Origin of the sequence: Isoptericola sp. NPDC056605 (assembly GCF_042792795.1) — a bacterium.
Taxonomy (GTDB): Bacteria; Actinomycetota; Actinomycetes; order Actinomycetales; family Cellulomonadaceae; genus Isoptericola.
This window is the reverse complement of sequence record NZ_JBHTVT010000029.1, coordinates 1-50,303: the sequence shown is the minus strand read 5'-3', so window position 1 is coordinate 50,303 and position 50,303 is coordinate 1. Positions and strand designations below refer to the sequence as shown.

The following is a 50,303-nucleotide window of genomic DNA, read 5'->3' as shown; positions in this document are numbered from 1 at the left end:
CCTCAGACGTCTCGCCTGAGGAACGAGTCAGCACGCTCGATGCGTACCTGTGGTCGTGCTGGCGGGTCAGCCCTCCGACGGCGCCTGCGGGGCCGACGAGCCGCCCTCGACCGGGCGGCCGCCGCGGGTACGACGACGGTTGCGGTTGCGGCGGCGACGCTGCTCGCCGTCGCCCTGCTCGCCCGCACCGGACGCCGGGGCCTCGGCGCGCTCGCCGGCGCCGTCGGCCGAGCCCTGGCCGGAGCGCGAGCCCTGGCCGGAGCGCGAGCCGCCTCGGCCGCCGCGCGAGCCGCCGTCCCGGCGACCGCCGTCACGACCGCCGTCACGACCGCCACGGTGGCCGTCGCGCTGGCCGGACGAGCTGGTGCGCTTGCCCGTCTCGCCGAGGTCCTCGAGCTCCTCGGCCTCGAGGCCGCCCAGCTGCTGCTTGCTCTTGGGCAGCCGGCCCTTGGTGCCCTCGGGGATGCTCAGGTCGGAGAAGAGGTGCGGCGAGCTCGAGTACGTCTCGACCGGCTCCGGGAACCCGAGGTTCAGCGTGCGGTCGATGAGCTGCCAGCGGGGCACGTCGTCCCAGTCGACGAACGTCACCGCGGTGCCCTGCTTGCCGGCGCGACCGGTGCGGCCGATGCGGTGCAGGTAGGTGCGCTCGTCCTCGGGGCACTGGTAGTTGACGACGTGCGTGACGTCGTCGACGTCGATGCCGCGCGCCGCGACGTCCGTCGCGACGAGGACGTCGATGTGGCCGTGCCGGAACGCGCGCAGCGCCTGCTCGCGGGCGCCCTGGCCCAGGTCGCCGTGGATGGCGCCGGCCGCGAAGCCGCGGTCGCGCAGCTCGTCGGAGACCTTCGCCGCCGTGCGCTTGGTCCGGGCGAAGACGATGGTGCGGCCGCGGCCCTCGGCCTGCAGCAGGCGGGCCAGCACCTCGACCTTGTCCAGCGCGTGGGCGCGGTAGACCACCTGGCGGGTGTTCTTCACCGTCGCGCCGTCGTCGTCCGGCTCGGCCGCGCGGATGTGCGTGGGCTGCGACATGTAGCGGCGGGCCATCGAGACGACCGGACCGGGCATCGTCGCGCTGAACAGCATCGTGTGTCGCACCGCGGGAGTGCGGGCGAGGATCTTCTCGACGTCGGGCAGGAAGCCCAGGTCGAGCATCTCGTCGGCCTCGTCCAGCACGACCGTGGCCGCACGGGTGAGGTTGAGGTGGCCCTGGTTGAGCAGGTCGACCATGCGGCCCGGCGTGCCGACGACGACCTCGACGCCGTTGTTCAGCATCTCGATCTGCGGCTCGTACGCGCGGCCGCCGTAGATCTGCGCGATGCGCACGGAGCGCTTCTTCGAGGCGGTGGCGAGGTCGTTGGCGACCTGGACCGCGAGCTCGCGGGTCGGCGCCACGACGATCGCCTGCGGCTTGCCGGGGGCGGGCAGCTCGTCGTAGCCGGGCTCGCCGGGCGCGACGACGCGGTGCAGCAGCGGGACGCCGAAGCCGAGCGTCTTGCCCGTGCCGGTCTTGGCCTGGCCGATGATGTCGTGCCCCTGGAGCGCCACCGGCAGCGTCATCGCCTGGATGGGGAAGGGGTGGGTGATGCCGGACTCGCGCAGGGCCTCGACGATCTCGGGGCGCACGCCGAAGTCGGCGAAGGAGACGTCCTGCGCCTGGATGGCTGCGGGGGTGGAGTAGTCGGGCTCGCCGGTGGCGGGAGCCGTGGGGGCCGCGGTGGCGGCGGGTTCGGTCGTGGTCACGGGTACCTTCGTCTGCTCGTCGGCGCGCGCGAACCGAGGGGCTCCCGAACGGGCCGGGTCCGTCGACGGGCCGCACCGTTCAGGTCACACTCGTCGGGTCGCAAGGAGCGCCGAGGTGGTCGGCAGCCGATCGCGGAAGAACGTCGCTCAGGCTCGGCGGGGATCCCGCCGGGCCGCTGCGGTCGAGTCAGTGGATTGAGACCCATGGCATGACGACCGGGCAACCGAAGTACACGTCCATGGTACGCGACGGGCGCCCGGTCGGGGTGTGACGTCGACGGTCGCCTCTATCCTGAGGCGCGTGAGCCAGCAGCAGAGCACCCCGGACCCGGCCCTGACGACGCTCGTGGGGCTCGCGGCCTACACGGAGCTGGCGGCGTTCGGCCTGCTCTCGGCCCGGTCGGTGGACGCGCCCGACCTCGCCGTCCGCCAGACCCTGGCGACGGCGGCGGGGGAGTCGCTCGGTCGCCAGGAGCGGCTGCTCGCCCTCACCGCCGCACCCGGGGCCGACGGCGCGGCCGCGGCGATGGCGCCCTTCGACGGGGTGCTCGCCGACTTCGACGCGCGCACGCCTCCGTCCGGCTGGGCGGAGGGGCTGCTCAAGAGCGTCGTGGGGCTCGGCGTCGCGCAGGACCTGTGCCGCGAGCTCGCCGCCGGGCTGCCCGGCGGTGCGGGGGACTTCGTGGCCGCCGTGGGCGAGCCTCGCACCGACGACCCCGCGACCGCCGCGCTGGCGGGGGCCGCCGCGGCGGACGGCGTGCTCGCCGCCCGCCTGGCGCTGTGGGGGCGGCGCGTCGTGGGCGAGGCGCTGGGCCTCGTGCCCGTGCTGCTCGCGGCGCACCCGCCGCTGGCCGCGCTGGCCGCCCGCGCGCGGGAGGCCGTCGACGACGGCGGCGCGTCCACGCAGGCGTGGCTCGTCTCGCGGCTCACCGCCGAGCACACGCGCCGGATGGACCGCCTGGGCCTCGCCGCCTGACGGGCGTCAGAGGGCGCCGAAGCCCACCCTGGCCTGCTCGGTGGCGCCCACCTCGACGTACCCGATCGTGGCGGTCGGCACGAGGATGGTGCGCCCCCGCGAGTCGGTGAGCTCGAGCAGCCCCCCGTCGGTGATGGCGCCGCGCACCGCGGCGGTCACCTCCTCCGCCGTCTGGTCGGTCTCGACGACCAGCTCGCGGGCCAGGTTCTGCACACCGATCGTGATCTCCACGTTGTTGTCTCCTTCGCGAGCCGCGCCGGTCGTGCCGGCGCGCGTCTGTCGGCCGTCTCCCGGCCGTCGGTCGATCCCGGTCTCCCGGACGTCTGCTCGATCCTAGCCACGCCCGCGCGCGGGGAAGGGCCCGGGACGCGTTTGTCAGCGGAGGGTGAAACCGGCGCGCCGCGCGCCGGGGACCGGGGCCGTCGGTGGGGCTGTCGGTGGGGCTGTCGGTGGGGCATGGTCGAATCGGTCCCGTGACGTCAGCACCCCTCACCGCCGTGCGCCTCGTGGTGCCGGAGCCTGCCGGCGTCGCGAGCGACGACGTCGTGCTCGACGCGACGCAGGAGGCCGCGGTCGCGGCCGCCCTCGGGGGCGACGTCACGCTCGTGGTCGGCGCCCCGGGCACGGGGCGCACGACGGTCGCGACGACGGTGGCGGTGCGGGCCATGCGCAGCCCGGGGGACGCGCCGGGCGTCGACCCGTCGCGCGTGCTGGTGCTCGCGGCGTCGCGCCGGTCGGCCGCGAGGCTGCGGGACGAGGTGACCGCGCGCGCGGGGCGCACCGTGGGGGCCCCGATGGTGCGCACGCCCGCGTCCGCGGCGTTCGCGGTGCTGCGGGCGCGGGCGGCCGCGCACGGCGACGCGGCGCCCACGCTGGTCTCCGGGCCGGAGCAGGACCTGGTGCTGGCGGAGCTGCTCGAGGGGCACCTGTCGGGAGAGGGCACCGACCTCGTGCTCCCGCCGGGGCTGCCGGAGGAGTCGCTCGGACTGCGCGGGCTGCGCCAGGAGCTGCGCGACCTCCTGATGCGTGCGGCGGAGCGCGGGCTGGGGCCCGTGGACCTCGACGAGCTCGGCCGCCGGCACGACCGGCCCGAGTGGGTGCTCGCCGCGCAGCTCTACGAGGAGTACCTGGACGTCACGACGCTGCGCCTCGGCACCCCGGACGCGGGTGCCCGGTACGACCCGGCCGGCGTGATCGACGAGGCGGCGCACGCCCTCGCGGGCTGGGACGACGAGCTGCCGGACGTGCCGAGACCGTCGTGGGACCTCGTCGTCGTGGACGACTACCAGGAGGCCACGGTCGCCACGGCACGGCTGCTGCACGTGCTGCACGACGCGGGCGCGCGGCTCGTGCTGCTGGCCGACCCGGACTCCGCGGTGCAGGGCTTCCGCGGCGCGTCCCCCGGACTGGTCGGGCGCGCTGCGGCCCCCGCGCGCGCCGGCGTCGTGGGAGCGTTCGACGCGCGCACCGTCGTGCTGGGCACGGCCTGGCGGCAGCCGGAGGGGCTGCGCGCGGTGACGCGGGCCGTGACGTCGCGCATCGCGACCGTCTCCGGCGCGCTGCACCGCGGCGCCGGTCCGCGTCCGGACGCCGTCGGCCCGGTGGAGGACGGCGAGGACGCCGAGAACGGAGCCACCGGTCACGGCGCCGACGCCGCGCCGTCGTCGGACGGGACGTCGTCGGACGGGACGGCGGGGGAGGAACCCGCTGGCGCGAAACCGTCGGGCGTGCAGGTCGCGGTGCTCGCCGGGCCGGCACAGGAGGCCGCGTTCGTGGCGCGCGAGCTGCGCGCCGAGCACCTGCTGCACGGCACGCCGTGGGAGCGGATGGCGGTCGTGGCGCGCAGCGGTGACCGGCTGGCCTCGCTGCGCCGCGACCTGGTCGCCGCGTCGGTGCCCGTGGCGCTGCTCGGCTCGGACCTCCCGCTGCGCGACGAGCCCGCCGCGGCGCCCCTCCTGGCGGCACTGCGCGTGTGCGCGGCCGGCGGCGGCGTCGACCGGCTGATCGCGGACGAGCTCGGGGAACCCGGGCCCGGCGCGGGCTCCGCCCTCGACGCCGAGACGGCGGCGCTGCTGCTCACCTCGCCGGTGGGCGGTCTCGACGCCGTGGCGCTGCGGCGCCTGCGCCGCGCCCTGCGGGCGGAGGAGCTGTCGGGCGGGGGCGGCCGGTCGTCGGACGCGCTGCTGGTGGAGGTGCTGGACGACCCGGCGCGCGCGGAGACCCTGCCGACGCCGGTGCGGCGCGGCCCCGTCGCCGTCGCGCGCGTGCTGGCCGCGGGGAGGGCCGCCGCCGCCGAGCCGGGCGCCACCGCGCAGACCGTGCTGTGGGCGGTGTGGGCGGCCACCGGGCTCGCCGACCGGTGGCGCGACGCGGCGCTCGCGGGCGGACCCGCCGGGGCGCGCGCCGACCGCGACCTCGACGCCGTCCTCGCGCTGTTCCGTGCGGCCGAGACGTACGTGGACCGCATGCCCGGCGCCCCCGTCGCCGCGTTCGTGGACTACCTCGCGTCGCAGGACCTGCCCGCCGACTCGCTCGCGGCGTCCGCGGTGGGCGCGCACGCGGTCGAGGCGCTCACCCCGGCCGGTGCGGCAGGACGCGAGTGGGACGTGGTCGTCGTGGTGGGAGTGCAGGACGGCGTGTGGCCCGACCTGCGGCTGCGTGACTCGCTGCTGGGGTCGCAGGCGCTGGTGGAGCTGCTCGCCGGGCGCTCGGACGACGCGCACGGCATGGGCCCGGAGGCTCGGCGCCAGGTGCTGGCGGACGAGCTCCGGGCGTTCGCGGTCGCCACGTCGCGGGCGCGGCGCCGGCTGGTGGTGACGGCCGTGGAGGACGCCGAGGACGCGCCGTCCGTGTTCCTCGACCTCGTGGAGCCGCCCGACGGCGACCGTGCGGGGGCCGAGGGGCCGGACCCGCGGCGGGTGACCGTCGGCCCGCCGCTCGACCTGCGCGGCGTGGTCGCCGAGGCGCGCGCGACCCTCGTCAGGGCGGCCGGGCACGGGGACGACGACGGCCCGGTCGGCGTCGCCGCCGCTCTGCTCGCCGACCTGGCCGACGCGGGGATCGCGGAGGCCGACCCGCGCACCTGGTACGGCGTGGCCGCGACGTCCAGCGACGCGCCGCTGTGGGGGCCCCACGACGTGGTGACGGTCTCGCCGTCCAAGGTGGAGACGGTGAGCACGTGCGCCCTGAAGTGGGCGTTCGAGTCGGCGGGCGCCACGGCACCCGACGCCACGCACCAGACGCTCGGCACGCTGGTCCACGCGATCGCGGAGGACCTGCCGAAGGCGTCGCTGTCCGAGCTGCGCGCCGAGCTCGACCGTCGCTGGCCCGAGCTCGCGCTCCCCGACGGCTGGCCGTCGCGCCAGCTGCGCCGCCGCGCCGAGCAGATGATCGAGCGCCTCGCCGCCTACTACACGGAGGCGGGCGACCCGTTGCTCGTGGAGCCGGCGTTCGAGCTGACCGTGGGCCGTGCGCGCCTGCGCGGCAAGATCGACCGCGTCGAGGACGCGGGCGACGAGGGCGTGACCGTGGCCGACCTCAAGACCGGCCGCAGCGCGCCCGCCCGCGCGAAGGCCACCGAGCACCCGCAGCTCGGCGCGTACCAGCTCGCGGTGTCCGAGGGCGCGCTCGACCTCCCGCCGGGCACGCCCAGCGCGGGCGCTCGGCTCGTGTACGTCGGGACGCCGACCGTGGCGCCGACGCTGCGCGACCAGCCCGCGCTGCAGGTCGGCGAGGACGGGTCGAGCTGGGCGCGGGCGCTGGTGGAGAGCGCCGCCGACACGATGGCGGCGGGCCGCTTCACGGCGCACGAGAACGACCTGTGCCCCATGTGCCCCGTGCGCCGGTCGTGCCCCGTGCAGCCCGAGGGAAGGAACGTGATCGAGTGACCGGCGACGGCACCACCGGCACCGACGGCGCTGCCGCGCCGGAGCCCGGGGACGACCGTCCCCACGGCGGCCGCGACGACCTCGCCGCGGCGTTCGCGGACGAGACGTGGGCCGCGCTCGGCGAGCCCGGCCGCGAGGCCGACCTCGGGTTCCCCGAGCTCGCCGGCGTCGGCCCGGCCTCGCCGGACGCGGTCCTGTTCGACGACGCGGCGCTCTTCGGCGACTCCGCGCTGGTGGGCGGCCCGGCGGCCGACGGCGGCCCCGGCGCGACGGCGCGCCCCGCGCCGGCGGAGCCGCGGCTGTCCGCCCGCGACATCGCCGAGCTGCTCGGGCGGCCGTCGCCCACGGACGAGCAGGTCGCCGTCATCGAGGCGCCGCTCGAGCCCGTGCTCGTGGTGGCCGGGGCCGGGTCGGGCAAGACGGAGACGATGGCGGCACGCGTGGTGTGGCTGATCGCCAACGAGCTGGTCGCCCCCGAGGAGGTGCTCGGGCTGACCTTCACGCGCAAGGCGGCGGCCGAGCTCACCCAGCGCGTGCAGTCCCGCCTCGCGCAGCTCGCCCGGGCGCAGGGGCGCGCGACGTCGGGCCTGGACCTGCTCGCCCGGCCCACGGTCGCGACCTACAACGCGTACGCGGCCGCGCTGGTCGCCGACCACGGGCTGCGGCTCGGCATCGAACCCGGCTCCCGGCTGCTGGGCGAGGCGAACCAGTGGCAGCTCGCGGCGCAGGTCGTCGAGTCGTGGGCCGACGACCTCGGCACCGACAAGGCGGTGAGCACGGTCGTCGGCGCGGTGCTGGCGCTGTCGGGCGAGCTCGGCGAGCACCTGCTCCCCGTGGACGAGGCGCGCGACGCGCTGGCCGACGTCGTCGCCCGCCTCGACGCGCTGCCGCTCGGCCCCCGGCAGAAGAAGCGGACCAAGGAGGTCCAGGGGCTGATCGACTCGGTGGCGGAGCGGGCCCGCCTGCTCGACCTCGTCGCGGAGTACCGCCGCCGCAAGCGGGTCGCGGACTCGCTGGACTTCGGCGACCAGATCGCGTTCGCCGCCGAGCTCGCCAGGTCGGTCCCGGCGGTCGGCGCGACGGAGCGCTCCCGCTTCCCCGTGGTGCTGCTCGACGAGTACCAGGACACGTCGTACGCGCAGGTGGAGCTGCTCGCCGGGCTGTTCGGCGGCGGGCACGCCGTGACCGCGGTGGGCGACCCGCACCAGTCGATCTACGGCTGGCGGGGCGCTTCGGCGTCGGGGCTGGCCCGCTTCGGCGAGCGGTTCCGGACGCGCGCCGGCGCGCCGGCGGCCGTGCGCTACCTCAGCACGTCGTGGCGCAACGACGCGGCCGTGCTGGCGGCCGCGAACGTCGCCGCGGCCCCGTTGCGCGAGCGCGCACGGCACACCGGCACCGGCGTGGACGTGCCGCCGCTCGACCTGCGCCCCGGCGCGGGCACGGGCGTCGTGCGCGCGCACGTCGCCGCGACGAGCGAGGAGGAGGCGGAGGCGGCCGCGGAGTTCGTCGCGGCGCGCTGGCACCGCGCGACCCGCCGGGACGGGTCCGACCGGGTGACGGCCGCCGTGCTGTGCCGGGCGCGGTCGCAGTTCGCCGCCGTCGAGGTGGCGCTGCGGCGCCGCGGGCTGCCGGTGGAGGTCGTGGGCCTGGGCGGGCTGCTGTCCACGCCGGAGGTGGTGGACGTGGTCGCGCTGCTCGAGGCGGTGCACGACCCCTCGCGCGGCGACTCGCTGCTGCGGCTGCTCACGGGTCCCCGGGTCAACCTCGGTGCCTCCGACCTGCACGCCCTCGGCTCGTGGGCGTCGGACCTGGCCCGCGCCGACGGCGCCCGACCGGGAGACCGTGCGGCCGCGCCGGGCGAGGGACCGGAGGAGGACGGCGACGCCCCCGTCGTCGTCGAGGGCGACGTCGTGGACCACCGCTCGATCGTCGACGCGCTGGACGACCTGCCGGCCCCGGGGCGCCCCGCCCGCGACGGTCGCGTGCTGTCCGCCGCGGGCCACGGCCGGCTGACGGCGCTGGCCCGGCTGCTGCGCGAGCTGCGGGGCCTCACGTACCTCTCGCTGCCGGAGCTCGTGGTGGTGGCCGAGCGCGCGCTCGGCCTCGACGTCGAGGTCGCCACGGCGCAGGTGCTCGCGGACACGCTCACCCCGGCCACCGGCCCCGGAGGTGGGGCTGCCGCCGGCGTGAGCCTGCGCGGCCGGGAGCACCTCGACGCGTTCCGCGACGTCGCCGCGAGCTTCGCGCAGTCGGCCGACGTCGCGACGCTGGGCGCGTTCCTCGCGTGGCTCGGCGTCGCGGGCGACCAGGAGCGCGGCCTCGACATGCCCGTCCGCGAGCCCGACCCCGACGCCGTGCAGGTCATCACCGCGCACGCCGCGAAGGGGCTGGAGTGGGACGTGGTGGCGGTGCCCGGGCTGGTCGACGGCGTGTTCCCCAGCCAGGCGGAGTCGGCGCAGGGGCGGCTGGACAGCGGATGGCTCACCGACGTCTCCGCGCTGCCGTACCACCTGCGCGGCGACGCGCCCGACCTGCCCGAGTTCACCTGGGCGGAGGCCGCCGACACCAAGGACCTCGCCGCCCGGCGCGACCGGTTCCGCGCGGACAGCGGCGCGCACCGCCTCGCCGAGGAGCGCCGCCTGGCCTACGTCGCGTTCACGCGCGCCCGCCGGGAGCTGTTCCTCACGGCGCACTGGTGGGGCACGGGCAGCACGCCGCGGCGCGTCTCGCCCTTCCTCGCCGAGCTCGTCGAAGGTGGGGTGGCCGACGCGGGCGGCTGGGCCGAGCAGCCCGACCCGGCGGCGGGCAACCCCCGTGACGACGTCGAGCACGCCGCGCCGTGGCCCCCGCCCGAGCAGTCCGCGGGGGCCGGACGCGCGGACGACCCCGAGCCCGGGACCGGCACCGGGCCGGGCGAGGCCCCGACGCCGCGTGACGTCCTGCGGGCGTCGGCAGCCCGGGTCGAGGCGGCGCGCGCCGACCGTGCGCGCAGGGACCCCGCGAGGCCGGAGGGCGGCGCCGCGACCGGTGTGCTGCGCGACGCGGCGGGCCGCGACCTGGTGCTGCTGGCCCGCACGCTGCTCACGGAGCGGGGGGAGCGGGGGTCGCGCGAGGTGGAGCTGCCGGCGCACGTGTCGGCGTCGGGCCTGGTCCGGCTCGCCGGCGACCGCGCCGGGTTCGCGCTCCAGCTGCGCCGTCCGGTGCCGCAGGAGCCCACCGTGCACGCCCGCCGCGGCACGCACTTCCACGAGTGGGTGGAGCGGTTCTTCACGTCGTCGTCGCTGGTCGACGTCGACGACCTGCCCGGCGCCGAGGACGGTGAGATCGCGCCCGACGTCGACCTGGAGACGCTGCGGCAGCGCTTCACGGAGTCCGCGTGGGCGTCCCGCACCCCGCTCGCGGTCGAGGTCGACGTCGAGACGCCGGTGGGTGGCGTCATGCTGCGCAGCCGGATCGACGCCGTGTTCCCCGACGACGACGCCCCGCCCCCCGCCGAGGGCGAGGCGCCGGCGGTCGTCGTCGTGGACTGGAAGACCGGGCACGAGCCGCGCGACGCGGGCGCCCGCTCCGCCCGCGAGGTGCAGCTCGCCGTCTACCGGCTCGCGTGGTCCCGGTACACCGGGCTGCCGCTCGACAAGGTGTCCGCCGCGTTCGTCTACGTCGCGAGCGGTACCACCGTGCGCCCGCGCCGCCTGCTGGACGAGGCCGAGCTGGAGGCGCTGGTGCGGGGCGAGCCGCACCAGCGGTAGGCCTCACCAGCGGTAGTCGAGGAACTTCCCGTCGAGGGTCACCACCACGCGGTCGCCGTCCGGGTGGGCGCGGCGGGCGATGTCGACCTGGAAGTTGATCGCCGACATGATGCCGTCGCCGAACTCCTCGTGGATGAGCTCCTTGAGCGCCGGCCCGTACACGGCCAGCGCCTCGGTGAACCGGTAGATGGTCGGGTCGGTGAGCACCGCCTCGTCGCGCACCCGGTACGGCTGCAGCCGCAGGGCCTCGGCGACGTCCTCGCCCAGGCCGAGCAGCGTGCAGGCCGCGGACGCCTGCTCCGCGCTCATCGGGTGGTTGCCGAGCAGCGCGGCCGTCGTCCAGACGACCGGTGCGCCGACCTTGTCGGCGATCTCCTGCCAGGTGAGGCCGGAGCGGAGGCGGGCGGTGACGACCTGCTCGGCCGCGGCGGCCTTGGTCATGATCGGGTCCACGGGTGTCCTTCGGTCGGAGGGAGGTCTGGCGTCGACGTGGTGCGGCGGGTCAGCCGACCGGCGCGGCCACGCGGTCCTCGGCGACGGGCTCGGCCGGCGCGGGACGACGGCGCTCGGGCCGGGTGCGGTAGTGCGTGAGGTAGAGCGGGAGGCCGACGAAGGTCAGGCCGCCGACGAGGTTGCCGAGCACGGTCGGGATCTCGTTCCACACGAGGTAGTCCATGACGGTGAAGTCACCGCCGAGCAGCAGGCCGGACGGGAACAGGAACATGTTCACGACGGAGTGCTCGAAGCCCATGTAGAAGAACAGGAACACCGGCATCCACATCACGACGGCCTTGCTGATCGTGTCCTTCGACATGAGGAAGGCGACGACGCCGGTGGAGACCATCCAGTTGCACAGCACGCCGCGGACGAACAGCGTGAGCATGCCGGCCGCGCCGTGGTCGGCGTACCCGACGGTGCGCCCCTCGCCGATGTGCCCGAGGGCCTGCCCGATCTCGTTGGGCGGTGTGGAGAACCCGTAGGTGAAGGTGATCGCCATGAGCACGGCCACCGTGAACGCGCCGGCGAAGTTGCCGCAGAACACGAGGCCCCAGTTGCGCCACATGCCGGCCCAGGTGGCGCCGGGGCGGCGGGCGATGACCGCGAACGGCACCAGCGTGAAGACGCCGGTGAGCAGGTCGAAGCCCATCAGGTACAGCATGATGAAGCCGATCGGGAAGAAGGCCGCACCCAGCAGCGGGTTCCCGGTGTTCGTCGAGATGGTCACCGCCATCGCGGCGGCCAGCGCGAGGATGGCCCCGCCCATGAACGAGCGGATGAGGGTGTCCCGGGTGGACATGAACAGCTTCTTCTCGCCGGTGGCGATCATCTGCGAGACGAAGTCCTGCGGCATCACGTACGACATGGCGGACCCTTCGGCGGGAGTGGAGGCGCTGGTGTGCCGCCGAGTCTCGTCGTCGCAGGTTGTGGCCACGTCGCCACGACGTTGAGGTCGTGTTTCGGTACCGCCCGAAGCCGTGAGCCCGGGGTTTCGCCGACCTCGCAGGCCGGGTCGAAGGGCTGTGAGACCGGCGGCTGCGAGAACGCCCCCTCGCCCTGGTCAGGCGGGGGCGTCCTCGCGGGTGGCCTCGTCCAGGTCGGCCAGCATCGCCTCGGCGTCGGCGACGACGTCGTCGAGCCCGCGGCGGACGCCGTGCAGCAGCCAGCGGGCCAGCGCGAGCTCGCCCACGAGCAGCGCGCGGTCCACGAGGCGCGCGTCGTGCAGCTCGGTGCGGCGCAGCTGGTAGGCCTCCATGATCGAGTCCACCGCGTCCGGCGGGGCGGCGACGAGGAGCCAGGCGAGGTCGTCGGCCGGGTCGGCCACGCGGGCGTCGGACCAGCCGCTGATCGCGGTGACCCGTCCGCCCGTGACGAGCATCTGGTCGGTGGCGAGGTCCCCGTGCACGACGACGGGCTGGAAGCGCCACAGGGCGACGTCCTCCAGGGCGGCCTCCCAACGGCGCAGCAGGGTGGGCGGCACCTTGCCGGTCGCGGCCGCCTCGTCGAGCTCGACCAGGCGGCGCTCGCGGTACTCGGCCGCGGTGTACGACGGCAGGCCGCACGACTCGACCACGGACGCGGGCAGCTCGTGCACCGCGGCGAGGGTGCGGCCGAGGTCGGCGGCGAGGCCGGGCCCGGGGCGCAGGGCCTCGAGGTCGAGGGCCGTGCCGGTCACGTGCCGGTGCACGACGGCGCGCCCACCCTCGGGCAGCAGGGCGAAGCCGGCCACCTGCGGGACGGTGAAGGGCAGCACGCCGGCGTCCACGTACAGGTGCAGCGCGTCGAGGAGCTCGGTCTCGGCCTCGAGGGCGGCCCCGGCCATCGTGGTGCGGGGGGCGCGCACGAGCCAGTCGACGCCGTCGTCGGCGGTGACGACGGCGACGTCGTAGTCGCCCGGGAGCTCCTCGGGGCGGACCGAGCGGGCGTCGAGGCCCGGGACGGCGGCCGTCGCGAGGGCGGCGAGGGCGAGCGGACTGCGTGGCACCCGCCCACCGTAGACGGTGCCGGGTCCCGCCCGGGAGCACCGCCGCGCGCGTGTCCGCCGACGTCCCGCGCGCCGTCCCGCCCGGCGCGCGCCCGTCGTCAGGGCGGGCCACCCGAGGGCCGCCGCCGCGGGTACGGTCGAGGCGTGACGGCCCCCTTCGCGATCCCCGACCTCTCCTACACGCACGCCACCCACGACCGGGCGGCCGAGCGCCGCGCCGACCCGGGGCTGCTCCCGCGCCTGCTGGCCGACCCCACGACGCGCGTCGTGCTGGTGCTGCGCGGCCGCGTCGCCGTCGACGCCGCGGGAGACCTGCTCCTGGTCGGTGCGGCGGAGGCGGACGGCCTCCCGGCCGAGCCCGAGCGGGCCGACCGCCCCGACGCGCACGTGCCCGGGCACCGGTGGCTGTTCCTCGGCGAGGAGGACGGTGCGGGGCTGCTCGCCCTCGTGCTGCCCGACGAGGCCGACGCCGACGCGGTCGGGATCGAGGGCGTCTCCCCGGCCGCGCCCGCGTCGCGGCTGGCGCGCGAGCACGCCTGGGCGGGGCTGCGCGAGGTGGGCGGACGCCGCGGCGACGCGCTCGCCGCGGAGGCCGTGGCCCTCGCCGCGTGGCACGCGTCGCACGAGCGCTGCCCGCGGTGCGGCGAGCCGACCGTCGTCGAGCAGGCGGGCTGGGTGCGGCGGTGCCCGGTGCAGGACGTCGAGGTGTACCCGCGCACCGACCCGGCGGTGATCATGGCGGTGGTCGACGACGAGGACCGGCTGCTGCTGGGGCACGCCGCGCACTGGCCGGAGGGCCGGTACTCCACGCTCGCCGGCTACGTCGAGCCGGGGGAGGGGCTGGAGCAGGCGGTGCGCCGCGAGGTCGCCGAGGAGACGTCGGTCGTGATCGGCGACGCGCCCGGCGACGTCGTCTACCGCGGCAGCCAGCCGTGGCCGTTCCCGGCGTCGCTCATGCTCGGCTTCCGCGCGCGCGCCGTGGCGACGGACGTCGAGGTGGACGGCGCCGAGGTGACAGCGGCGCGCTGGTTCACCCGCGACGAGCTCGCCGCGGGGGTCCGTGCCGGCGAGGTGGGCCTGCCGGGGCGGCCCTCGATCGCCCGTGCCCTCGTGGAGGAGTGGTACGGGGAGGAGCTGCCCGGCTGACCGGTCGGCCGACCGGTCCCGTCAGGCGGTCAGGCGTGCCTTCACGTCGAGCAGCGACGGGTTCGTCGCCGCGGTGCCGTCGGGGAAGACGACCGTCGGGACGGTCTGGTTGCCGCCGTTGACCTGCTCCACGAACGCGGCCGTCCCCGGCTGCTCCTCGATGTCGATCACCGTGTACCCGATGCCCTCGGAGTCGAGCTGGGTGCGCAGCCGCCGGCAGTACCCGCACCACGCGGTCGAGTACATGGTGACGGTGCCCGGGGCGGGGAGCTGCGGCGTGACGACGGTCATCGGGATCCTCCTGTGACGGTGGCTGGGGACGACGGGAGCGGGGTGTCGGCGACGGCTGCGAGAATCGCAGACGATGTCGACCACCACCAACTCCCCGAGCGCCCCGCTTCATCCCGACGCGATCCTCGACGCCCTCGACCCCGAGCAGCGGGACGTGGCGCTGGCCCTCACCGGGCCGGTGTGCGTGCTCGCCGGTGCGGGTACGGGCAAGACGCGGGCGATCACGCACCGCATCGCCTACGGCGTGCGCACCGGCACCTACAAGCCGACGTCGGTGCTCGCGGTGACGTTCACCGCCCGCGCGGCGGGGGAGATGCGCACCCGGCTGCGTGACCTGGGCGTGGTCGGCGTGCAGGCGCGCACGTTCCACGCGGCCGCGCTGCGCCAGCTCGGCTACTTCTGGCCGCGCGTCGTCGGCGGCGCACCGCCGCGGATCCTCGAGCACAAGGCCTCCGCCGTCGCGGAGGCCGCGCGCCGTGTCGGCGTGAGCGTCGACCGGGTCGCCGTGCGCGACCTGTCGTCCGAGGTCGAGTGGGCCAAGGTGTCGCTCGTCACGGCGGAGGACTACGTGAAGGCGGCCCTCGTCGACGACCGGCCCGCGCCCTCGGGCTACGACCACCAGACGGTCGCGCGCCTCATCACCGCGTACGAGGACGTCAAGACCGAGCGCGGCGTCATCGACTTCGAGGACGTCCTGCTCATGCTCGCCGACATGCTCAACTCCCACCGGCAGGTGGCCGACGAGGTCCGCTCGCAGTACCGCCACTTCGTCGTCGACGAGTACCAGGACGTCTCGCCGCTGCAGCAGTTCCTGCTCGACCAATGGCTGGGCGACCGTAAGGAGCTGTGCGTCGTGGGCGACCCGTCGCAGACCATCTACTCCTTCACGGGCGCGACCCCGCACTACCTGCTCGACTTCACGCGGACCTACTCCGACGCCCAGGTGGTGCGGCTGGTCCGCGACTACCGGTCCACGCCGCAGGTCGTGCACCTCGCGAACCAGGTGCTGCGCCGCGGCCGGGTCCCCGGGGCGCTGGAGCTGGTGGCGCAGCGCCCCGCGGGCCCGCCCGCGAGCTTCACGGCGTACGACGACGACGACGCGGAGGCCTCGGGCATCGCCGCCCGGGCGGGTCGGCTGATCGCGTCGGGCGTGCGGCCCAGCGAGATCGCGGTGCTCTACCGCACCAACGCGCAGTCGGCGGCGTTCGAGTCGGCGCTCGCGGACGCCGGGATCAGCTATCTCGTCCGCGGGGGCGAGCGGTTCTTCCAGCGCAAGGAGGTGCGCGACGCGATCGTCCTGCTGCGCGGAGCGGCGCGGTCCGCCGACCCGGACCAGCCCATGCCCGAGCAGGTGCGCGACGTGCTCGTCACCGCCGGGTGGACCGAGCAGCCGCCTGCCGCCCGGGGCGCCGCCCGCGAGCGGTGGGAGGCGATGCAGGCGCTCGTCGGGCTGGCCGACGACGTCGCGGCCGCGGCGCCCGAGGACGCGCCGGCCACGATGGCGACCCTGGTCGGCGAGCTGGAGGAGCGGGCCTCGGCGCAGCACGCGCCCACGGTCGAGGGTGTCACGCTGGCCTCGCTGCACGCGGCGAAGGGTCTCGAGTGGGACGCCGTCTTCCTCGCGGGGGTGAGCGAGGGCCTCATGCCGATCTCGCTGGCGGAGACGGACGAGGCGGTCGCGGAGGAGCGCCGCCTCCTCTACGTGGGGATCACCCGCGCCCGCGAGCACCTGGAGCTGTCCTTCGCGCGGTCCCGCAACCCGGGCGGCCGGGCCACGCGTAAGCGCACCCGCTTCCTCGACGGGCTGTGGCCGGACGACCCCTCGGACCGGCGGGGCCGCGGACGTGCGGTGCGCGGCCAGGCGCGCCAGCAGCTCACCGGGGAGCACGACGTCGCCCTGTTCGACGCGCTGCGCGAGTGGCGGCTGTCGGTGGCCCGCGAGACGGACAAGCCGGCGTTCACGGTGCTGGGCGACTCCACGCTGGCCGCCATCGCGGAGCTCAAGCCGACGTCCGTGGCGCAGCTCGCGCGCGTGAACGGCGTCGGCCCGGCGAAGATCGACCGCTACGGGCAGACGATCCTCGCCATCGTGGCGGAGCAGGCCGGCTGAGCACGTACGGCAAAACCCGTATTTGTGAGCGGACCTGACGAAGACCCTTGTCGGGCCGACCGCCGGGGTGCCAGATTGTCGAGGTCCGTCCCCGACGAGAGGTGTCCTCCATGGTCCCGCCCGGGCGTTCCCGCCCCACCGCCCCAGCCGGTCGCCGCGCCCGCAGGGCGCCGGCCGCGGGCGCCGGCCTCGTCCTCGCCGTCCTGCTGGCGGCCTGCTCCGCCGGTGGCACCGACCCCGGCGACGGCAACGGCCCGCGCAGCGGCGGACACGGTGAGCACGGCGGATCCCCTGGGGCCGCCGGGGCCGGGGGCCACGCCGCGCACGACCTGCCCGCGGGCTTCACCGAGGCCCTCGAGAGGGTCACGACCGACCGCGGCACGGAGATCCTCGAGGACGGGCTGATCACCAAGGCCGAGGTGCAGGACCTGCAGCAGGTCCAGGTGGACTGCCTCGTCGGCGAGGGGTTCGACGCGAGCCGCGGCGACGGCGGGCTGCAGGTCCGGGCGGTCCCGGACGGTCTCGACGACGCGGGTGTGGCAGCCGCGGTGGAGGGCTGCCTGGGCGACCTGGTGGTCATCGGACCGCTGGAGGCGGCGGCGTCGTCGGGGGCCTGAACGGGTGCCCGAAAAAACTCGTCGAAGAAATCTCGAAAAAAGATGTGGCGGCCTGGGCGAGGCCGTCTATGCTCGGAGAGTCCCAGACGGAGTGGCGTCTGCCGAGAGGCGGAGGTCCGAGAGCAGTGAGGAGGTGGGTGCACAAGATGGACACGATGACTCAGATCGTGATGGCGACCGCGTCTGCTGGTGCGCCCGGGTACACGTCTGCCCGTGGCGAGCTCGACGCCGTCCGTCCGTTCCGCGCGCGTCAGCACGGAGCAGGCAACGCCGATCTCCACATCGCACCCGACTCCGCCTCCTGGAGACATCCGGTCTAGAACCGGATCCAGGCCGCGGAGTCCCCCCGGGACCCGCGGCCTTCGTCTTTCCGCTCAGGGAAGAAGACCTCACCAGGTCGTTCGAGCCGGACCTCTGACTCCAGAGGTCCACCCGCAGGTCCTGAACACCGACGTTCACATCAATACCCAGGACCTGACGGAGGAACTCGTGCGCCTCGCACAGCTGTTGGACGAGCGGCTGCTCGACACGATCCCCCAGGGCGGAAACGGCCCTTGGACCCCGCATCAACCCCTCACCCAGAGCCCGGCCGAGGTGGCCGAGCTCGACCGCCAGTTCGCGGCGCTGCTGCCGTGCCGTACCAACGACCCGGAGCTCTGGTTCGCCGAGCACACCACCCAGGTCGAGGAGGCCAAGGCGCTGTGCCGCGGCTGCCCGCTGCAGGCCGGCTGCCTCGCCGGTGCCCTCGAGCGGCAGGAGCCCTGGGGCGTCTGGGGTGGTGAGGTCTTCGTCGACGGCAAGGTCGTGGCCCGCAAGCGCGGTCGCGGCCGGCCCCGGAAGTCGGAGACCGTCGCAGCATGACCGCGCAGTGCGCCCGGGCTGCCCGGCGTGCTGAACAGGCAGGACCCACGACAGGCCTCCGGCGAGACCCCGGAGAGCGCGCCCGCATCACGTGCGGCCGGCTCTTCGCCGTCTCGCCGGGGGCCTGTCCTCATGTCGGCAGCCGGGCCGGCAGCCGGGCCGGCAGCCGGGTCGGCAGCCGGACGCACCCGCACGCCGGGTGCGGCGCGACGTCCCGCACGCGCGGCACCGCCTCGGGCAGCGCGACCTCCAGGCGCCGCCCCACGGTCGCGGGCGTCGCGCCGTCGAGCAGCGCGAGCACCTGCCCGGCCGCCAGCGCGGCGGCCGTCGCCGCGAGCATGGTCTCGTGGGCGACGTCGTCGGCCGGGCGGAGCGCGAGGTCCGCCGCGACGAACGGCCACCCCCGGTCCGCGTCGGCGGCGTGACGGTCGCAGCACCCCACGCACGGCGAACGGCCCGGCAGCACGAACGGTCCGACGACGACGTCGGCCTCCCGCACCACCACGGGGAGGTGGGGGACCCCGGCCCCGAGCAGCCGCTCGTAGCGCTCCGCGCGCGCGGCGTGTGCCTCCACCACCACGACGGCGTCCGGCAGGCGTGGCCCGCCCGTCTCCGCGACCGCCAGTGCGCTGCCGACCCGGAGCCGCGGGTGGGCGGACGCGAGCCGAGCGGCGGCGGACTGCTCCCGCGGACGGCCGACGTCGCCGGGTCCGTGGCCGCCGAGCCCGAGGTCGCCCACCTGGACGGGGTCGCGGTCGTCGAGCACGAGGGCGCCGACGCCGGCACCGGCGAGGAGGCCGGCCAGGGCCGTGCCGGTCCGGCCGAGGCCCCGCACCCCGACGACGCCGGCGTCGCGGCGGGCGAGCGTGGCCGCGCCGGCGCCGTCGGGGCGCAGGGCACCGAGCACGGTGGCGTCCGGCGTCCAGGGCGGCGCGGCGTCGGCGGCCGCGGCCGGCCGGTCCGTGGCGGTGCGGACGAGGAACCCGCCGTCGGCCAGCACGCGCTCGATCTGCTCCTGACGCTCGGGGCTCACGCCCCACTGCCGGGCGCCACGATCCAGGGAGCGGTGCCGCCGTGTCCCGGCGTCGCGCAGCCATCGCGCCTCGTGGTCGTCCAGGCCGGACAGGACGAGGCTCCAGCGGGGGTCCGTGCCGAGCTGGACCTCGCCGTCGCCGTGGTCGAGGACGGGGGTCGCCGGGCGCAGCGTGAGGAGGTGACCCGTCGCGGCGGTCAGGTCGTCGGCGTCTGCCATGCGGCCACCCTGGCACGCGGGTCAGGGACGGTCGGGGCGTCGTCCACAGGTCCCTCGCGCGGATTCCCGGGGCGCCCGGTTCGTGAGTTCTGACACACAAAGTTCACGATTCCCCGGTACCGTCGTGCCGTGGCCCACGACACGATGATGACGTCGGTGGAGGTCCGGCGCAGCCGTCGGCGGACCGCCACGGTCAGCGCGTACCGCGACGGGGAGCGTACCGTCGTGGCCATTCCCGCGCGCTTCTCGCGTGCCCAGGAGCGCGAGTGGGTGGCGAAGATGCTCGCGCGGCTCGAGGACAAGGAGCGGCGTCGGCGCCCGTCCGACGCCCAGCTCGTCGAGCGGGCCAAGGAGCTCTCCGAGCGGTACCTGGACGGTCGTGCCCACCCGACGAGCGTGGCCTGGTCCCCCCACCAGGGCCGGCGCTGGGGGTCGTGCACGCTGGTCGACGGCTCGATCCGGATCTCCACGCGCGTGCAGGGGATGCCCGAGTGGGTGCTCGACTACGTGCTGCTGCACGAGCTGGCGCACCTGCTGCACGCAGGGCACGGCCCTGCGTTCTGGCAGCTCCTCGAGGCCTACCCGCGCACGGATCGGGCGCGCGGGTTCCTCGAGGGCGTCTCGTTCGTCCAGGACGACGGCGGAGCGTCGCCCGGCCCGGCCGACGACAAGCCCGCCGGCTGAGCCGGCCGGTGTCGGCGGCGCGGGCCGAGGCGACGGGTCGGACGGGCCGGGTCAGGACGAGGGCGTGTCCCCGTCGCCGGTGCCGTCGTCCTTCCCCGAGCGGTCCGCCGCGTCCAGGATCTGCGCCAGCGCGGCGTCGACGTCGGACTGTTCCTCCGCCTGCTCCTGGCGTCGCGTGAAGTAGCCGGAGGGGTCGTCGAGGTCCGCGGTGCCGGGCAGCAGGTCGGGGTGCTCCCAGACGGCGTCGCGCGCCTGGGGGCCGCCCTCGGCGAGGACGTGCGCGAAGAGTGCGGTGGCGTCGCGGGAGCGCCGCGGGCGCAGCTCGAGCCCGACCAGCGTGGCGAAGGTGTGCTCCGCGGGCCCGCCGGCCGCACGGCGGCGCCGGATCATCTCGCGCAGCGGGTAGGTGTGCGGCAGGTGGGGGAGCGCCGCGGTGGCCGCGACCTCGGTGACCCAGCCCTCGACGAGCGCCAGCGCGGTCTCGAGGCGCAGCAGGGTGGCCTCCTGCTCGGGGGTGTGCTGCAGCCCGAAGACGCCGCCGGTCAGGGCGCCGCGCAGCGCCTCGGGGTCGCTGGGGTCGATCTCGCGCACCTGCTGCTCGAGCACGTCCAGGTCGATGGTGATGCCGCGTGCGTACTGCTCGACGAGGCCGTGCAGGTGCGCCGTGAGCCAGGGGACGTGCGTGAACAGCCGGGCGTGCGCGGCCTCGCGCAGCGCGAGGAAGTGGCGCACCTCCTCCAGCGGCGCGTCGAGCCCGTCGGCGAACGCGGTGACGTTGGTCGGCAGCAGCACGGTGGCAGGCTCGGACAGCAGCGGGACGCCGACGTCGGTGGCGCCGAACACCTCCCGCGACAGGGTGCCGGCGGCCTGCCCCACCTGCATGCCGAACACGGCCGACCCGAGGCGGCGCATCATCTGCGCGGGATCGAACCCGCCGCCGAGCTCGCCGCCCAGGGCGCCGGCAGGCAGCCCCGCGAGACCCGGCACGCCCAGCGCGTCGGTGTCGCCGAGGTCCCCGGGGAGCTGGTCGCGCAGCACGGTGGCGAGGGCGTCGGCGACGGACGTCGCGACCGGCGCCACCAGGCGGTGCCAGGCGGGCAGCGTGGCCTCCACCCACTCCGACCGGCTCCACGCGTGCGCGCGGCCGCCGGCGGGCGGCAGGTCGGTCACCGCGTCGAGCCACAGCTCCGCGACCCCGAGCGCGTCGGTCGCGGCCTTCGCCTGGCCACCCGTGAGCGACGGGTCGCCCTCGGCGACGGCGACCTGCCGGGCGATGTCGTGGGCGACGTCGGTGTTCACCGGGCCGTCCCCGGACGCGGACAGGAGCCGCTGCACCTGGGCCAGGACGTGCTGCATGGTCGCCGGGTCGGGCGTGCCGGCGCCGGGCATGCCCGCGAGCGCGGCCGGGTCGATGCCCTGCGCGCGCATCTGGGCGAGGACCTCGTCGGTGCGGTCCCCGAAGAAGCCCTCCAGCATCGAGCGCAGCATGCGCTCGCGCTCCTCGGCACCCTCGGGGTCGTCGGGAAGGTTGCTCATGCGCGGGGCTCCTCGGCTGTGCGGTGGAGGGACGTCGGACGACGGCGGCCGCCTTCCGACTGGTTCACCGTAACCACCGACGACGTCCGGCCGGGCCGTGGAGTTCCGGCGGTTCGCTCTGGGCGCAGATCTCCCGGAGACCCTGAGGGGCGGGCCGGTGACCGGGCTCGTGAGCGGGCGCCACGTCCAGGAACGTCGGCGATGATGTGCCGGTGACCTTCGACCGCGACATCCTCGCGCCCGACGACCCGTCGTCGCCCGACGAGGACACGCTCCCCGCCTCGCGCGCGTCGCGACGCAGCGTGACGCTCGGCGTCTCCCTGCTGGTGACGGCGCTCCTCGCCGCCGTCCTCCTGGTGCTCCCGACGCCCTACGCGATCCGTGCGCCGGGGCCGACCGAGGACACGCTCGGGCTGCAGGGCGCGGACGTGCAGGGCGGCGCGGGCGAGACGTCGAGCGGGGGCAAGAGCGCCACCGCGAAGCCGGTCGTGGAGATCGAGGGCGCGAAGACCTACGACGTCACGGGCGAGCTGCGCCTCACCACCGTGTCGGTGTACGGCGGGCCGGGCGGCGACGTCCTGCTGGGGGACGTGCTCTGGGGCTGGGGATCGCGCGAGCGCTCGGTGCAGCCGGTCGAGGCGATCTTCCCGCAGCAGACCACGCGGGAGCAGCAGCAGGAGGTCGGTCAGGCGCAGATGGCGGGGTCGGAGTCGGCCGCGACCGTGGCGGCGCTGACGGAGCTGGGGTACGAGGTGCCCGCGACGCTCACGGTGGCCGGCACGGTGCCCGACTCCGGTGCCGACGGCGTCGTCGAGCCGGGGGACGTGGTGCGCAGCATCGACGGGCAGGAGGTCACGACGCACCAGGACCTGCTCGCCGCTCTCGACGACGTGCCGGCGGGCGACGACGTGACGCTGGGCGTCGAGCGCGACGGCGAGGCGGAGGACCTCACGGTGACGACGTCGGAGGGGGACGGGCGCGCGGCGCTCGGCGTGCTCCTCGACCCGACGTACGACTATCCGGTCGACGTGACCATCCGGCCGGGCGACATCGGCGGGCCGAGCGCCGGCACGATGTTCGCGCTGGCGATCATCACGAAGATGACGCCCGACGACGAGCTGGACGGCGCCCACGTGGCGGGCACGGGCACGATGAGCGTCGACGGTCTCGTCGGGCCGATCGGCGGCATCCAGCAGAAGCTCTTCGGCGCGGTCGACGCCGGTGCGGACTGGTTCCTCGCCCCGGCGGGCAACTGCGACGAGGTCGTCGGGCACGTCCCGGACGGGCTGCAGGTGGTCCGGGTGGCCACCCTCGAGGACGCGCGGACGGCGATCGAGGCGATCGGCGCGGGGGAGGGCGCGGGCCTCCCGACGTGCTCGTGACCGGCCTGTGAAGGGCCGGTCGCCCACCCGCGGGCGAAGCGTGGGAACCTGAGGGATGACAGGGACGTTCCACACCAGAACGTCCGTCCGTCCCGAGCACGAGTGAGGTGCCCGCACCGTGTCCTTCGCTGCCCCACCCCGTCGACGACCAGGCGGCCCGCCCGCCAAGCGTCGCCGCAGCCCTCTGGCGATCACGCTGGTCGTGATCGCCGCGGTCGTCGTCGCGCTGCTGCTCCTCGCGCAGTTCTGGACCGAGATCATGTGGTTCGACGCGCTCGGCTTCGGCAACGTGATCTGGACGGAGTGGATCACCCGCGGCATCCTCTTCGTCGTCGGCTTCCTCGTGATGGCGGCCGCCGTCTTCTCGTCGTTCGCCGTCGCGTACCGGGTGCGCCCCGTCTACGCGCCGTCGACGCCCGAGCAGGCGACCCTGGACCAGTATCGGGAGGCCATCGAGCCCCTGCGTCGCGTCGTCACCATCGCCGGACCGGTCGTCGTCGGGTTCTTCGCCGGTGTCGCGGCGTCCGCGCAGTGGCGCAGCGTGCTCCTGGCGATCAACCCCTCCTCGTTCGGCGAGAAGGACCCCCAGTTCGGGATCGACCTCGGGTTCTACGTCTTCTCGTTGCCCGCGCTGCGGTTCGCGGTGAGCTTCCTCATGGCGGTCGTGATCATCGCCGGCATCGCCGCGCTGGTGACGCACTACCTGTACGGCGGGCTGCGTCTCGGGCCCGTGCCGGCGGGGACCCCGCGCACCACCCGCGCGTCCCGCGTGCACCTCGCCGTGCTGGGCTCCACGCTCATGCTGGTGATCGGTGCGAACTACTGGCTCGACCGGTACTCGCTGCTGACGGCGACGAACGGCGGCAGCACGGCGGCCACCTACAACGGCGCGTCCTACTCGGACGTGCACGCCGTCATCCCGTCGAAGGAGATCCTCACGGGTGTCGCGGTGCTCGTGGCGCTGCTGTTCGTCGTGGCGGCGGTCCGCGGCACGTGGCGCCTGCCGGCCATCGGCGTCGGCCTCATGGTCGTGTCGGCGATCGCGATCGGCGGCATCTACCCGGCCGTCGTGCAGCGCTTCCAGGTGAACCCCAACGCCCAGGAGCTCGAGGCCGACTACATCCAGCGCAACATCGACGCCACGCACGCGGCGTACGGGCTGGACGACATCGAGACCCAGCCCTACGACGCCACCACGGAGGCGGAGCAGGGCGCGCTGCGAGAGGACGCGGACACCACCGCGTCGGTGCGCCTGCTCGATCCGCAGATCGTCAGCCCGTCGTTCCGCCAGCTGCAGCAGAACAAGCAGTACTACAACTTCGCCGACAACCTGTCGGTGGACCGGTACGACATCGACGGCGAGTCCCGCGACACCGTGATCGCGGTGCGCGAGCTCAACCTCGACGGCCTGGGCGACGGCCAGCGCAACTGGGTGAACGACCACACGGTGTTCACCCACGGGTACGGCGTCGTCGCCGCGTACGGCAACCAGCCCGGACCGGACGGCCAGCCGGCCTTCTACGAGGGCGGCATCCCGACGCAGGGCGCGCTCACCGACAAGGGGTACGAGCCCCGCATCTACTTCAGCCCGTCCACGTCGGAGTACTCCATCGTGGGCGCGCCGGAGGACGCGACGCCGTGGGAGCTCGACTACCAGGCCGACGACGAGGAGGGCGGCCAGCAGGTCAACACCACCTTCCCCACCGAGGACGTGACCGCGGGCCCGTCGGTCGGCTCGTTCGGCAGCAAGCTCCTGTACGCGCTGAAGTTCGGCTCCCAGGAGATGCTCTTCTCCGAGCGGGTGAACGACGAGTCGCAGATCCTCTACGACCGCGACCCGATGACCCGCGTGCAGAAGGTCGCCCCGTGGCTGACCCTCGACCAGGGCATGTACCCGGCCGTCGTCGACGGGCGCGTCAAGTGGATCGTCGACGGGTACACCACGTCCGACGCGTACCCGTACTCGACCAGCCGTCCGATGCAGGAGGCGACGGCGGACTCCCTGACGCTCGCCGCCCAGGGCGTGCCGGTGGAGATGCCGCCGGAGGTCAACTACATCCGCAACTCGGTGAAGGCGACCGTCGACGCCTACGACGGCTCGGTGGACCTGTACGCCTGGGACACCGAGGACCCCGTCCTGAAGGCCTGGTCCGACGTGTTCCCGACGTCCGTCAAGCCGATGTCGGAGATCTCCGGCGACCTGATGAGCCACATCCGCTACCCCGAGGACATGTTCAAGGTCCAGCGCACGCTGCTGACGCAGTACCACGTCGAGGACGCGGGGCAGTTCTTCTCCGGCCAGGACTTCTGGGCGAACCCGGCGGACCCGGTGGCCAGCGGCGGCGCGAACGGCGCGAACGCCGCGAAGCAGCCCCCGTACTACATGTCGCTGCAGATGCCGGGGCAGCAGAGCTCGGCGTTCTCGTTGACCAGCACGTTCATCCCGGGCGGTAACACCGACCGCGAGATCCTCACGGGGTACCTGGCCGCCGACGGCAACGCCGGGTCGACCGCGGGCGAGGTGGCGGAAGGCTACGGGAAGCTACGGATGCTGGAGCTGCCCCGTGACTCGACGGTGCCCGGCCCGGGTCAGGTGCAGAACAACTTCGACTCGAACCCGACGATCTCCGAGCAGCTGAACATCCTGGAGCGCGGCTCCTCGAACGTCGTGCGGGGCAACCAGCTGACGCTGCCCGTCGGTGGTGGCCTGCTCTACGTGCAGCCGGTGTACATCCAGTCCGCCGGGGGCACGGCGTACCCGCTGCTGCGCCGCGTGCTCGTCGCGTTCGGCGACCAGACCGGGTACGCGGAGACGCTCGACGAGGCCCTGGACCAGGTGTTCGGCGGCGACTCAGGCGCGACGGCCGGCGACGCCGACGGCGAGGTCGAGTCCGAGGTGCCCACCGCGCCGGTCGACGGCGGGGACGGGGCCACGGAGCCGTCCACGGAGCCGAGCACGGAGCCGAGCACGGAACCGAGCACGGAACCGAGCACGGAACCGAGCGGTGGCACCACGCCGTCGGGCGACGCGCAGTCGCGACTGAACGCCGCCCTCCAGGAGGCGAACGACGCGATGACCGCCAGCGACGAGGCGCTGAAGGCCGGCGACTTCACCGCGTACGGCGAGGCGCAGGACCGCCTGCAGCAGGCGATCGAGGACGCCGTCGCGGCGGAGAAGGAGATCGAGTCCGCCGGCTGACCGGCGGGTGGTGCGAGGCGCGGGGTCGTCGGTCCGTCGGGACCGGCGGCCCCGCCGTCGTCGGACGGGCGTCGTCGCAGGCCGGAGGCGGTCGCGGGTGTGACCTCGGTCCCATTCGCCCGATGCGATTTGATTCGTGCCCGGTGACGCCGTAATGTTCAGGGAGTCGACGCGGGGTGGAGCAGCTCGGTAGCTCGCTGGGCTCATAACCCAGAGGTCGCAGGTTCAAATCCTGCCCCCGCTACCACGGGATGTCGTCGACATCCACGAAGGCCCCGACCGGGTTCCGGTCGGGGCCTTCGTCATGTCCGGGCCACGCCCCCGGCACCACGCCCCCCGGTTCGTCGCCCTCGGGATGCGACCGAGCGAGGTCGTGGCCACGGTGGAGTCGCCGCGTGGAGACGACGCGCGGCGCCATGACCCGACGGACGGGCGTGATCGGGAGGAGCCGCAGGATGCCGCGACGAGACGCAGGGCCGAGCGTCAAGGACAAGGAGCTCTACGAGGAGCTGCGCGACGAGGGCAACAGCAAGGAGAAGTCGGCGCGGATCGCGAACGCCGCCGCGGCGCGCGGCCGGAAGAAGGTCGGTGCCAAGGGCGGGAAGTCCGGATCCTACGACGACTGGACGGTCACCGACCTGCGCAAGCGGGCGGCGGAGATCGGCATCGAGGGACGGTCGTCGATGCGCAAGGCCGAGCTCGTCGAGGCGCTGCGCTCGCACTGACCGCGCCGTGCCAGGGGCCCGTGCCGGGCGCATGATGGAAGGAGCCACCGCCGGGACGGCGGGCACCCGACGACGACGCGAGGAGGCGGCGATGAGAGCGACGGTGGGCGACCGGATCGTGGTGGCGTCCGGGGTGGTCGGCGGGGCGGTGCGCGACGGCGTCGTCGTCGGCTGCCCGCACGAGGACGGCTCGCCGCCCTATCAGGTGCGCTGGTCGGACACGGGCGAGGAGACGCTGGTCTTCCCCGGCGCCGACACCCTGGTGCAGCACGACGGCGGCGGGACGGAGCCGGCGCCGCCGCGGCGGTCGCCCGCGCGGGCGCTCACCTGGGACGTGCGGGTCTCGCTCGTGGAGTCGGCCGGGAGCACGACGGCGGAGGCGATGCTGACGCCCGGCCCGGACGTCGGCTCGTTGCGCGGCGTCGGGCACGCGCGCAAGGACCCGGGCGACCTGCAGGTCCCGGTCATCGGGGACGAGGTCGCCGCGGCGCGGGCCCTGCGACGGCTCGCGGACGCGTTGCTCGAGCAGGCGGAGCAGGACATCTCCGCGCAGACGGGGCACCAGGCGCACGTGCACCCGTGACCGCCCGGCCCGGGTCGGTCAGGCGAGCTGCGCGCGACGGCGGCGCAGGTGGTCGCGCTCGGCGCCGTGCCCGCACAGGGCCAGCGCCGCGTCGTAGGCCCGGCGGGCGCCGTCCGCGTCCCCCGCGCGGCGCAGGAGCTCCGCCCGCAGGGCGGGCAGCCGGTGCCCGGGCAGCGCCACCCCCGTGAGGGCGTCGAGGCCGGCGTGCGGCCCGGAGACCTCCGCCACGGCGACCGCGCGGTTGAGTCGCACGACCGGGGTGTCGGTCAGCGTCAGGAGCTCGTCGTAGCGGGCGAGGATGCGGTCCCAGGCGGTCGCGTCCGGGGTGCGGGCGATCGCGTGCTCGGCGGCCACGAGGGCCTGGAGCAGGTACGGCGTCGGGGGAGCGGTGGCGAGGGGCGTGAGCAGGTCGAGAGCCTCGGCGATCTCGCCCTGGTGCCACCGGGAGCGGTCCTGGTCCGGCAGCAGCACCAGGGCTCCGTCGCGCACCCGGGCGTCGCGGCGCGAGTGCTGGAGCAGCACGAGCGCGAGGAGGGCGTCGAGCTCGCGTGCCGCCACGCCGTCGTCTCCGGCGCCGTCGTCCTGCGCGCCGCGGCCGCCCGCGGCGCCGCCCGGCGCGGGGAGGACGTCGCGCAGCACGCGGACGAGCCGCACCGCCTCGCCGGCGAGCTCGCCCCGCACGACGTCGTCCCCGCTGGTGGGCGCGTAGCCCGCGGTGAACGCGAGGTACGCGACGTCGGCCGCGACGCCGAGGCGGTCGGTGAGCTCCCGGGCGGACGGCAGCGCGAACCGCTCGCCCGCGAGCCTCTTGCGCGCCCGGGTCAGGCGTGCCGCCATCGTCGGCGTCGACTGGAGGAACAGGCGGGCGACGTCGGCGGTGGGCACGCCCAGCACCAGGCGCAGCGAGAGCGCCGCGGCCGCCTCGCGCGACAGCCGCGGGTGGGCGCACAGGAGCACCAGGCGCAGCCGCTCGTCGGTCAGGGGCTCGCCCGCGTCCGCCATCACCCGCTGCGCGCGGGTGGCCAGGTCGGCCTCCACCTCCAGCAGCGGCATCGATCGCGCCAGCACCCGTTCGGACCGGAGCCGGTCGAGCACCCGGCGCCGGGCGGCGGTGAGGAGCCAGGCGGGGCCGTTCGCCGGCACGCCGTCGCGCGGCCAGGTACGGGCCGCCGCCTCGAACGCGTCCGCGAGCCCGTCCTCCGCCAGGTCGAGGCGACGGAACCGCGCGACGAGCAGGGCCAGGAGCCGGCCCCACTCGTCGCGCATCAGGTCCTCGAGGGCTGCCACGGGCGTCCTTCCGGGTCCGGTCTACCCGGCCACGGCCGGCCGCAGCTCGACCGTGAGCTCGTCCGGGAGCAGCCGCGCGAGCTCGACGGCGGTGTCCAGGTCGGGCACGTCGACGACGTAGAAGCCGCCGAGCTGCTCGGCCGCCTCGGCGAAGGGGCCGTCGGTGACGGCGCGGTCGCCGCCCGTGCCCGGCCCGAGCGTGCGGGCGGCGGCGGGGTGGCCGAGGCCCTCGCCCGCGACGACCGCGCCCCGCTCGGCGACCGCGGAGTCGAACGCCTCCAACCGGGCGTAGAAGCGCTCGCGGTGCGCGTCGTCGGCGGCGCCCCAGATCTCGTAGTGGTCCGGTTGCGTGAGCAGGACGACGACCTTCATGCGCTGCCCTCCTCGTGGTCCACGGCGGCGCGCACCTCGACGACGCCGTCGGCGTCGCCGGACGACCCGGCGAGCGTCGCGCTGATATGGAGCAGGTCGTCGAGGTCGTCCGACTCGACCAGGTAGAACCCGGACAGCTGCTCCGCCGTCTCGGCGAACGGCCCGTCGGTGACGACGACCCGCCCCGCGGCGTCGCGGCGCACCTGCTTGGTGGTGCGGGAGTGCGTGAGCTCGGCACCCCCGGTGACGCGGTGCCCGCGCTCGGCCAGCAGCCGGGCGAACTCCTCGTGCCTCGCGTACACGGCGGCGCGCTCCTCGGCACTCGCGCGTTCCCAGACGTCCTCGACGCCGGGCAGCAGTACGACGTACGTGGTCATGGTTTCATCGTCCTTCCTCGTGGCTGGTCGTACACCTGCTCGTACACCTGGATGACGCGCGAGGACCGTGCAGTTCGACAACCCGGGGAAGATCGACAACCGCGACGAGGTTGCCCTGTGACGACCGCCATGCCCCCGCGACCCGCGGTCGGCATAGGCTCGTCGGCGGCGTGACCCCCTCCGTCTTCGTCGGTCCCCCTCGTCGGAAAGGCTCCACCCGTGCGCACCTCCCGTCCTGTCCTCGCGGTCGCCCTCGCGTCGGCCGCCACGCTCGCGTTCGCCGGCTGCTCGTCGTCGGACGACGGCGACGGTGCGCCCGCGGCGTCCGGCAGCGCGACCGACTGCACGCCCGAGGGGATGCAGACCCTCACCGACGGCACCCTGACCGTGGGCGCCAGCGACCCGTTCGAGCCCTGGTACGTGGGCGAGCCGAGCACCGGGGAGGGCTTCGAGTCCGCGCTCGTGTACGCCGTCGCGGACGAGCTCGGGTTCGCGAAGGAGGACGTCGAGTGGACGTCCGTGACCTTCGAGCAGATCATCAGCCCGGCCGTGAAGCCGTTCGACGTCGCCGCCTACCAGACGACGATCACCGACGAGCGCAAGAACGCCGTGGACTTCTCCAGCCCGTACCTCACCAGCCGGCAGGGCGTCATCGTGGCCGACGAGGGCGAGTTCTCCGAGGCGGCCAGCCTGGCGGACCTCAAGGGCGCGAAGATCGGCGTCACCGCCTCGCAGACGTCGCTCGCCGTCGCCGACGCCGCGTGGGGCGACGACGTCGAGGTGACACCGTTCAACGCCGCCGGCGACGGCATGACCGCCCTGAGCTCGGGCACCATCGACGCCATGGTGATGGACGTCGACCAGGGCGTCGCCGCCTCGACCGTCTACTTCCCCGACACGCACGTGATCGGCACGCTGCCGCCTGTGGGCGAGCCGGAGCAGCTCGGGCTCGTGCTCGACAAGGGATCGTCGCTCACGGCGTGCGTCTCGGCCGCCGTCGACACGATCGAGGAGAACGGCACGCTCGACGAGCTGCGCACCACCTGGCTCAAGTCGGACGACGTCCCCGAGCTGTCCTGACGCCCGTGACCGGACCCGCGACGACGCCGACCGGCGGCTGGCAGCCGTCGGAGCGGGCACGCGCCCGCACGGCGTACCGGCGGGCGCAGCACCGCCGCGCGCTGCTGGTGGCCGGGGTCGCCACGGCCCTCGTGCTGGCCGCCGTCGTGTACGTGGTGACGACGGCGCCCGGCTGGGAGCGGGCGCGCGAGGCGTTCTTCTCCCCGGAGCGCGCCTGGGAGGTGCTGCCCGAGGTCGCGGCGGGGCTGTGGCTCAACCTGCGGGTGTGGGTCGTGGCGAGCGTGGTCGCGCTCGTCGTCGGGCTGCTGCTGGCCGTCGTGCGGACCTCGCGGGTGCCGGCGCTGTTCCCGCTGCGGATCTTCGCCGTCGCGTACGTGGACGTGTTCCGCGGCGTGCCGCTGCTGCTCGTGCTGCTGCTGGTGGGTTTCGGCCTGCCCGCCCTGCGCCTGCCGTGGCTGCCGGTGAGCGCCGCCTTCCTCGGCGGCCTTGCGATCGTCGTCTGCTACACGGCGTACCTCGCGGAGATCTTCCGCGCGGGCATCGAGGCGGTGCACCCGTCGCAGGTGGCGGCCGCCCGGTCGCTGGGCCTGACCCGCGGGCAGGCGGCGCGGCGCGTCGTGCTGCCGCAGGCGGTCCGCAACGTCACCGCGCCCGTGGCCAGCATGCTCGTGTCGCTGCAGAAGGACTCCGGCCTCATCTCGATCCTCGGCGCCGTCGACGCGATCCGCGCCGCGCAGATCGCGACCACCGGCGACTACAACTTCACGCCGTACGTGGTGGCGGGCCTGCTGTTCCTGGCGATCTCGATCCCGCTCACCCGGCTGGTCGACGCATGGTCCGCCCGCCAGGGCTGGCGCGGCGAGCTGCGCGGCGTCGCCGGTGCGGGGGTGGTGCGATGAGCGACATCGTCCCCGGGGCGCCGCTCCTGTCGCTGCGCGGCGTCCGCAAGTCCTTCGGCACCGGTGCCGACCGCAAGGTCGTGCTCGACGGCGTCGACCTCGACGTCGCCGCGGGGTCGTGCGTCGTCGTGGTCGGGTCGTCCGGGTCCGGCAAGTCCACGCTGCTGCGCGTCGTCGACCTGCTGGAGGAGGTCGACGACGGCCAGGTGCTGCTGGACGGCGAGGACGTCGCCGACCCGTGGGTGGACGCCGACGCCGTGCGCGCCCGCCTTGCGATGGTCTTCCAGCAGTACAACCTCTTCCCGCACCTGCGCGTGCTCGACAACGTGACCCTGGCGCCGCGCGTCGTGCACAAGGTGCCGCGGGCCGAGGCCGAGCAGGCGGCGCTGGCGATGCTCGAGCGCGTCGGCCTCGCCGACAAGGCGCGCGCGTACCCCGACCAGCTGTCGGGCGGTCAGCAGCAGCGCGCCGCCATCGCCCGCGCGCTGGTGAACGGGCCCGAACTGCTCCTGCTCGACGAGGTGACCTCCGCCCTCGACCCCGAGCTGGTCGGCGAGGTGCTCGACCTCCTGCTCTCCCTGCGCAGCGAGGGCGTGGCCGGGCGGCCGACGACGATGCTCGTCGCCACGCACGAGATGGGCTTCGCCCGCGAGGTCGCCGACGAGGTCGTCTTCCTGCACGCCGGGCGCGTGCACGAGCGCGGCACGCCCGAGCAGGTGCTCCGGGACCCGCGGGAGGAGCGCACGCGCGAGTTCCTGCGGCGCCTGGGCTGACCGTCAGCCGCCCAGCGGTGGTGCGGCGGCTCCGGCCCGGTCGACGAGGACGGCGAGCTGCTCGCGCGCGGTGAGGTCCAGCTTGGCCATCGCGCGCCCGAGGTGGGCCTTGACCGTCGACTCGGAGAGGTAGAGCCGCTCGCCGATCTCCCGGTTCGACAGGCCGTGCGGCAGGAACGACGAGATCTCCTGCTCCCGGACCGTGAGGGCGTCGAGGGCACGGCGGGCCTCGTCGCGACGGCTGTCGAGGCGGCGGCTGCCGCTCAGGTGCCGGATGACCGCGCCCGCGGAGGCGTGGTCCAGCGCGCCGGAGCCGGCCGCGACCTCGCGCACGTGGGCCGCGATGTGCTCGGGGTCGTCGTCCTTGCCGAGGAAGCCCTGCGCGCCTGCGGCCAGCGCGGCGACCACCGTCTCGTCGGTGCCGAACGACGTGAGCGCGATGACGGCGGGGGGCTCGTGCCGACGCCGCAGCTCACGGATCGCGTCGAGGCCGCCGGTCCGGCGCATGTGCAGGTCCATGAGGACGACCTCGGGGCGGCACGCGGCGACGGCGGTGACGACCTCGTCGCCGTCCGCCGCCTCGCCGACGACATCGATGCCCTGCGCGGTCAGCACCGTGGTCAGGAGCCGCCGCACCATCGGATCGTCGTCGACGACAAGGACGCGGACCTTCATCCCGGCGAATCGTAGCCCGAGGCGCACGCCCTCGCCGGGGGAACGCCCTGGTCACGTCGCGCGCGTGACCCACGGCAGGCGGGCGCGCACCACGAACGCCCCGTCCGCGCGCCCGGCGGACAGCGTCCCCCCGACGGCGTCGGCGCGCTCGTGCATGCCGAGCAGACCGGAGCCGGTACCGGGGACGGTCGGCCCGCGGGCGGTGTCGGTCCCGGTGGGGCCCTGCAGCGGGTTGCGCACCGTGATGTCCACCCCGAGCGCGGGGGAGGCGTCGACGCGGATGTCGACCGGTTCGCCGGGCGCGTGCTTGCGGGCGTTGGTCACGGCCTCCTGCACCACCCGGAACGTGGCGCGCACCAGCTCGGGTGCTGCGTCCTGCCCGCCGGTGACGGACACCTGCGCGGTGGTCCGTGGGTTGTCGTCGGTCATCCGGTCGACCAGGGGGAGCAGGTCGTCGAGGGTCGCGCCGGGGAACCCGGTCACGGTGTCGCCCGAGCGCAGGGTGGTCACCAGCGAGCGCAGCTCACGGATGGCCTGCTGGGCCGAGGCGCGCATCTCGCGTGCGGCCAGCGCGGCCTCCGGGTCGTGGGTGCTCGTGACCTCGAGGGCCGACGCCTGCAGCGAGATCTCCGCGACGTGGTGCGCCACGGTGTCGTGCACCTCGCGCGCGATGAGGCGCCGCTCGTCCTGGCGTCGCACCTGGTCGCGGAGGACGGCGGTCGCGGCGGCCGCCGCCTGCTGCTCGTCGCGGGCGCGCTCCGCGACCAGCTGCGCCCGGCGGACGAGCCCGGCCGCCACGGAGACGCCCAGCAGGCCGAGACCGACCACGACGTAGGCCGCCGCGGTCGGGTCGGTCGACAGGACGCGGGTCCGCTCGTCGACGGTCACCAGCACCTGGGCGGCGTGGTCGCGCAGCGCGTCGCGGACAAGGGCGGCCGCGGTCGCCGCCGTCGTCGCGCCGACCGCCGCGAGGCACGCCCGGACCGTCCGGGTGGCCAGCACCCAGGGGAGGGCGAGGAGCGCCGCCGACGCGTCCAGGGGGAGCAGGATCGAGCAGGTCGACGCCGTGAGGCAGAGCGCGAGGGGGAACCGCTGTCGCAGACAGAGCAGACCCGCGAGGACGAGACCGACCAGCGCGGTCACCACGTACAGCGCCGGGTGCAGCGAGCCCGTCGGAGCGGCCGCGTGCGACGCGAACCCCACCGCCACCAGCGAGCTGGCCGCCGACACCGCGACGGCGACCACCGTCCCGGCCACCGACGCCCAGCGCAGCACGGTGGCCCGCCCGGCGGGGGCGTCGTCGCCGCCGCCCGGAGCGGCAGTCGCTCGAGCGAACATGCGTCGACAGTACGGCGGGACGCGGCTTCGTGCGTCCGCCGGTCGGGCACGTCCGGCCGCACGAGGGCTGCCCGGTCGGGCACCCGGCGATGACCGGTCGGCCGATGTGTCCCGGCCCGGGTGGGGCGGATCGTGGAGGACGGCAGATCGTCCGACCGCCCGTGGGGGCGACGGGCGCACGTTCACCGCATTCCATGTCGCACCGAGGAGCACCCATGTCCCAGACCATCCCGCCCGCACAGGACGCACCCGTTCCCCCCGCCGCCGGCGCGCCCTCTCAGCCCGCGCCGGGGTATCCGGCACCGCAGGCGCCGCGCCGCGGCAACGCCCTGGCGGTCACCGGGTTCGTGCTGGCCCTCCTCGGCTTCCTGCTGTGCCTCGTCCCGATCGTCAACGCGTTCGCGATCGTGCTTGCCGTGGTGGGCCTGGTCCTCGCCGTGATCGGGCTGGTCAAGACCCGCAAGGGAGCACCCCGGAAGGGCCTGGCGATCGCCGGCATCGTCCTCGCCGTCCTCGGCGGGGTCGGCGGCGGAGTGTCGGCCGCGCTGTACAGCTCGGCCGCCGACGCCGCGATCGAGACGCTGGACGACGCGTCCGCCGACCTGGACAAGATGACGGGTGACGCCACGGAGCAGGTCCTCGCGGAGGACGTCTCGGTCGAGATCGGCGACTTCACGGCCGACGAGGACGAGTACGGCCTGGTCACGACCGAGCTGCCGGTCACCCTCACCAACACGTCGGACGAGACCCAGAGCTTCATGGTGACGGTCGACGCGCTGGACGAGTCGGGCAACCGGGTCGCCCAGGACATCGCCTACTCGAACGAGCTGGCTGCCGGTCAGTCCGAGAAGGTCGACCTCTTCCAGTTCGTCGAGCAGGGCGACCTGGACGCGATGAAGTCCGCGACCTTCGAGGTCGTCGAGGCGACCGCAGCCTGATCCTCGTTCTCTCCTGATCCGGGCCCGAGCCGTCGGCTGCTGCGCTCCACGGCCCGGGCCCGACCTCCTACTCCCTGACGAAGGAACTCACGTGAGCAACCCGACGCCGCCCCCTGGCTGGTACCCCGACCCGCAGAACCCGCAGTCGTCCCGGTGGTGGGACGGACGTTCGTGGGGTCCGTCCGCGGCAGCCGCGGGCGCGCCGGCGCAGGGGATCCCGACCCACCCTGCCGTCGTGCTGGGCACGGGCGTGTTCGTCCTCGCGATCGCGTCCCTCGTGTTCTTCTGGATCCCGGTCCTGGGCCTCCTGCTGGCGGCCGGTGCCCTCGCCTGGTCGATCGTCTCCCTCACCAGGAACCTGCGGACCTGGAAGGTCGTCAGCGCCACGGTGCTGTCGTCGGTCTCCCTCGTCCTCGGGGTGGCCTTGATGGCGTCGTTGGTCGGCGGGAACGACGACCCCGCTCCGGCGGTCGAGTCCGGTTCGACGACGGACGAGGGCACGCCTGGTGCGGCGTCGGACCCGGAGCCGTCGGACCCGGAGCCGTCGGAGATGGTGCCGACGGACCCGGAGGACGAGGCCGCCGGCGGAGCGTCCGACGCGCCGCGGTCGAGCACGTCCGAGAGCGACGAGCAGCAGAAGAGCGAGTCCAAGGGGTCCGAGGACACCGCGACGTACGGCAAGCAGCCCCGGTCGGAGCGCGAGTTCGTCGCGATCGTCACGGACGGGTTCGGCACCTTCGACGAGGCGGACACCGACCTCCAGCAGTCCGAGGCGATCCGCAAGCGGAACGAGAAGATCTGCAGCGAGGTCGGCTCGACCGCCGACGGCTGGACGGGTGTCGTCGCGGACGTCGGCGCGAACGGCGAGGGCAAGGCGTGGGTGGAGATCGAGGTGGCGCCGCACGTGACGGTGCACACGTGGAACAACGCGCTCTCCGATGCCTTCGACGACACGCTCATCGCACCGGGTTCGTCGATGTTCGACAACCTCGTCGCACTGCAGGAGGGCGACACGGTGACCTTCTCGGGTGAGTTCGTGCGCGACGACGACGCCTGCGTGCAGACGACGAACGTGACCCAGTACTTCAGCGGGGTCGATCCGCAGTTCCTCATGCGGTTCTCCGCGGTCGACGCACGCTGAGGACCCGTCCTCGACCGCCCGACCGGACGCCTCGCGGCCGGGCGGGCCGGCTTCGTTAGGGTGCAGGGGCACGGACCGCCGCCCGGCGTCGTGGTGTTCATCGCTCGGAGGTCAGAGGATGCAGGGCACGTCGATCGGGTTCGTCGGCACGGGACCGATGGGGGCGCCGATGGCGCGGAACCTGCTGGCGGCGGGGTTCGACGTCGCGCTGTGGAACCGTACTCCGGCGAAGGCGCAGGCGGTCGCCGAGGGTGAGCCGCGCGCGACGGTCGCGGCGACGCCGGCTGAGACGGCTCGGCCGGTGGTCGTCGTGATGCTGCCGGACCTGCCGCAGGTGCGGGACGTCGTCGACCGCCCGGACGGGCTGCGGGCGGGGTGGCGCGCGGCCGGGGTGGCGGACCCGGTACTGGTGGTGATGAGCACGGTGAGCCCGGTCGCGATCCTCGCGTGGGCGGAGCAGCTCGCGGCCGACGGGATCCGCCTGGTGGACGCGCCCGTGAGCGGCGGCGTCGAGGGCGCGGTGGCGGGCAGCCTGAGCATCATGGCGGGCGGCGCGGACGGCGACCTCGCCGCGGTCCGGCCGGTGCTGGACGCGATGGGCTCGACGGTGCGCCACCTCGGGCCGGTGGGCGCGGGCTCGCTCACCAAGACGTGCAACCAGATCGTCGTGGGCGGCACGCTCAACGCACTGGCCGAGGCGGTCGCCATCGCCCAGGCCGGTGGCCTGGACCTCGCCACCGTGCTGGAGGTGCTGGGCGCCGGGCTGGCCGGCTCGCAGGTGCTCATGGACAAGTCGCGGCGCTACCTCTCGGGCGACTACGCGGACGGCGCCGCGTGCCGCACCCAGCTCAAGGACCTCGAATTCGGCCTCGCGGTGGGGCAGCAGCTCGGCGTCGACACGTCGCTGACGGCGGTCGCCCGCGACCGGTACCAGCGGATGGTCGACCGCGGCGACGCGGAGCTGGACCACAGCGCCGTCATCCGCGTCGTCGTCTGAGCCTGCCCACGACGCCGCCGGTCGGGGACCTTGCACGACGGCGTGAACGCTCGTCGTATCAGCGCCGCGCTGGCACCCTCCGAGGTACATGGAGGGGACGACCATGAAGCGACTGGTGCTGTGCTGCGACGGGACGTGGAACCACGCCGTGAACTCGCAGGTGTCCAACATCGAGAAGATCGCGCGCTCCGTGCTGCGCTCCGGCGGGAGCGCGGACCCGGACGTCGAGCAGGTCGTCGGGTACGTGGCGGGCGTCGGCGCCCGCGGCTACCTGGTGGACCAGCTGCTCGGCGGCGCGTTCGGGTACGGGTTCACCCGCAACGTGGTGGACGGCTACCGATTCCTGACCATGAACTACGAGCCCGGTGACGAGATCGTGGTGCTCGGCTACTCCCGCGGGGCGTACACGGCGCGCAGCGTCGTGGGGATGCTGTCGCAGGTGGGCCTGCTGACCGTGGAGGCCCAGGACGACGGGCTGCTGTGCGAGGCGGAGCGCGTCTACCGCCTCAGGCCGCCGACGGCGCGCCGCGTCGCGCGGGCCGAGCGCACCGTGGCCCGCACCCGGCCCGGGTCGTGGCGCCGGCGCCGGGCGGAGGCCCTGCTGCGGCGGGGCGAGGAGGTCCGCGCCGAGAAGCGGGCGTTCCGTGCGGAGCACGGGATCGAGGTCCCCGTCCGCTTCCTGGGCGTCTTCGACACGGTCGGCGCGCTCGGGGTCCCGGGCCCGTCACGGCGCAAGAACCGCTTCCACGACGTCTCCCTCTCGCCCGCGGTCCTCACCGCGCGGCAGGCGCTCGCGATCGACGAGCGCCGGCTGACCTTCGCGCCGTGCCTGTGGACCGTGCCCGACGGCGACCCGCCCGACCGGGTGCAGCAGGTGTGGTTCCCCGGCACCCACGGCGACGTCGGCGGCGGTGGCGCTCGCTGCGGCCTGTCGGACGTCGCGCTGCAGTGGATGGCCGCCGAGATGCGTGGCGTCGGCGTGCAGTTCGACGAGCACCGGCTCGCGCGCCAGCTCACCCCGCGAGCCGCCCTGGTCCTGGACCAGGCGCCCCCGTGGCCCTTCCGCATCCTCAACATGTTCACCCGTGTGCGGCCGCGCTACGCGACGGTCGACGGCCGCCTCGTCTTCCGCAGGGGCCTGCGGGTGCTCGCGCTGCCGGCCGCGACGTCGTCCCCGGCGGAGCTCACCACCGGTGCTCCGGCCCCGGACGTCGTGACCGCGGAGGTCGTGGGGGCCTGGCGCGACGGTGTGCGCCTGGCGGACACGGTGCTGCGGCACGTGCTGCGCGACGGCTACGCCGCCCTCGCCCCCAACCTCGGCTGGTGGATCACCGAGGCCGGAGGGGTGGAACGGGTCCCCGTCGAGCAGGTGGACGCCGCCCGCGGCGACCTGCGCCCCTTCGTGCTGCCCGGCAGCGACGCCATCGCGCCGCAGCTCGCGACCCCACAGGAGCCTCGCGCCCTGCCCGCGGGTCGCTGACGGAGCCGGCTCAGGACGGTGCGGTCACTCGTCGTAGGTGTCCTTGACGACGAGCACCGGGACGGGGGAGTCCAGCAGCACCCGCTGCGTCGTCGTCCCGACGAGGAACGTGCCCGCGTTGGAGCGCTTGCGGGAGCCGAGGACGACGAGCGTCGCGCCGGAAGCCTCGGCGGCGTCGAGGATCGCGTCCGCGGGCTCGGTGCCCGAGGGCCGGCGGGTGACCGGCTGGACCTCGACGCTCGCGGCCGCCTCGGCGAGGAGGCCGTCGAGCGGGTCGCCGTCGGCGGGGTCGTCCGACCGTGCGAGGTGGACCACGTGCAGGGGGAGACCTCGCCGGGACGCCTCCGCGACCGCGGTCCGGACGGCCGCCTCACCGTGGGGCGACGGGTTGTAGGCCACGAGCACCGTCATGCGCACACTCTCGCACACGGAGGGAACCTCGCGCCGGTCCGGGCCGTTGACCCCACCAGCCGACGAAGGAGCAGCGCATCATGCAGTGTCCGCACGACCAGACCGTCCTCGTGATGTCCGAGCGCAAGGGGATCGAGATCGACTACTGCCCGCAGTGCAGGGGCGTGTGGCTCGACCGCGGCGAGCTCGACAAGCTCATCGAGCGCTCGCTGGAGTCGGAGATCGCCGCCGAGGCGCGCGGTCCCGTCCCGCCCGCTCCGGCGTCCGCGCCTGCCGGTGCGGCCTACCCGGCGCCCGGCTACGACGACCGCCGCTACGACGACAAGCGCTACGACGAGCGCCGCTACGACGACAAGCGGTACGACGAGCGCCGCTACGACGACAAGCGGTACGACGACCGCGGGTACGACCCCCGCTACCGCAAGCGCAAGAAGAAGGAGTCGTTCCTCGGGGACCTGTTCGACTTCTGACCCTCGACGAGGGCCGTCAGGCGGCGGCGAGCTGCTCGCGCACCTGCCGCTTGGCACGGGTGAGCATGCCCGCCATGCCGTTGAGGCGCAGCGGGCTGACGGCGCGGGTGAGCCCGATCATCAGCGGGAAGTCGTCGGGGACGTCCAGCACCTGCTGCGCCGAGAGCCCGGACAGCCCCTGGGCGAGGATCGACGCGAACCCGCGCGTGGTGGGCGCCTCCTGCGGGGCGGTCGCGTAGAAGTGCACGACGTCGCCGTCGACCTCCGCGAACGCGCGCACGGGGGACTGGCACTCCTCCACCGCCTCGAGCAGGCCGGGCGCGCTCTCGTACCGCGGGGGCAGGCCCGGCAGCTCGCGGGAGAACTCGAGCAGGAGCTGAAGCCGGTCGCGCTCGGGCAGGGCGAGGAACTCCTCGCGGATCTCGGCGAGCGGCTCGGGCAGGGGGGCGGCGTCGGTCATGGACCCAGTCTCTCGTAGGGGGCCGGACACCGGTCGAGCCGGTCCGGACCGCGGAAGGGTCCGGACCGGCTCGAGCTCGGCGCCGTGGCTGGTCGGTGCGTCAGGCGGCCTGCTGCTGCCTGACGCTCGAGGGGACCTCGCCGGGCTCGGCGCCCGCGACGATCGGCACGCGCACGGCGTTGCCCCACTCGGTCCAGGAACCGTCGTAGTTGCGGACGTCGTCGATGCCGAGCAGGTAGCGCAGCGCGAACCAGGTGTGGCTGGAGCGCTCGCCGATGCGGCAGTAGGTGATCACCGAGTCGCCGGCGGTGAGGCCGAGGCCGCCCTCCTGGTAGATCGCCTCGAGCTCCGCGCGCGGCTTGTAGGTGCCGTCCTCGGCGACCGCGGTGGCCCAGGGGACGTTGCGGGCCGACGGGATGTGGCCGCCGCGCAGCACGCCCTCCTCCGGGTAGTCCGGGATGTGCAGACGCTCGCCGGAGAACTCCTGCGGGGAGCGGATGTCGACCAGCGGGCCGTTGCCGAGATGGGCGAGCACGTCCTCCTTGAAGGCGCGGAACGTGGCGTCGTCGCGCTCGACGACGGGGTACTCGCCCCGGGCGGGGGAGGGCACGTCGGTGGTGAGCTCGCGGCCCTCGGCCACCCACAGGTTGCGGCCGCCGTCGAGCAGGCGGACGTCCTCGTGGCCGAACAGGGTGAAGACCCAGGCGGTGTAGGCGGCCCACCAGTTGTTCTTGTCGCCGTACAGCACGATCGTCGTGTCGCGGGAGATGCCGCGGCTCGCGAGCAGGTCGGCGAAGCCGGCGCCGTCGAGGTAGTCGCGCTCGACGGGCTGCAGCAGGTCGGTGTGCCAGTCGATCTTCACGGAGCCGGGGATGTGGCCGGTCTCGTAGAGGAGGACGTCCTCGTCGGACTCCACGACCACCAGGCCCGGGGTGTCGAGGTTCTCGGCGAGCCACGACGTCGTCACGAGGCGCTCGGGGTGCGCGTACTCCGCGAGGCGCGGCGTCGGGTCGGTGGGTGCGGGCATGGTTCCTCCATCTGTGCGGCGACACCGGACGCCGGCCGGCGCGGTGGTTCGTGGCCACTCGGGCCTGGGACACGCGGGTTCTGTGGACACTCTAGGAACTGCACCACCAGCAGCGACAGCCCGTGTCCATCATGTGGGACCACGATGCGAGACGGAGTTCATCGCGACGAAACACCCGCGATACGGAATTGTGATTCCAAAACGCTTGTGGCGTCGGTCACCGAGTGTTAGCGTCGCGGTTGCCTACGGCGGGCCCGGGCCGTGCGGACGTCGACGTCGACTCCCGCGCGGTGATCGACGAGATCGATCCGACACCGGCAGCTATCTACCAGGCGGCATGAAGGACAACTCGCCTGCAGCGACCCGCCGAGCGCCCGGTCTCCACCGGGTCCTCGAAGGGCCGACGGACCCGAGCACCCGGGGGCCGCTGCCCGAACCGTGGAGACTCACCATGGACCGCAATGCCGTGATCAACACCCAGGCACCCGGCACGGCCGTCGCTCCGGCCGTCCATCCGGCCGCAGCACACCTCGAGAAGGCCGTCTCCCTGGCCGTCGACAGCGTGGCGAACGCGGGCGGCCCCTTCGGAGCCGTCGTCGTCACCCGTGACGGCCGCGTCGTCGAGGGCAATAACCGCGTCACCCAGGACAACGACCCCACCGCGCACGCGGAGGTCACCGCCATCCGGCGCGCCTGCGCCGAGCTCGGCACGTTCGACCTGTCGGGGGCCGTCCTCTACTCGAGCTGCGAGCCGTGCCCCATGTGCCTCGCCTCCGCCCTGTGGGCGCGCGTGGACGCCGTCTACTTCGCCGCCGACCGCCACGACGCGGCCGCCGCGGGGTTCGACGACGCCGTGTTCTACGACTTCTTCGCCTCCCGGCTCCACGCCGCGCCCGAGACCCGGGCCGCCGGCGGGGTGATGACCGTGCGCCACGAGCGCACCGGCAGCGCCGTCGCGCCGTTCGACGCGTGGCGTGTCCTCGAGACCCGCGTCGACTACTGACGCGCGGGCCGGAAAGGACACAAGGACGTGACCATCCTGGGAACGCGGCGGGACACCGCCGAGAACGACAAGACGCCCTCCACCGGCGCCGGCCGCGGCGTGCTGGAGCGGCTGTTCAAGATCACCGAGCGAGGATCCACCACGGGACGCGAGATCCGTGGCGGGCTGGTGACCTTCTTCGCGATGGCGTACATCGTCATCCTCAACCCCCTGATCCTCGGCGGCACCAGCGCCGAGAACGCCCCCACCGACGTCGCGGGCGGCTGGCTCGCGACGGCCCAGGTGGGCGCCGTCACCGGCCTCGCCGCGGGCGTGCTGACCATCCTGTTCGGACTCGTCGCGAACCTGCCGTTCGCGCTCGCGGCCGGGCTGGGGATCAACTCGTTCCTCGCCGTGGCCGTGATCGGCGACGTGACCTGGCCCGAGGCCATGGGCCTGGTGCTCATCAACGGCCTGCTGATCGTGCTGCTCGCCGTCACCGGCGCGCGGTCGGCGATCTTCAACGCCGTCCCGCGCCAGCTCAAGGCCGCGATCACCGTGGGCATCGGCCTGTTCATCGCCTTCATCGGCTTCGTCGACGCCGGCTTCGTCACCCCCACCGAGGGCGGCCCGCCGGTGCAGCTCGGCGACGGGGGGTCCATCACGACCGTCCCGACGATGATCTTCGTCCTCGGGCTGCTGCTCATGGGGATCCTCGTGGCGCGCAGGGTCAAGGGCGGCCTGCTCATCGGGCTCGTCGCGACCACGGTCGTGGCGATCGTCGTGGAGGCCGTGCTCCAGCTGGGCCCGGCCGGCGACGACAACCCGGGCGGCTGGCACCTGTCGGTGCCCGCGCTGCCCGACTCGCTGGTCTCCGTCCCGGACCTGTCCCTGCTGGGCCAGTTCAGCTTCGGCGCCTTCGACCGCATCGGGGCGCTCGCGGCCACGATGCTCGTGTTCACCCTGTTCTTCACGAACTTCTTCGACGCGATGGGCACGATGACGGGGCTCGCCAAGCAGGGCGGGCTGGCCGACAAGGACGGGAACTTCCCGAGGATCAAGTCGGCGCTGGTCGTCGAGGGCGTGGGCGCCGTCGTCGGCGGTGCGACGTCGTCGTCGTCGAACACCGTGTTCGTCGACTCGGCGGCGGGCGTCGGCGAGGGGGCCCGCACCGGCCTGGCGTCGGTCGTGACGGGCGGCCTGTTCCTGGTCGCCATGTTCCTCACGCCCCTCACCGCCGTCGTGCCGATCGAGGTCGCCAGCGGCGCCCTCGTGGTGGTCGGCGCGATGATGATGCGGGAGATCAAGGAGATCGACCTGGGCGACTTCTCCGTCGCCCTGCCGGTCTTCCTCACGGTCGTGACGATGCCGTTGACGTACTCCATCGCCAACGGGATCGGGATCGGCTTCATCACGTGGGTGCTGCTGCGGTTCGCCTGCGGCAGGGCGCGCGAGGTGCACCCGCTGCTGTGGGTGGTCGCCGCGGGCTTCCTCGTGTACTTCGTGCGCGGCCCGCTCTCGGCGGCGATCGGCGCCTGACGACGATGTCGGTCGGGCCTGCCGTGACCCGGTAGGCCCGACCGACCGGGAGGACCTCTGACATGCTCACCTTGGCTGACCAGCTTGCCGAGTGGCTCGAGCCCGGCGCGGAGCCGTTCGCCGTCGCGACGGTGGTCGGCGCGTCCGGCTCGGTGCCGCGCCCGGTGGGCACCGCGATGGCCGTGCGGGCCGACGGCGCCGTGATCGGCAGCCTCTCCGGCGGCTGCGTCGAGGCGGCCGTGCACGCGGCCGCGCTCGACGCGATCGCCGTCGGCGAGTGCCATCGCGAGACCTTCGGCTACTCCGACGACGACGCGTTCGCCGTCGGGCTCACGTGCGGCGGCAGCCTCGAGGTGCACGTGCAGCCCGTGCGCCCCGGCGACGAGGGCGACCCCGCCGCCGTCGCCCTCGCCCGCCTGGCTGCCGCCGGCGGCGACTCCGCCGCGCTCGTGCGCCGGCTCGACGTCGCGCGCCCGACCGCCGTCGTCCTGCGGGACCTGTCAGGGCCAGAGGGCGGTATGCCCGGCGCCGGCCCTGACAGCTCGCTGCGGGGGCTGGTCGACGACGGCGCGCTGCCGGCCGTGTCCGCCCAGGTCGCGGCCGTGCTGCGGGCGGGTGGCGCCGCCACCGTCCATGCGGCGCCCGGCGTGCCCGACGGCGCGTGCGACGACGGCGCCCCGGAGGAGCCCGTGACGCTGCTCGTCGAGACCCGGCTCCCGCCGCCGCGCTTCGTCGTCGTCGGCGCCAACGACTTCGCGGGCGCGCTCGTGCGTGCCGTGCACCTGCTCGGGTACCGCGTGACGCTCGTCGACGCCCGCGAGGTGTTCGCCGCGCCCCGCCGGTTCCCTCAGGCGGACGAGGTGGTCGTGGACTGGCCGGACCGCTACCTCGCCGCCGAGGCCGCGGCCGGGCGGCTCGACGCCCGCACCGCGATCGCCGTCCTCACCCACGACGTGAAGTTCGACGTCCCGACCCTGCGGCTCGCGCTCGGGCTGCCGCTCGCGTACGTGGGGGCGATGGGCTCGCGCCGCTCGCACACCCAGCGGCTGCAGGCCCTGCGCGACGAGGGCGTCGCGCCTGACCGGCTGGCGCGGCTGCGCTCGCCGATCGGGCTCGACCTCGGCGCCGTGACGCCGGAGGAGGTGGCCGTGTCGGTCGTCGCCGAGCTCGTCGCGGTGCGCTACGGACGGGACGCCGCCGTCCCTCTCAGCCGCACGGACGGGCCGCTGCACGCGGCCCGCGGCACCATCCCCGGCACGACCCGGAGCAAGGAGCGTCCCCGGTGGACATGAACACCGTCACCGACCTGGTCCCCACCACCGACCCCGCCGACTGGCGCGAGGGCGACGCGTGGCTGGCGGGCGGCACCGTCCTGTTCTCGTACGGCAGCCAGACGCTGCGCCGCCTGCTCGACCTCACGAGCGCCGGCTGGCCGGCGCTCACGGTGACCGACGACGGGCTGGAGATCGCCGCGACCTGCACGGTCGCCGAGCTGTACGCCTTCCCTGGGGCCGCGGCGTCGGCCCCGGTGCGCGCCGCGTGGCCCGCGCTCGCCCTCGTGCGCCCGTGCTGCGACGCGTTCGTCGCGTCGTTCAAGATCTGGAACACGTCGACGGTCGGCGGGAACGTCGTGACGTCGTTGCCCGCGGGGCCGATGACGTCGCTCACCGCGGCCCTGGACGGCGTCGCCGAGGTGTGGGGGCCGGGCGGGGGGCGGCGCGCCGAGCCCGTGGCCGAGCTGGTCACCGGCGAGATGCGCAACACCCTGGCACCGGGCGAGCTGCTGCGCGCGATCCGGCTCCCGGCCGCCGCGCTGCGCGCCCGCACCGCCTTCCGGCGGCTGTCGCTGTCGAACCTCGGCCGCTCCGGCGTGCTGCTGATCGGCCGGCTCGACGCGCCCGATGACGGCGGCGCGCTCGTCATCACCGTGACCGCGTCGACCCGCCGGCCGGTCCGGCTGCAGTTCCCCGCCGGCACGCACCCCGACGCCGTCGGGCTGGCCGCCGCGATCGACGCCGCGATCCCGTTCGACCTCTACCACGACGACATCCACGGCCTCCCGGCCTGGCGTCGTGACATGACCTACCGGCTCGCGGAGGAGATCCGCGCCGAACTGACCGACGGAGGCCGGCGATGACCGACGCGACCACCCGCCCCACGACCCTCTCCCCGGGCGCCTCGCCCGTGCTCCGGGTGGACGGCCGCGACGTGGACGCCGTGCCGCGCGCCGGCCAGTGCCTGCGCACGTTCCTGCGGGAGCAGGGCTCGCTCGGCGTGAAGAAGGGCTGCGACGGCGGCGACTGCGGCGCGTGCACCGTGCACGTCGACGGGGTGCCCGTGCACAGCTGCGTGTACCCCGCGCGGCGCGCGGCCGGGCGCGAGGTGACCACGATCGCCGGGCTCGCGGCCACGGCCGAGGAGCCCACCGCGGAGGGCCTGCACCCGGTGCAGCAGCGGTTCCACGACGCGCAGGGCTTCCAGTGCGGCTTCTGCACCGCCGGCATGATCATGACTGCCGCGACCTTCGACGACGACCAGCGCGCGAACCTGCCCCGCAGCCTCAAGGGCAACCTGTGCCGGTGCACGGGCTACCGGGCGGTCGCCGACGCGGTGCTCGGCGACGACGCGTGCGGCACGGCCCACCCGGCCGGGGCCGCGCCCTGCGACCACGCCCACGACGGGTGGACGCCGCAGCGCTCCCGCGGCGTCGGGGACCGGGCGACCGGCTCCGCCGCGTCGGGCACTGCGTTCGGCACCTCGGAGCCCGCCCCCGCGAGCCGGGGCGTGGTGACCGGTCAGGTGCGCTACACCCTCGACGTCGACCCGGAGGCGTACCCGGGCCTGCTGCACCTCAAGCTGGCGCGGTCGCCGCACGCGCACGCGCGGATCCTGTCGATCGACACGGCCGACGCGCTGGCGGTGCCCGGCGTGCGGGCCGTGCTCACGCACGAGGACGCGCCGTCCGCCCGGTTCAGCACGGCCCAGCACGAGCTGTGGACCGACGACCCGGACGACACCCGGGTCCTCGACGACGTCGTGCGGCACGTCGGGCAGCGGGTGGCCGCCGTCGTCGCGGACTCGGTGGCCGCGGCGGAGGAGGGCGTGCGCCGGCTGCGCGTCGAGTACGACGTGCTGCCCGCGCTGATCGACCCGGAGCAGGCGATGGCGCCCGGGGCCCCGCTCGTGCACCCGGACCTGGACGCCGTCACCGCGCGCGTGTCGCGGCCGGGCGCCAACGTCGTCGCCGAGCTGCACAGCGAGCTGGGCGACGTCGAGGCGGGCCTCGCGGAGGCCGACGTCGTGCACGAGGCGATGTACCGCACCCAGCGCGTGCAGAACGCGGCGCTCGAGACGCACGCCGCGATCGCGTCCTTCGACGACGACGGCCGCCTCGTCGTGCGGACCTCCACCCAGGTGCCGTTCCTCGCGCGCCGCCACCTCGCGCGCGTGCTGGACCTGCCCATGGACCGCGTGCGCGTGGTGTGCGAGCGCGTGGGCGGAGGCTTCGGCGGCAAGCAGGAGGTGCTCGTCGAGGACGTCGCCGGGCTCGCGGCCCTGAAGCTCGGACGCCCCGTGCAGCTGGAGCTCACGCGCACGGACACGTTCGTCGGCACGACGACGCGGCACCCGTTCCGCATCAAGGTCCGTGCCGGCGCGCGCCGCGACGGGACGCTGACCGCGCTGCACCTGGACGTGCTGAGCAACACGGGCGCGTACGGCAACCACGGGCCGGGCGTGATGTTCCACGGCTGCGGCGAGTCGATCGCCGTCTACTCCTGCGCGAACAAGAAGGTCGACGCGCACTGCGTCTACACGCACACGCTGCCCGCAGGCGCCTTTCGTGGATACGGGCTGAGCCAGATGATCTTCGCGGTCGAGTCGGCGATGGACGAGCTGGCCCGGCAGCTGGGCATGGACCCGCTGGAGCTGCGGCGCCGCAACGTGGTGCACCCCGGCGTGCCGATGCTGTCCACCGCGCCCGAGCCCGAGGAGGACGTGCTGTACGGCAGCTACGGCCTCGACCAGTGCATCGAGCTGGCCGACGACGCGCTGGCCCGCGGTCGCGCGCGCGACGTCGCGGCGTACGGCGCGGACCCGGCCGACCCGGCCGAGTCCCCGCTGCCGTGGCTGGGGAAGGAGTGGGGCGTCGGCGAGGGCACCGCCCTGTCGATGATCGACACCGTGCCGCCGCGCGGCCACGTGTCGCACGCCCGCGCCCGGCTGCGCCCCGACGGCGTGGTGGAGGCCGAGGTCGGCACCGCCGAGTTCGGCAACGGCACCACGACCGTGCACGCGCAGCTCGTGGCCAGCGCGCTGGGGCAGCGGGCGGCCGACGTCGTCGTCCGGCAGTCCGACACCGACCTGGTCGACCACGACACCGGCGCCTTCGGGTCCACCGGCACGGTGGTGGCGGGCAAGGCGTCGCTCGCGGCGGCGACCGAGCTCGCCGAGCGCGTGCGGGTGGTGGCGTCGTCGCTCACGGGCACGCCGTCGGCAGACTGCACGCTGGTGCCCGGCGGGGTCGAGTACGGCGGCGGCTCGGTGGTGCCGCTGGCCGAGGTGGCGCGCCATGCCCGGGCCGCGGGCGTGCGGCTCGAGGCCGAGGGACGCTGGGGCGGCACGCCGCGGTCCGTCGCGTTCAACGTGCACGGCTTCCGCGTGGCCGTGCACCGCGGCACCGGCGAGATCCGCATCCTGCAGAGCGTCCAGGCCGCCGACGCCGGGGAGGTCGTCAACCCGCGCCAGTGCCGCGGCCAGGTGGAGGGCGGCATCGCCCAGGCGCTCGGTGCCGCGCTCTACGAGGACGTCGTGATCGACGACACGGGCCGCGTCACGACCGACATCTTCCGCCAGTACCACCTGCCCACCTTCGCGGACGTGCCGCGCAGCGAGGTGTACTTCGCCGAGACCTCGGACTCCACCGGGCCGATGGGGGCGAAGTCCATGAGCGAGAGCCCGTTCAACCCCGTCGCCCCGGCGCTCGCGAACGCGCTGCGCGCTGCGACCGGGGTGCGGTTCACCGAGCTGCCGCTCGCGCGCGACAAGGTCTACCTGGGCATCAAGGCGGCCGCGGCGTCGTGACCGCCGGGGCCTCGTGGACGGTCAGGCGAGCAGGTCGAGGTCGGCCTCGGTGTCGACGTCGCGCCCGTCGCCGGGGTGCGTGACGACGTCGATCAGGTCGGCGTGCGCGCGCAGGAACGCGCGCGCCCCGGCGTCGCCGACGGCGCTCGCGGCGGCCGGCGCGGCGAGCGCGGCGTCGAGGACGAGCGGGTGCGACCAGCGCGGCCGGTCCCGGTCGGGAGCGTCGGCCCAGCGCGACGCGGTGACGCGGCCGGGGCGGTGCGCGGCCAGCAGGCGCGCGACGTCGTCGGACGTCACGCCCGGCTGGTCCACGTGCGCGACGACGAGCCGTGCCGGCGGCACGCCGTCCCGCGGCTCCAGCGCGGCCGCGACGCCGGCACGCAGGGACGAGGCCATGCCCGTGGCCCAGCCGGGGTTGAGCACGACGCGGACCCCGGGGCCGTCGAGCGACGCCGCGGCACGCACGCGCTCCGCCCCCGCGCCGAGCACGACGACGACCGCGTCGCACCCGCCGGCGAGCAGGGCAGCCGTGACGTGCTCGACGAGCGGGCGGCCGCGATGGGGCAGGAGCGCCTTGGGGCCGCGTCCCAGCCGTGTCCCCGCGCCGGCCGCGAGGAGCACCGCGACGTCGGAGGTCCGGTCCGGGAGCGGGGGCGCGGCAGGCACCCGGCCAGGATAGGTCGCGGGCGGGTGCGCTCGGGCGCCGCCGGGCCGACCCGCGGCGACCTGGGGATTTTGCCGGGACTTGGCCCCGTCATCGGCGGCGGCAGACACCGCTATGCTCAGCGCGGCCCAGCGGCCGCGCGACTCGAACTTCCCCGACCCGCACGACACCGAAGGATTCCGGATGAGCTTCTTGGAGAAGCTGCGTGGACAGCTGATCGACATCGTCGAGTTCCTCGACGAGAGCCGGGACACGATCGTCTGGCGCTTCCCCCGCCAGGGCAACGAGATCAAGAACCAGGCCAGGCTGGTCGTGCGCGAGGGGCAGGCGGCGGTGTTCGTCAGCGAGGGCCGCCTCGCCGACGTCTTCGGCCCGGGCACGTACACGCTGGAGACGAAGAACCTGCCGATCCTGTCCACACTCCAGGGCTGGAAGCACGGGTTCAGCTCGCCGTTCAAGGCGGAGGTCTACTTCGTCGCGACCCGCCAGTTCACGGACCTCACCTGGGGCACGCAGAACCCGGTGATCCTGCGCGACCCCGAGCTCGGGGCGGTCCGTGTCCGCGCCTTCGGCACCTACGCGCTGCGGGTGGTGGACCCCGCCGCGCTCCTGCGGCAGCTCGTGGGCACCGACCCGCAGTTCCGCACGGACGAGATCGGCGACTACTTCCGCAGCCTCGTCGTGGGCCGGCTCGGCCCGGCGCTGGCCGAGGCGGGCGTCGCCGTGATCGACCTCGCCGCGAACCAGCGCGAGATCGCCGGCCGCCTGGCGGACCAGCTCTCCGAGGACCTGACGGAGTACGGCGTCGCCGTGCCGCGGTTCGTCCTCGAGAACGTCTCGTTCCCGCCGGAGGTCGAGGCGGCGCTCGACAAGCGGACCCGGATGGCCGTCGTCGGCGATCTGGACCAGTACACGAAGTTCCAGGCGGCGACGGCGATCGAGACCGCCGCCGCCAACCCGGGCGGGGCCGGCGAGGGCCTCGGCTCGGGGATAGGCGTGGGGATGGGCCTGGCGATGGGGCAGCAGATGGCCCAGGCGCTGGCGCCGTCGGCGCCGTCGGCGCCGCCCGCGCCGCCCGCGCCGCCCGCGGC

The 50,303-nt window shown here is 74.9% G+C and carries 43 protein-coding genes and 1 tRNA gene; 27 read left to right on the top strand and 17 right to left on the bottom strand.

All coding sequences use genetic code 11. The features are described 5' to 3' along the window. Nucleotides 1-66 precede the first annotated feature (66 nt). Nucleotides 67-1,740 carry a DEAD/DEAH box helicase gene (locus tag ACFQ8Y_RS21050; protein ID WP_430549546.1) on the bottom strand — a complete coding sequence of 558 codons (1,674 nt, stop codon included), beginning with the start codon at nt 1,738-1,740 and terminating at the stop codon, nt 67-69. A gap of 301 nt (nt 1,741-2,041) precedes the next feature. On the opposite strand from ACFQ8Y_RS21050, the gene ACFQ8Y_RS21045 reads away from it, so the two are divergent. Further along, complete coding sequence (locus ACFQ8Y_RS21045) at nt 2,042-2,716, top strand: ferritin-like fold-containing protein (RefSeq protein WP_430549547.1); 675 nt, start codon at nt 2,042-2,044, stop codon at nt 2,714-2,716. 6 nt (nt 2,717-2,722) lie between these two features. Here the strand turns inward: ACFQ8Y_RS21045 and ACFQ8Y_RS21040 are convergent, their stop codons facing one another. Further along, nucleotides 2,723-2,947: a DUF3107 domain-containing protein gene (locus ACFQ8Y_RS21040; RefSeq protein ID WP_430549548.1), complete on the bottom strand. Its 225-nt coding sequence runs from the start codon at nt 2,945-2,947 to the stop codon at nt 2,723-2,725. A gap of 242 nt (nt 2,948-3,189) precedes the next feature. On the opposite strand from ACFQ8Y_RS21040, the gene ACFQ8Y_RS21035 reads away from it, so the two are divergent. After that, the gene (locus ACFQ8Y_RS21035; protein WP_430586649.1) at nt 3,190-6,603 is read left to right on the top strand and encodes a PD-(D/E)XK nuclease family protein; all 3,414 of its coding nucleotides are present in this window, start codon (nt 3,190-3,192) and stop codon (nt 6,601-6,603) included. Beyond that, a complete protein-coding gene (locus ACFQ8Y_RS21030; protein WP_430586648.1) occupies nt 6,600-10,352 on the top strand; it encodes a UvrD-helicase domain-containing protein in 3,753 nt (1,250 codons plus the stop codon). The genes ACFQ8Y_RS21035 and ACFQ8Y_RS21030 overlap by 4 nt, the downstream gene beginning before the upstream one ends. A 3-nt stretch (nt 10,353-10,355) precedes the next feature. Here ACFQ8Y_RS21030 and cynS read toward each other — a convergent pair whose 3' ends face one another. The 3 genes from cynS to ACFQ8Y_RS21015 all read right to left on the bottom strand — a co-directional run bounded on the left by cynS (nt 10,356) and on the right by ACFQ8Y_RS21015 (nt 12,834). Further along, complete coding sequence (gene cynS, locus ACFQ8Y_RS21025) at nt 10,356-10,805, bottom strand: cyanase (protein WP_430549551.1); 450 nt, start codon at nt 10,803-10,805, stop codon at nt 10,356-10,358. Between the two features lie 49 nt (nt 10,806-10,854). Continuing rightward, complete coding sequence (locus ACFQ8Y_RS21020) at nt 10,855-11,715, bottom strand: formate/nitrite transporter family protein (RefSeq protein ID WP_430549552.1); 861 nt, start codon at nt 11,713-11,715, stop codon at nt 10,855-10,857. 195 nt (nt 11,716-11,910) lie between these two features. Next, on the bottom strand, nt 11,911-12,834 hold the full coding sequence (locus ACFQ8Y_RS21015; protein WP_430549553.1) for a macrolide 2'-phosphotransferase: 924 nt from the start codon (nt 12,832-12,834) through the stop codon (nt 11,911-11,913). Between the two features lie 144 nt (nt 12,835-12,978). On the opposite strand from ACFQ8Y_RS21015, the gene nudC reads away from it, so the two are divergent. After that, nucleotides 12,979-13,980, top strand: a complete 1,002-nt coding sequence (nudC, locus tag ACFQ8Y_RS21010) for an NAD(+) diphosphatase (protein ID WP_430563880.1) — start codon at nt 12,979-12,981, stop codon at nt 13,978-13,980. 21 nt (nt 13,981-14,001) lie between these two features. Here nudC and ACFQ8Y_RS21005 read toward each other — a convergent pair whose 3' ends face one another. Then, complete coding sequence (locus ACFQ8Y_RS21005) at nt 14,002-14,271, bottom strand: mycoredoxin (RefSeq protein ID WP_430549555.1); 270 nt, start codon at nt 14,269-14,271, stop codon at nt 14,002-14,004. 73 nt (nt 14,272-14,344) lie between these two features. Between ACFQ8Y_RS21005 and ACFQ8Y_RS21000 the strand changes: the two genes are divergently transcribed. From ACFQ8Y_RS21000 to ACFQ8Y_RS20990, 3 genes are all read left to right on the top strand, one after another. Then, complete coding sequence (locus tag ACFQ8Y_RS21000; RefSeq protein ID WP_430586647.1) at nt 14,345-16,381, top strand: ATP-dependent DNA helicase UvrD2; 2,037 nt, start codon at nt 14,345-14,347, stop codon at nt 16,379-16,381. 110 nt (nt 16,382-16,491) lie between these two features. Continuing rightward, on the top strand, nt 16,492-16,998 hold the full coding sequence (locus tag ACFQ8Y_RS20995; protein WP_430586646.1) for a hypothetical protein: 507 nt from the start codon (nt 16,492-16,494) through the stop codon (nt 16,996-16,998). Between the two features lie 489 nt (nt 16,999-17,487). Beyond that, complete coding sequence (locus ACFQ8Y_RS20990; protein ID WP_429762635.1) at nt 17,488-17,859, top strand: WhiB family transcriptional regulator; 372 nt, start codon at nt 17,488-17,490, stop codon at nt 17,857-17,859. Between the two features lie 130 nt (nt 17,860-17,989). Here ACFQ8Y_RS20990 and ACFQ8Y_RS20985 read toward each other — a convergent pair whose 3' ends face one another. Further along, the gene (locus tag ACFQ8Y_RS20985) at nt 17,990-19,111 is read right to left on the bottom strand and encodes a ThiF family adenylyltransferase (RefSeq protein ID WP_430586645.1); all 1,122 of its coding nucleotides are present in this window, start codon (nt 19,109-19,111) and stop codon (nt 17,990-17,992) included. Nucleotides 19,112-19,255: 144 nt separating this feature from the next. Between ACFQ8Y_RS20985 and ACFQ8Y_RS20980 the strand changes: the two genes are divergently transcribed. Continuing rightward, nucleotides 19,256-19,795 carry a SprT-like domain-containing protein gene (locus ACFQ8Y_RS20980; protein WP_430549937.1) on the top strand — a complete coding sequence of 180 codons (540 nt, stop codon included), beginning with the start codon at nt 19,256-19,258 and terminating at the stop codon, nt 19,793-19,795. A gap of 51 nt (nt 19,796-19,846) precedes the next feature. Here ACFQ8Y_RS20980 and ACFQ8Y_RS20975 read toward each other — a convergent pair whose 3' ends face one another. Next, a complete protein-coding gene (locus ACFQ8Y_RS20975) occupies nt 19,847-21,331 on the bottom strand; it encodes a zinc-dependent metalloprotease (RefSeq protein ID WP_430586644.1) in 1,485 nt (494 codons plus the stop codon). Nucleotides 21,332-21,543: 212 nt separating this feature from the next. On the opposite strand from ACFQ8Y_RS20975, the gene ACFQ8Y_RS20970 reads away from it, so the two are divergent. The 5 genes from ACFQ8Y_RS20970 (at nt 21,544) to ACFQ8Y_RS20950 (ending at nt 27,220) form a co-directional block, all read left to right on the top strand. Next, the gene (locus ACFQ8Y_RS20970; protein ID WP_430563884.1) at nt 21,544-22,713 is read left to right on the top strand and encodes a PDZ domain-containing protein; all 1,170 of its coding nucleotides are present in this window, start codon (nt 21,544-21,546) and stop codon (nt 22,711-22,713) included. 118 nt (nt 22,714-22,831) lie between these two features. Continuing rightward, a complete protein-coding gene (locus ACFQ8Y_RS20965) occupies nt 22,832-25,912 on the top strand; it encodes a UPF0182 family protein (RefSeq protein ID WP_430586643.1) in 3,081 nt (1,026 codons plus the stop codon). 170 nt (nt 25,913-26,082) lie between these two features. After that, nucleotides 26,083-26,159, top strand: a tRNA-Met gene (locus ACFQ8Y_RS20960). Nucleotides 26,160-26,367: 208 nt separating this feature from the next. Further along, nucleotides 26,368-26,637 (top strand): Rho termination factor N-terminal domain-containing protein, encoded by a 270-nt coding sequence (locus tag ACFQ8Y_RS20955; RefSeq protein WP_430549562.1) that lies wholly within the window; start codon nt 26,368-26,370, stop codon nt 26,635-26,637. Nucleotides 26,638-26,728: 91 nt separating this feature from the next. Beyond that, entirely contained in the window at nt 26,729-27,220 is a 492-nt protein-coding gene (locus tag ACFQ8Y_RS20950) for a dsRBD fold-containing protein (protein ID WP_430549563.1), read from the top strand. Between the two features lie 18 nt (nt 27,221-27,238). On the opposite strand, the gene ACFQ8Y_RS20945 is transcribed toward ACFQ8Y_RS20950, so the two are convergent. Genes ACFQ8Y_RS20945 through ACFQ8Y_RS20935 form a run of 3 tightly spaced genes read right to left on the bottom strand, consistent with a single transcriptional unit; the run spans nt 27,239 to nt 29,256 of the window. Further along, on the bottom strand, nt 27,239-28,507 hold the full coding sequence (locus ACFQ8Y_RS20945) for an RNA polymerase sigma factor (protein WP_430586642.1): 1,269 nt from the start codon (nt 28,505-28,507) through the stop codon (nt 27,239-27,241). Between the two features lie 21 nt (nt 28,508-28,528). Then, nucleotides 28,529-28,879 carry a YciI family protein gene (locus ACFQ8Y_RS20940; RefSeq protein ID WP_430586641.1) on the bottom strand — a complete coding sequence of 117 codons (351 nt, stop codon included), beginning with the start codon at nt 28,877-28,879 and terminating at the stop codon, nt 28,529-28,531. Further along, the gene (locus ACFQ8Y_RS20935) at nt 28,876-29,256 is read right to left on the bottom strand and encodes a YciI family protein (RefSeq protein ID WP_430586640.1); all 381 of its coding nucleotides are present in this window, start codon (nt 29,254-29,256) and stop codon (nt 28,876-28,878) included. The genes ACFQ8Y_RS20940 and ACFQ8Y_RS20935 overlap by 4 nt, the downstream gene beginning before the upstream one ends. Before the next feature lie 219 nt (nt 29,257-29,475). Here ACFQ8Y_RS20935 and ACFQ8Y_RS20930 point away from each other — a divergent pair, with 219 nt between their 5' ends. From ACFQ8Y_RS20930 to ACFQ8Y_RS20920, 3 genes are read left to right on the top strand one after another with little or no spacing between them, the layout of a single operon-like run. Next, a complete protein-coding gene (locus ACFQ8Y_RS20930) occupies nt 29,476-30,336 on the top strand; it encodes an ABC transporter substrate-binding protein (protein WP_430586639.1) in 861 nt (286 codons plus the stop codon). Between the two features lie 5 nt (nt 30,337-30,341). Further along, nucleotides 30,342-31,235 carry an ABC transporter permease subunit gene (locus tag ACFQ8Y_RS20925; RefSeq protein ID WP_430586638.1) on the top strand — a complete coding sequence of 298 codons (894 nt, stop codon included), beginning with the start codon at nt 30,342-30,344 and terminating at the stop codon, nt 31,233-31,235. Continuing rightward, nucleotides 31,232-32,008, top strand: a complete 777-nt coding sequence (locus tag ACFQ8Y_RS20920) for an amino acid ABC transporter ATP-binding protein (RefSeq protein ID WP_430586637.1) — start codon at nt 31,232-31,234, stop codon at nt 32,006-32,008. The genes ACFQ8Y_RS20925 and ACFQ8Y_RS20920 overlap by 4 nt, the downstream gene beginning before the upstream one ends. A 3-nt stretch (nt 32,009-32,011) precedes the next feature. Here the strand turns inward: ACFQ8Y_RS20920 and ACFQ8Y_RS20915 are convergent, their stop codons facing one another. After that, complete coding sequence (locus ACFQ8Y_RS20915; protein WP_430549570.1) at nt 32,012-32,683, bottom strand: response regulator; 672 nt, start codon at nt 32,681-32,683, stop codon at nt 32,012-32,014. Nucleotides 32,684-32,734: 51 nt separating this feature from the next. Next, nucleotides 32,735-34,021, bottom strand: coding sequence for a sensor histidine kinase (locus ACFQ8Y_RS20910; protein WP_430549571.1), 1,287 nt, complete (start codon nt 34,019-34,021; stop codon nt 32,735-32,737). A 215-nt stretch (nt 34,022-34,236) separates the two neighbouring features. Here ACFQ8Y_RS20910 and ACFQ8Y_RS20905 point away from each other — a divergent pair, with 215 nt between their 5' ends. From ACFQ8Y_RS20905 to ACFQ8Y_RS20890, 4 genes are all read left to right on the top strand, one after another. Next, nucleotides 34,237-34,959: an FxLYD domain-containing protein gene (locus ACFQ8Y_RS20905; protein ID WP_430549572.1), complete on the top strand. Its 723-nt coding sequence runs from the start codon at nt 34,237-34,239 to the stop codon at nt 34,957-34,959. Nucleotides 34,960-35,050: 91 nt separating this feature from the next. Beyond that, a complete protein-coding gene (locus ACFQ8Y_RS20900) occupies nt 35,051-36,100 on the top strand; it encodes a DUF2510 domain-containing protein (RefSeq protein WP_430586636.1) in 1,050 nt (349 codons plus the stop codon). Further along, a complete protein-coding gene (locus ACFQ8Y_RS20895) occupies nt 36,057-37,097 on the top strand; it encodes an NAD(P)-dependent oxidoreductase (RefSeq protein ID WP_430586650.1) in 1,041 nt (346 codons plus the stop codon). Before ACFQ8Y_RS20900 ends, ACFQ8Y_RS20895 begins: the two co-directional genes overlap by 44 nt. A 103-nt stretch (nt 37,098-37,200) precedes the next feature. Continuing rightward, nucleotides 37,201-38,577 carry a DUF2235 domain-containing protein gene (locus ACFQ8Y_RS20890; RefSeq protein ID WP_430586635.1) on the top strand — a complete coding sequence of 459 codons (1,377 nt, stop codon included), beginning with the start codon at nt 37,201-37,203 and terminating at the stop codon, nt 38,575-38,577. A 24-nt stretch (nt 38,578-38,601) separates the two neighbouring features. Here ACFQ8Y_RS20890 and ACFQ8Y_RS20885 read toward each other — a convergent pair whose 3' ends face one another. Further along, on the bottom strand, nt 38,602-38,988 hold the full coding sequence (locus tag ACFQ8Y_RS20885) for a universal stress protein (protein WP_430586634.1): 387 nt from the start codon (nt 38,986-38,988) through the stop codon (nt 38,602-38,604). Between the two features lie 80 nt (nt 38,989-39,068). On the opposite strand from ACFQ8Y_RS20885, the gene ACFQ8Y_RS20880 reads away from it, so the two are divergent. Continuing rightward, on the top strand, nt 39,069-39,458 hold the full coding sequence (locus tag ACFQ8Y_RS20880; RefSeq protein ID WP_430586633.1) for a zf-TFIIB domain-containing protein: 390 nt from the start codon (nt 39,069-39,071) through the stop codon (nt 39,456-39,458). Nucleotides 39,459-39,474: 16 nt separating this feature from the next. On the opposite strand, the gene ACFQ8Y_RS20875 is transcribed toward ACFQ8Y_RS20880, so the two are convergent. Both ACFQ8Y_RS20875 and ACFQ8Y_RS20870 read right to left on the bottom strand, forming a co-directional pair. Next, nucleotides 39,475-39,918 carry a SufE family protein gene (locus ACFQ8Y_RS20875; protein ID WP_430549578.1) on the bottom strand — a complete coding sequence of 148 codons (444 nt, stop codon included), beginning with the start codon at nt 39,916-39,918 and terminating at the stop codon, nt 39,475-39,477. 100 nt (nt 39,919-40,018) lie between these two features. Continuing rightward, a complete protein-coding gene (locus ACFQ8Y_RS20870; RefSeq protein ID WP_430563898.1) occupies nt 40,019-40,945 on the bottom strand; it encodes a sulfurtransferase in 927 nt (308 codons plus the stop codon). A 451-nt stretch (nt 40,946-41,396) separates the two neighbouring features. On the opposite strand from ACFQ8Y_RS20870, the gene ACFQ8Y_RS20865 reads away from it, so the two are divergent. The 5 genes from ACFQ8Y_RS20865 to ACFQ8Y_RS20845 all read left to right on the top strand — a co-directional run bounded on the left by ACFQ8Y_RS20865 (nt 41,397) and on the right by ACFQ8Y_RS20845 (nt 48,548). Then, the gene (locus ACFQ8Y_RS20865) at nt 41,397-41,948 is read left to right on the top strand and encodes a nucleoside deaminase (protein WP_430549580.1); all 552 of its coding nucleotides are present in this window, start codon (nt 41,397-41,399) and stop codon (nt 41,946-41,948) included. A 27-nt stretch (nt 41,949-41,975) separates the two neighbouring features. Beyond that, entirely contained in the window at nt 41,976-43,466 is a 1,491-nt protein-coding gene (locus tag ACFQ8Y_RS20860; protein WP_430563899.1) for an NCS2 family permease, read from the top strand. A gap of 62 nt (nt 43,467-43,528) precedes the next feature. Further along, nucleotides 43,529-44,758: an XdhC family protein gene (locus tag ACFQ8Y_RS20855; protein WP_430586632.1), complete on the top strand. Its 1,230-nt coding sequence runs from the start codon at nt 43,529-43,531 to the stop codon at nt 44,756-44,758. After that, complete coding sequence (locus tag ACFQ8Y_RS20850) at nt 44,749-45,603, top strand: FAD binding domain-containing protein (RefSeq protein ID WP_430586631.1); 855 nt, start codon at nt 44,749-44,751, stop codon at nt 45,601-45,603. Before ACFQ8Y_RS20855 ends, ACFQ8Y_RS20850 begins: the two co-directional genes overlap by 10 nt. Beyond that, nucleotides 45,600-48,548 carry a molybdopterin-dependent oxidoreductase gene (locus ACFQ8Y_RS20845; RefSeq protein WP_430586630.1) on the top strand — a complete coding sequence of 983 codons (2,949 nt, stop codon included), beginning with the start codon at nt 45,600-45,602 and terminating at the stop codon, nt 48,546-48,548. The genes ACFQ8Y_RS20850 and ACFQ8Y_RS20845 overlap by 4 nt, the downstream gene beginning before the upstream one ends. A gap of 21 nt (nt 48,549-48,569) precedes the next feature. Here the strand turns inward: ACFQ8Y_RS20845 and ACFQ8Y_RS20840 are convergent, their stop codons facing one another. Continuing rightward, complete coding sequence (locus tag ACFQ8Y_RS20840; RefSeq protein ID WP_430586629.1) at nt 48,570-49,214, bottom strand: NTP transferase domain-containing protein; 645 nt, start codon at nt 49,212-49,214, stop codon at nt 48,570-48,572. Between the two features lie 181 nt (nt 49,215-49,395). On the opposite strand from ACFQ8Y_RS20840, the gene ACFQ8Y_RS20835 reads away from it, so the two are divergent. Continuing rightward, nucleotides 49,396-50,303: SPFH domain-containing protein (locus ACFQ8Y_RS20835; RefSeq protein ID WP_430586628.1), on the top strand; the 908-nt coding region annotated here is incomplete at its 3' end.

Bases quoted from the DNA above. Each gene is read 5' to 3' on its own strand.
- ACFQ8Y_RS20910 (WP_430549571.1), bottom strand. From the start codon at position 34,021: ATGTTCGCTCGAGCGACTGCCGCTCCGGGCGGCGGCGACGACGCCCCC.
- ACFQ8Y_RS20955 (WP_430549562.1), top strand. From the start codon at position 26,368: ATGCCGCGACGAGACGCAGGGCCGAGCGTCAAGGACAAGGAGCTCTAC.
- ACFQ8Y_RS20975 (WP_430586644.1), bottom strand. From the start codon at position 21,331: ATGAGCAACCTTCCCGACGACCCCGAGGGTGCCGAGGAGCGCGAGCGC.
- ACFQ8Y_RS20905 (WP_430549572.1), top strand. From the start codon at position 34,237: ATGTCCCAGACCATCCCGCCCGCACAGGACGCACCCGTTCCCCCCGCC.
- ACFQ8Y_RS20915 (WP_430549570.1), bottom strand. From the start codon at position 32,683: ATGAAGGTCCGCGTCCTTGTCGTCGACGACGATCCGATGGTGCGGCGG.
- ACFQ8Y_RS20940 (WP_430586641.1), bottom strand. From the start codon at position 28,879: ATGAAGGTCGTCGTCCTGCTCACGCAACCGGACCACTACGAGATCTGG.
- ACFQ8Y_RS20880 (WP_430586633.1), top strand. From the start codon at position 39,069: ATGCAGTGTCCGCACGACCAGACCGTCCTCGTGATGTCCGAGCGCAAG.
- ACFQ8Y_RS20865 (WP_430549580.1), top strand. From the start codon at position 41,397: ATGGACCGCAATGCCGTGATCAACACCCAGGCACCCGGCACGGCCGTC.
- ACFQ8Y_RS20885 (WP_430586634.1), bottom strand. From the start codon at position 38,988: ATGACGGTGCTCGTGGCCTACAACCCGTCGCCCCACGGTGAGGCGGCC.
- ACFQ8Y_RS21005 (WP_430549555.1), bottom strand. From the start codon at position 14,271: ATGACCGTCGTCACGCCGCAGCTCCCCGCCCCGGGCACCGTCACCATG.
- ACFQ8Y_RS20875 (WP_430549578.1), bottom strand. From the start codon at position 39,918: ATGACCGACGCCGCCCCCCTGCCCGAGCCGCTCGCCGAGATCCGCGAG.
- ACFQ8Y_RS20920 (WP_430586637.1), top strand. From the start codon at position 31,232: ATGAGCGACATCGTCCCCGGGGCGCCGCTCCTGTCGCTGCGCGGCGTC.
- ACFQ8Y_RS20995 (WP_430586646.1), top strand. From the start codon at position 16,492: ATGGTCCCGCCCGGGCGTTCCCGCCCCACCGCCCCAGCCGGTCGCCGC.
- ACFQ8Y_RS20870 (WP_430563898.1), bottom strand. From the start codon at position 40,945: ATGCCCGCACCCACCGACCCGACGCCGCGCCTCGCGGAGTACGCGCAC.
- ACFQ8Y_RS20890 (WP_430586635.1), top strand. From the start codon at position 37,201: ATGAAGCGACTGGTGCTGTGCTGCGACGGGACGTGGAACCACGCCGTG.
- ACFQ8Y_RS21000 (WP_430586647.1), top strand. From the start codon at position 14,345: ATGTCGACCACCACCAACTCCCCGAGCGCCCCGCTTCATCCCGACGCG.
- ACFQ8Y_RS20935 (WP_430586640.1), bottom strand. From the start codon at position 29,256: ATGACCACGTACGTCGTACTGCTGCCCGGCGTCGAGGACGTCTGGGAA.
- ACFQ8Y_RS20985 (WP_430586645.1), bottom strand. From the start codon at position 19,111: ATGGCAGACGCCGACGACCTGACCGCCGCGACGGGTCACCTCCTCACG.
- ACFQ8Y_RS20855 (WP_430586632.1), top strand. From the start codon at position 43,529: ATGCTCACCTTGGCTGACCAGCTTGCCGAGTGGCTCGAGCCCGGCGCG.
- ACFQ8Y_RS20980 (WP_430549937.1), top strand. From the start codon at position 19,256: ATGATGACGTCGGTGGAGGTCCGGCGCAGCCGTCGGCGGACCGCCACG.
- ACFQ8Y_RS20845 (WP_430586630.1), top strand. From the start codon at position 45,600: ATGACCGACGCGACCACCCGCCCCACGACCCTCTCCCCGGGCGCCTCG.
- ACFQ8Y_RS21020 (WP_430549552.1), bottom strand. From the start codon at position 11,715: ATGTCGTACGTGATGCCGCAGGACTTCGTCTCGCAGATGATCGCCACC.
- ACFQ8Y_RS20950 (WP_430549563.1), top strand. From the start codon at position 26,729: ATGAGAGCGACGGTGGGCGACCGGATCGTGGTGGCGTCCGGGGTGGTC.